Below are 56,938 nucleotides of genomic sequence, written 5' to 3'. Positions count from 1 at the left end.
TCCTGCTGTACACGTGCGGGGTGCTGGCCCTGCTGGGCACTCTCGTCCAGGTCAACCCGATCTGGCTGTACGGGCCGTTCGAGCCCGGCGCGATCAGTGCCGGGGCCGTCCCCGGCTGGTACATGGGGTTCCTGGACGGCGCGGTACGGATCATGCCCGGCTGGGAGATCGACGTCGCCGGGCACCCGATCACCCTCGCGGTGCTGGTGCCCGCCATCATCGTTCCCGGCGCGTTCTTCACCGCACTGGCCGCCTATCCGTGGATCGAGGAGCGGATCACCGGTGACCGCCGCCTGCACCATGTGCTGGACCGGCCTCGCGACCACGCCTTCCGTACGGGGCTGGGCGCCGCCGGGGTCACCTTCTACGGGCTGCTGTGGGCCGCCGCCGCCAACGACCAGATCGCCGACACCTTCCATCTGTCGCTGTTCGCCGTGACGGCGTTCTTCCGCGTCGCCGTCCTGGCCGGGCCGGTGCTGGCGTTCGTGATCACCCGCTGGATGTGCCTGGCGCTCGTCGCCCGCGAACGCGAGGAGGCCGTGCACGGCTACGAGACCGGCCGCATCGTGATGAGCGCGGACGGCGCCTACAGCGAGATCCACGCTCCCGTCCGCCACGACGGCGGCGCGGTGACGGAGCAAGCCGAACTGCGGTCCTAGCCAGGGTCAGGCGTCGCGGAGGGCCAGGGCTTCGCTCTCGGTCAGGCCCTTGCGGGACGCCACGCGGCGGCGGGCGCGGACCTCTGCGCTGGTGCGGGGGCGGTACTTGGGCTCCCGGCCGCAGCCGCAGGGTTCGAAGCCCTCGTAGCGCAGGCCGGCCTGGAGGACGGCGGCGACGGCGGCCCAGCGGCGGTCGTCCCTCCTGCGGGGGGCGGCGAAGTCGTGCCCCGCGAAGATCATCGGGGCGCGGCACGTGGTGCACAGGTGCTCGGCGCCGTCCCAGGGGAGCTTGCGGCTCTGGCGGCACGGAACGCACACGTAGTGGACCTTGTAGGTGACCTCGGCGTACGTGCACATGGTTCGAGAGCGTAGCGCGTCAGGGGCGGCAGGGGTTTCGGTACGGGGCCTGAGGGATCTGCTGGGCCCACTGGCGTTCGGTGAGAGGGCCGACCGTGGCGCAGAGTTCGTCCAGCAGGCGCCCTGGTGAGATGGAGGCGGCGATGACGCTGCCGTCGTCGCCCATGCTGTAGAGGATCGCGCCGTCCGCGGAGAAGGCGAGGGTCTTGACCTTTCCGGCGTGCTTGGCGATCACCGTGCCGTACTGGCGGCCGGTGGCGGCGTCCCACAGCTGGACGTCGCCGTCCTGGTGGGCCGTGGCCAGCAGGGAGCCGTCCGGGGTGAACGCCGCGAGCACGCCGAGCCGGCCTTTGAGCGCGGACGCGATGTCGCCGGCGGGGACGCGGGTCCGGCGCTTGAGGTCCCACAGCACCGGGTCGCGGGCGTCCTGGCCGAACGCCCTGGTCCCGTCCGGGCTGACCGCCAGGGTCCTGACCATCGGGGGGTACGGGGAACGCGCCTCGCCGGTGTGCGTGTCGACCAGGCCGCGGGACGGCACCACGGCCCAGCGGCCGCCCGGGTCGAAGGCGGCCGCGCCGCTTCCCCCGATCGGTGTCTCGCGCAGGAACCGGCCCGAGGCCACGTCCCAGGTCAGGAGCCGGTTGCCGGTGTCGGTGCCGTTCTCGACGGCGATGGTGCGTCCGCCGTCCAGGAACACCGGTACGGCGTTCTCCGCCCGGCCCGTCGGGCGGAAGGAGGTGATCTTGGTGCGCCGGCGGGTGTCCCACACGTCGATCGTGGGGCGCGGGACGCTGTAGGCCGCATTCGGGTCGCCGTGGTCGCCGGGCATGATGGCCAGGTAGCGGCCGTCCGGGCTCAGCCGCATCGGGGTGGGGTCGTGCTCGACCTCCTTGTGGCCGGTGGGCAGGCCGGGCAGCAGCGTGCGGCGCCGGGCGTCCCACAGGTGCACCTGGCCGCCGCCGGTCGTCGCCAGCAGCGAGCCGTCGGCGCTGAACGTGCTGTTGAGCAGCGCGGACCGGCCGCCGGGCGGGGCGATGACGGTACGTCCGGTGACGTCGCCGATGTTCAGCGAGACCACGCGGCCCGCGCCGGCGCAGCGCAGGACCCGGGCGTCGGGCGTGAACCGGCAGTCCTCCCTGAACTCGCTCTGCTCCCCGTCCGGCCGCCGCGCCGGGAGGTCGAAGAGCGGCTGCCCCGCGATGTCGTGGGTGCTTCCGTAGACGTCCAGGTCCCACATCCTGAAGCCGATGGCCATGAAGCGGCCGTCGGCGCTGAACACGGGGACGTCCACCGACCTGTTCGGGTACGCGCCCTCTTCCAGGACGAAGCCGGGATCGTTCACCGTACGCGTGCCGCCCTGCGGGTCCTCCAGCTCGTCAGGGTCGACGAACCACACGGAACGGGCGAAGCCCAGTGCCAGCTCGTCGCGGCCCGGCCGCCAGGCGATCTTGTGGACCGTCCCCATGCCGGTGTCCCGGACCTCGGAGATCTTCTTGCGCTGCCGTACGTCCCACAGCTCGACCGCCTTGCCGAAGGCCAGCGCGACGCGGCGGTCGTCCGGGCTCACCGCCCACTCGCCGGGCGAACGGTCCCATTCGAGGACGGGCTTGCCGCCCCGCACGTCCCACAGCACCGCACGCCCGTCCTCGCCGGGAGCGGGACGCGAGTCGTCCTCGGCGTCCTCGCGGTCGGCCATGAGCAGGTTCCCGCTGGAGGAGAAGCGGAAGCGGCTCAGGTCCGTTCCCAGGGACGCGCCGACGGGACGGCCGGTCGCGACGTCGAACAGCCGGGCGTTCCCGCCCTGGAGCTCCCGGGCGGCGGCCAGCCGCCGGTCGGGGCCGAGCGCGACGTGCGAGTGCAGCCGCGCCCCGAACGTGCCGATCCGCCGGTGCGTGCCGGCGTCCCACAGGACGACGCGGTCCGAGGTCCTGCCGATCACGACCTCGCCGTCGTGGCCGAGCGACAGATCGGTGTCGGACGACTGCCGGCCCGGCGGCAGCCAGACGTCCCGCTGTCCCTGGTAGCGGGCGGCCACCAGCGCGCGATGGGCCTCTTCGCCGCCCGTCAGGTCCGCCGCCGCGAGCGCCAGCCGCCGTCCGAGCAGCGGATCGGAGTCGCGGAGTTGAGCCGAACGGTCGGCCAGCCGCGCGCCGACCGCCTCGTCGCGCTGGAGCGTCACCGTCCGCCGCTGGTCGAAGACGATGACCACGGCGGTGACGGCCACGATGAGGAGGACCGCCAGCACGCCGGTGAGCAGGCCGCGCAGCCGGACGCGGCGGCGGGCCAGCGCGGAACCGGCGTCCAGGAACGCCCGTTCGGCCGCGTTCAGCACCAGGTACGTGCGGCCGGTGGCGGCCCAGTCGAGCGCGCGGCGCAGCCGCGTCCCCTGGTACAGGTCGCCGCTGCGGCGGCCGCCGTCCGCCCAGGTCCGCGCCGCCTCGGCGAGCGACTGGTGGACGGCCAGACCGCCGCGTTCGGCGTCCACCCACGCGCGCAGCCTCGGCCACGCCCGCAGCAGCGCGGCGTTCGCGATCGCCACCATGCCGCCGTCCCTGGTCAGCAGGCCGGCCGCGGTGAACGCCCCGATGACCCGGCCGGCCGCGTCGTCGCCCGCGAAGTCGGCGGCCGGTGCGCGCCGCAGGGTGTCGTCGGCGCCCTCGCCGGGCAGCACCATCCGCAGCAGTACGCGCGGTACGGCCTCCTGCGCCACCGGGTCGAGCCGCGCGTAGACCGACTCCGCGGCGTCCCCGAGCGTGGGCTGGGGCGCCTCGCCCGCCGGGGCGGCACCGGCCGCCGCCTCGCTGCCCGCCGCCAGCAGCGCCGCCGTCTCCGTACCGCCGTCCAGCAGCGCCATCAGCACCTGCTGCGACGACGGCCGCTCCTTCGGGTCGCGGGACAGCGCCGCCGCCACGATCGGGCGCAGCGACTCCGGCAGCACGTCCAGGTCAGGACGGCGGTGCAGGACGGCGTTCATCACGGCCGCGAGATTGCCGCCGTCGAACGGGGCGCGTCCGAGCGCGGTGAACAGCACCACCGCGCCCCACGCCCACACGTCCGCCGCCGCCCCCACGGGCTCCTGCCCGAACGCCTCCGGAGCCATGTAGCGGGGAGTGCCCTTCACGCCCGTCCGGCTGCGGGTCATGTCCTCGGTCCGGGCGAGCCCGAAGTCGATCACCCGGGGACCGTCCGGCCCGAGCAGCACGTTCGCCGGTTTCAGGTCCCGGTGGACGACGCCGGCCCGGTGGATCGCCGCCAGCGCCGTCGCCACCGCGACCGCCAGCCGCTCCAGGGCGTCCGCGCCGTACGGGCCGCCGTGCTCGACGGCCCGCTGGAGGTCGGGACCGGGGACGAACTCGCTGACCACGTACGGGAGGTCCGCCTCGAGGTCGGCGTCCAGGATCCGGGCGGTGCAGAACGCCGCCACCCGCCGGGCCGCCTCGACCTCCTTGGCGAGCATGCCGCGCCGCCGCTCCTCGACGAACTCGCCGTGCAGCGCCTTCACCGCGACGCGGTCGCCCGCCGGGCCGTACGCCTCGTACACCACGCCCTGGCCGCCGGCGCCGAGCCGGCCCGCGAGCCAGTAGCCGCCGAGCTGGCGCGGGTCTCCGGGGACGAGCGGCGAGGCGGCCATGGCGTTCCTCTCGGGGGGCCGGGTGTTGATCTTCCCGACCTTCAGACGCACGGCGCGCCCCGCGAGTTGGCAGCGGGGCGCACGGCCCGGTTCACCCGATCGTCAGCACTCGATGACGTTGACGGCGAGGCCGCCCCGGGACGTCTCCTTGTACTTGTCGAGCATGTCGCGGCCGGTGTCCTTCATCGTCTTGACGGCCCGGTCCAGGGAGACGAAGTGGCGGCCGTCGCCGCGCAGCGCGATGCGGGTCGCGGTGATGGCCTTGACGGCGCCGACCGCGTTGCGCTCGATGCACGGGACCTGGACGAGGCCGCCGACGGGGTCGCAGGTCAGGCCCAGGTTGTGCTCGATGCCGATCTCGGCGGCGTTCTCCACCTGCTCGGGGGTGCCGCCGAGGACCTCGGTGAGGCCGGCGGCGGCCATGGAGCAGGCGGAGCCGACCTCGCCCTGGCAGCCGACCTCGGCGCCGGAGATGGAGGCGTTCTGCTTGAACAGGGCGCCGATCGCCCCGGCGGTGAGGAGGAAGCGGACCGCGCCGTCGTCGGAGGCGTTCGGGACGAACTTCGCGTAGTAGTGCAGGACGGCCGGGATGATGCCCGCCGCTCCGTTGGTGGGGGCGGTGACGATGCGGCCGCCGGCGGCGTTCTCCTCGTTCACGGCGAGGGCGAAGAGGGTGACCCAGTCCATGGCGTGCAGCGGGTCGGTGCCGTCCTCGGTGAGGAGGCGGCGGTGCAGCTGCGGCGCCCGGCGGCGGACCTTGAGGCCGCCGGGGAGCAGGCCCTCGCGGGTGCAGCCGCGGTCGACGCACGAGCGCATGACCCGCCACAGGTCGACCAGGCCGCCGCGGATCTCCTCGGCGGTGCGGCCGAACGCCCGCTCGTTCTCCAGCATCAGCGCCGAGATCGACAGTCCGGTCTCGCGGCAGTGGTCGAGCAGTTCGGCGGCGGTGTCGAACGGGTACGGCAGGACGGTGTCGTCCGGCTTGATCCGGTCGGCGCCGGCGGCGTTCTCGTCCAGGATGAAGCCGCCGCCGACCGAGTAGTAGACCTTGGAGCGGAGCTCGTCGCCGGCGGCGGTGTACGCGGTGAAGCGCATCCCGTTGGGGTGGCCGGGCAGCGACTCCTTGCGCTCGAAGACCAGGTGCTCGCCCACCACGAACGGGATGTCGTGCGAGCCGAAGAGCCGCAGCGCCCCGGCGGAACGGATCTTCTCCAGGCGGGCGTCGACGGTGTCGACGTCCACGCGCTCGGGCTTGTCGCCCTCCAGGCCGAGGATGACGGCCTTGTCGCTGCCGTGCCCCTTGCCGGTCAGGCCGAGCGAGCCGTACAGGACCGCCCGGACGGACGCGGTCTTCTCCAGCAGCCCGTCGCGGTGCAGGCCGCGCGCGAAGCGGTGGGCGGCCGCCATCGGCCCGCCGGTGTGCGAGGAGGAGGGGCCGATGCCGATTTTGAAGAGGTCGAAAACGCTGATCGCCATGAATCCTCCTCGGCGCCCCCTCCGCGCCGTCGCGAAGGGGGCGGGGAACCCCTACAGGCCGGGGTAGAGAGGGTGCTTGTCGGAGAGGGCCTTGACGCGGGTGGCCAGGGCGTCCTTGTCGAACGACGGCTGCAGCGCCAGGGCGATGACGTCGGACACCTCGGCGAAGTCCGCGGCGGTGAAGCCGCGGGTGGCCAGGGCGGGCGTGCCGATCCGCAGGCCGGAGGTGACCATCGGCGGGCGCGGGTCGTTGGGGACCGCGTTCCGGTTGACGGTGATGCCGATCCCGTGCAGCCGGTCCTCGGCGTCCCGGCCGGTCAGCTCGGAGTCGACCAGGTCGACCAGGACGAGGTGCACGTCGGTGCCGCCGGTGAGGACCTTGACGCCGGCCTTGGCGGAGTCCTCGGCGGTGAGCCGCTCGGCGAGGATCTTCGCGCCCTCGACGGTACGGGCCTGCCGCTCCCTGAACTCGCCGGACGCGGCGATCTTCAGCGCGACCGCCTTGGCGGCGATCACGTGCTCCAGCGGGCCGCCCTGCATGCCGGGGAACACCGCGGAGTTGATCTTCTTGCCGTACTCCTCGCGGGCCAGGATCAGCCCGCCGCGCGGCCCGCCGAGCGTCTTGTGCGTGGTGGTGGTGACGATGTCGGCGTGCGGGACGGGCGAGGGGTGCAGCCCCGCCGCGACCAGCCCGGCGAAGTGCGCCATGTCCACCATGAGCAGCGCGCCCACCGAGTCGGCGATCTCGCGGAACGCCGCGAAGTCCAGCTGCCGCGGGTACGCCGACCAGCCCGCCACGATCATCTTGGGCCGGTGCTCGGCGGCCAGCGCGGCGACCTCGTCCATGTCGACCAGGCCGGTCTCCGGGTGGACGTGGTACGCGACCACGTTCAGCATCTTGCCGGAGTAGTTGAGCCGCATGCCGTGCGTGAGGTGCCCGCCGTGCGCCAGGTCCAGGCCGAGGATCGTGTCGCCCGGCTGGAGCAGCGCGAAGTAGACGGCCGTGTTGGCCTGCGCGCCCGAGTGCGGCTGGACGTTCGCGTGCTCCGCGCCGAACAGCTCCTTGGCGCGGTCGATGGCCAGCTGCTCGGTGACGTCGACGAACTCGCAGCCGCCGTAGTAGCGGCGGCCCGGGTAGCCCTCGGCGTACTTGTTGGTCAGGACCGAGCCCTGCGCCTCCAGCACCGACACCGGGGCGAAGTTCTCGGAGGCGATCATCTCGAGCGTGGACTGCTGCCGGTCCAGCTCGGCGGCCACCGCCTTCGCGACCTCGGGGTCGGCGGCGGCCAGCGAGTCGTACAGGCCCACGGTCAGCCCTCCTCGGTCAGCTTGGCGTACGCCGCCGAGTCCAGCAGGTCGCCCGGCTCCTCGGAGATCCGGACCTTGAAGATCCAGCCCTCGCCGTACGGGTCGTCGTTGATGACCTTGGGCTCGTCGACCACGGCGGTGTTGACCGCGGTGATCTCGCCGCTGACGGGGGAGTAGAGCTCGCTGACGGACTTGGTGGACTCCACCTCGCCGCACGGCTCGCCGGCCTCGACCGTGTCGCCCTCGCCGGGCTGCAGCTCGAGGAAGACGATCTCGCCGAGGGCGTCGGCGGCGTGCGCGGTGATGCCGACGGTCACGATGCCGTCGCCGTCCTCACCGAGGCCCGACACCCATTCGTGCTCCTCGCTGTAGCGGAGCTGCTCCGGAACGCTCACGATGCTTTCTCTCCAGATCTCAGGAACGCTTGTAGAAGGGCAGATCGACCACGTCGACCGGCTCGCGCCTGCCGCGGACGTCCACGGCCAGCTCGCCGGACACCGTGCAGTCGACGTACGCCATGGCGATCGGCCTGCCCAGTGTGGGCGACGGGGCGCCGCTCGTCACCACCCCGCACGGCGTGCCGTCGGACGTGACCACCTCGTACCCCTTGCGGGGCGCGCGGCGGCCGCGCGCGACCAGCCCCACGAGCCTACGGCCTGGCGGGGTCTGCGCCTGCGCGGCCAGCGTGGCCTTGCCCACGAAATCGCCGGGCTTGTCCAGCTTGACGACCCGGCCGAGGCCCGCCTCGTACGGGGTGGTCTCGGCCGTCAGCTCGTTGCCGTACAGGGGCATGCCCGCTTCGAGGCGGAGCGTGTCGCGCGCCGAGAGCCCGGCCGGGACGACGCCCTCGACGGCGGCCAGCTCCCGCCAGAGCCGGACGGCGTCGGCGGCGTCCACGAACAGCTCGAAGCCGTCCTCGCCCGTGTAGCCGGTACGGGCGATGAGCGCGTCCACGCCCGCGACCTCGTCGGCGGTGATCGCGTAGTACTTCAGGTCGGGCAGCGGCGCGCCGGTGAAGCGGGCCAGGATGCCCTGCGCCTCGGGCCCCTGGAGGGCGATCAGGGCGTAGTCGGCGGACCGGTCGGTCACCCGCGCCTCGAAGCCGGCCGCCCGCTCGGCGAGGGCGTCCAGGACGACCGCGGCGTTGGCGGCGTTGGCGACCACCATGAACGTCTCGTCGGCCAGCCGGTACACGATCAGGTCGTCCAGCACCCCGCCGTCCGGCGCGCAAATCATCGTGTAGCGGGCCTTGCCGACGGCCATCGGCGACAGGTTGCCGACCAGGGCGTAGTCCAGCGCGGCGCCCGCCCCGGGCCCGTCCAGGAAGATCTCGCCCATGTGGGACAGGTCGAACAGCCCCGCGCCGGTGCGGACCGCGCGGTGCTCGGCGGTCTCGCTCGCGTAGCGCAGCGGCATCAGGTAGCCGGCGAAGTCGACCAGGTTGGCGCCGAGCTCCCGGTGCACCTCGTACAGCGGGGTCGTCCTGGGCGGCGGTCCTGGCGGTGTTCCGGTGGTGTCGGTGTTCTCGGCGGGCACGGGGTCGGCTCCTTCGTCGCGGGCGCGTGGGTCAATCGTCCCACCCGCACCGGGCGTGGTCTGGGCCTCCCCCTCTGTCATCGGCGCCTGAGAGCTTCACCCGTCCCGGGGGAGGGCTTTCACCTTCGGCGGGGGACGGCTCCCGTGGGGCGCGTCCCCGCTTTCCAGAGGTCGCCTGGTCCGTGCGGTCCGTGGGCCTGAGAGGTTCCGGGGAGGAGTTGCTCCTTCGGCGTCCCTGACCGGCTGCCAGGGACTCTCCCGCACGGGATCAGCGGCTGCCGCCAGGCTAGCAGCGCCGTCCGGTCCGGGGCCATGTGTGTGGATCGGTACGCGGTCGCGCCTACCGCGTATCACGTACCCTTGACAGGTCGTCCGAGATCGTCGAGGAACGGGGCACGCATGGGCTGGCTGGCGGGAGTCTTGATCCTGTTCTTCGGCCTGATGGCGTCGATCGCCCTGCACGAGCTGGGGCACTTCTCGTTCGCGAAACTGTTCCGGGTGCGCACCACGCAGTTCATGGTCGGCTTCGGGCCGACGCTGTGGTCGCGGCACAAGGGCGAGACCGAGTACGGCATCAAGTGGATCCCGCTCGGCGGCTACATCCGGATGATCGGGATGCTGCCGCCGCGCAAGGGGGACGCCTCCGGCCAGGTGCGGCAGATCAGCACGGGCCCGTGGCAGGGGCTGATCGAGTCGGCCCGGGGCGCGGCGCTGGAGGAGGTGCGGCCGGGCGACGAGGACCGCGTCTTCTACGCCAAGAAGTGGTGGCAGAAGCTCACGATCATGTTCGCCGGCCCCGCGATGAACCTGCTGCTGGCGGTGATCTTCTTCGCGATCCTGCTGATGGGCATCGGCACCCTCACCCCGCAGCCGGTGATCTCCACGGTCGAGAAGTGCGCCATCCCGGCGAACTCCAAGCTCACCGACTGCCCGCAGGGCTACACCCCGACCCCGGCCGCCGCGGTGGGCCTCAAGCCCGGCGACCGCATCGTCTCCTTCGGCGGCAAGAAGGTCGGCGAGTACTCCGAGCTCCAGGCCATGATCCGCGACTCCGGCGGCCGGACGGTCGCCATGGAGGTCGAGCGGGCCGGCAAGACCATCCCGCTCCAGGTGCCCATCGCCAGTAACAAGATGTACGACCTGGAGGACAACGACAAGGTCGTCACCGTCGGGTTCCTCGGCATCACCCCGCTCCAGGAGCGGGAGCGCAAGGGCCCGGTCGCGGTTGCCGACCACATGGCCGAGCTGACCGCGCACACCGCCGGGGCGCTGATCCGGCTGCCGCAGAAGATGGTCGGCGTCTGGGAGGCCGCGTTCGGCGGCGAGAAGCGCGACCCGAACGGGCCGATCGGCGTCGTCGGCGTCAGCCGGCTCGGCGGCGAGATCGCCGCGTCCCCGCAGCCGGTGCTCGACAAGGTCGAGATGTTCATCCTGCTGCTCGGCTCGCTCAACCTGGCGGTCGGGCTGTTCAACCTGATCCCGCTGCTGCCGCTGGACGGCGGGCACATGGCCGGGGCGCTGCTGGAGGCGATCAAGAAGTTCTTCGCCCGGCTGTTCGGCCGCCCCGACCCCGGGTACGTGGACGTCGCCAAGGCGCTGCCCGTCACGTACGTGATGGCGGTGGTGCTGATCGTCATGGGCGGGCTGCTGATCTACGCCGACCTGGTCAACCCGATCCGGTTCGGCGCGGGTTAGCGTCGCGCCGGCAGCGCGCTCAGGACGGCCCCGCTCAGGAGGGCTCGGCTCAGGACGGCCCCGTTCAGGACGGCACGGTGGGCGCCTCGCCCGTTGCCAGGAAGTGCTCCAGCGCCTTCACGTACGGCCCGATCTCGATGCCCTGCCCGGCCAGCCAGGCGTCCGAGCAGTAGGTGTGCGCGTACCGCTCGGCGCCGTCGCAGATCAGCGTGACCACGCTGCCGCGCTCGCCGCGCGCCCGCATCTCCGCGATCAGCCCGGCCGCGCCCCACAGGTTGGTGCCGGTCGAGCCGCCCACGTTCCGGCCGGTCACCGCGCGGGTCCAGCGCATCGCGGCGATCGACGCGGCGTCCGGCACCCGGATCATCCGGTCGATCACGGTGGGCAGGAACGACGGCTCGACGCGCGGCCGCCCGATGCCCTCGATCCGGGAGCCCGCCGCCGTGCGGGTGGCGTCGCCGTCCTGGAACGCGCCGTAGAACGCCGAGCCCTCCGGGTCGACGACGGCCACCCGGGTCTGGAAGCGCCGGTACCGCGCGTACCGGCCGATCGTGGCGGACGTGCCGCCCGTACCGGCCCCGACGACGATCCAGGACGGCTCGGGGAAGCGCTCCAGCCGCAGCTGCTCGAAGATCGACTCGGCGATGTTGTTGTTGCCGCGCCAGTCGGTGGCCCGCTCGGCGTAGGTGAACTGGTCCATGAAGTGCCCGTTGCACTCGCGGGCCAGCCGCCGCGACTCGGCGTAGATCGCGGTCGGGTCGGCCACCAGATGGCAGCGGCCGCCGTAGAACTCGATCAGCTCGATCTTCTCCGGGCTGGTGCGCTCGGGCATCACGGCCACGAACGGCAGCCCGATCAGCCGGGCGAAGTAGGCTTCGCTCACCGCCGTGGACCCGCTGGACGCCTCGATGATCGTGGTGTCCTCGCGGATCCAGCCGTTGGCCAGGCCGTACAGGAACAGCGACCGCGCCAGCCGGTGCTTCAGCGACCCGGTGGGGTGGACGGACTCGTCCTTCAGGTACAGGTCGATGCCCCACTCCGGAGGCAGCGGGAACACGTGCAGGTGCGTGTCGGCGCTGCGGTTGGCGTCCGCCTCCACCAGCCGGATCGCCTCGGCGATCCACGCCCGCCGATCCGGGTCGCACCGGTCCACGGCCTGGGTCATCGGCACCGTCCTTTCCGTCGGGAGCACGATATCCGCGCACGCCACAAGGCAAAATGGAGGCTGGGGTGATCATGTCGGAGTTCTTCACGCTGCGCATCGTCGACGCGGGGCGTGCGCCGCTGCTCGGCTTCTTCCTGGCGTTCATCGTCACGTTCGTCGTGACGCGGGTGAACGTCCGGCTGATCCGGGCCGACGTCCGGTTCTGGTTCAAGAACGTCCAGGCGGGGGACCTGCACATCCACCACGTCGTGTTCGGCGTGGTGCTGATGCTCGTGGGCGGGGTCGCGGCCATCGCCGTCCCGGACGAGTACGCGGGCTGGGACGTCACCGCGGCGGTGGTCTTCGGCGTGGGCTCGGCCCTGGTGCTGGACGAGTTTGCGCTGATCCTGCACCTCAGCGACGTCTACTGGACGGAGAAGGGCCGGGCCAGCGTGGACGCCGTGTTCGTGGCGATCGCGGTCACCGGCCTGCTGCTGCTCGGCGTGCGCCCGGCCGGCTTCGAGGGCCTGCAGCCGGATCTGGACGCCGACATCAGCCGCCCGCTGCTGGTCGGCGTGTACGTCTGCTCGCTGATCATCAACCTGGTGCTGGCCGTGCTCACCCTGCTCAAGGGCAAGATCTGGACCGGTCTCATCGGGCTGTTCCTGCCCTTCCTGCTGGTGATCGGGGTGATCCGGGTGGCGCGTCCCGGGTCGCCGTGGGCCCGCTGGCGGTACGCGCCGGGCTCGCGGCAGCACCGCGCGGCCGTCTACCGCGAGGCCCGGTTCCGCCGGCCGCTGATCCGCGCCAAGATCTGGGTGCAGGAGTTCATCGCGGGCCGGCACGACCTGATCCCGCCCGAGCTGCGGCACCGCACCCGGACGCTGGAGCGCCGCCGGCAGGTCAGGCGCCGCCCGTTCGACCACGCGCACCACGACCGCCGGAGCGAGCCGCCGTCGCCGGAGCGCCCCACCCGCCACAACTGAGACCGGCTCGCGGGCGACCGGGTCAGTCGAAGACCGGGGCGACGGCCCGCACGGTCTCGATCGTGTCGGCCTCCCCGGCGGACTTGTCGGGCCGGTACCGCAGCACGCGGGCGAACCGCAGCGCGATCCCGCCCGGGTAGCGGGTGCTGCGCTGGACGCCGTCGAACGCGATCTCGACGACCAGCTCGGGCCGGACATGGACGGTCCAGCCGTCCTCCCGCACGGCCAGGGCGCGCAGCTTCTCGGTCTGCCAGGCCAGCAGCTCGTCGGTGAGCCCCTTGAACGTCTTGCCGAGCATCACGAACCCGCCGGTCTCCGGGTCGCGCGCCCCCAGGTGCAGGTTGGACAGCCATCCCTCGCGGCGGCCGCTGCCCCGTTCGACGGCGAGCACGACCAGGTCGAGCGTGTGCCGCGGCTTGACCTTGATCCAGCCGGCGCCGCGCCGCCCCGCCGTGTACGCGGTGCCGGGCGCCTTGACCAGGACACCCTCATGCCCGCGCGCCACGGCGTCGTCGAAGAACGCCTTGGCCTCGGCCGGGTCGGCGGTCACCAGGCGCGGCATCCGCAGCTCCTCGGGGACGGCCCGTTCCAGCGCCGCATGCCGCTCGGCCCCGGGCCGGTCGAGCAGGTCCTCGCCGTCCAGGTGCAGCACGTCGAACAGGAACACCGACAACGGCACCCGCTCCGGGCCGCCACCACCACCGCCACCACCGCCGCTGCCGCCGTCGCGGCGGCCGCGGGTGGCGGTGCGGGCCCCCGTCACCTGGAACGGGTGCGGCCGCCCGTCCGGCCGCAGCGCGATCAGCTCGCCGTCGAGCACCGCGTCCCGCACGGGCAGCCGGCGCAGCACCTCCACGACCTCGGGGAGCCGGTCGGTGATGTCGTCGAGCGTCCTGGTGAAGACGGCGATCCGCGGCTCGCCGTCCGGCGGGCGGGCGATGTGGACCTGGGCGCGGACGCCGTCGAGCTTCCACTCCACGGCCGCCTCGCCGCCGATCTTCTGGTACGCCTCCTCCATCGACGGCGCGGCGGCGGCGAGCATCGGCTTGATCGGCCGGCCCACCTCCAGCGCGAACGCCCGCAGGCCGCCGGTGCCGTCCGCCAGTGCCGCGGCGGCGACCGGGCCGAGCGCGCCGCGCAGCATCAGCGCCCGGCGCACTTCGGCGGCGGGCACCTCCGCGGCCGCCGCGATGCCCTCGGCCATCACGCCCTCCAGGGCGCCCTGGCGCAGCTCGCCCGACAGCAGCCGGATGAGGAAGTCCTGCTCCTCGTACGTGGCGCGGCCCATCAGCGCGGCCAGCAGCTCGCGGCGGCGCGCCACCGAGCCCTTGCCCGCCACGGCGCCGATCGCGGTGAACGCGGCGTCCACCTCGGGCACGGTCAGCGTCGCCTCGGCGGCCGGCGGCGGGACGTCGCGCAGCGAGGCGTACCCGACGCCGATCTGCCGCTGGGGCAGCTCGCCCGACAGGTAGGCGACCACGAACGGCGCCTCGCCCGGGCCGGCCGCCCGCAGGCAGCCGGCCAGCAGTCCGATCTTGGCCTTCCGGGCGGGCGTCCCGGCCACGGCCGCGGACGTACGGGCGATCTCCACGAGCAGCACAGTCACATTGTCTTCCCCGGGTACGACAGTGTTATCGCGGCGCGCGGGCCGCACCCGCGCCGGCGGGGACCGCGGGCGCCACATACACCTGCCTTCGCGAAAGGTGGTCAGCCGGGACGGGGGCGATTACCGTGCGAGTGTCATGGGGCGACCGACGGAGTCAACCGAGGAGTCACGCGTGGGCCTGCCGCGTCCGCCGGAACCCTTCCAGAGGGTGTACTCGCCCCCGGATCCGCCGTCGCCGGCCCGGGGGCCGCGGCTGCTGGCGATGGCCGTCGCGCTGCTGGCGTTCGCGCTGGCGGCCGCGGGGGTCTTCTGGCTGGCGCCGGGCGGCGGCGGGGACGACCGCGTCGTGCCGGCGTCCATGCCGTCCGGGGACGGCCGGGAGGCGCCGAGGTCCTCCGGCGGCGCCTCGCCCGCCGCGATCGGGAAGCTCCCGCCGCCGTGCGGGACGGTCGCGGCCGGGACGGTCGGCAGCCTGATCCCGGAGGCGCAGCGCAGGGAGAGCTCCAACGAGACGCTGACGACGTGCACCTACTGGTCCCGCGCGGACGGGTTCCGGTGGCTGCGGGTCGAGGCGTACCTGTACGCGCCGGCCCACACGGCGACGCCCGTGGAGGACGCCAGGCGCTACTTCGGGGCGCAGTGGGCGCAGGCCCACGAGGGCGGGCTGGAGCGGACCGTGAGCCTGGCCCGCCAGTCCGGGATGGGGGACGAGGCGTACCGCCGGTTCAAGGTCGACAAGGGCCAGCCGACGGCGGTGGGCGAGGTGACCGTGCGGGTCCGCAACGCGGTGGTGACGGTCCACTACAGCGAGCAGGCCGGCGCGGGCGGCGCCGACGCGCGGGAGGCGGCGTGCCTGGGCAATGCGACCCGGGTCGCCCGGGAAGTGCTGCGCTCGTTCCGGTAAATCATTTCCGCCGGGAAACGACCGATCATGGCTTATTCGCTTTATCATGCTGCCATGGCTGTTCCGAAATGGGCGGGGCGGCGCGTGCGTCCCGCCGTGTCACGTATCCCTGTGTGACCGGGACGGGACGGCTTGCATTTCCGGGAAAGAGGAGGTCGGCGACGTGGCCGCACAGCCGGATGGAGTGTCCTGGGTCAGGTGACACCCGAGCTGAGAGCTGAGGCTCCCGGCCGACTGGGCCGCGGGATGGACCATCATCCCGCGGCCTTTATCGTGGTCGTGACGATCCAATGGCGCGTGGTGATTAATGGCGGGCAAGGCGCCGGGTAAAGCGAGCGTCCGCGGCTCAAAGAATGGAGTGGAAGTGGAACCGGTTACTGTTTGGTGGGCGGCGCGGGACGCGGCCCGGCCCGGGCTGGCCGGATTGCTCGATCCGGTCGAGCGGGGGCGGCGGGAGCGCTACCTACGCGAGGCCGACCGGGACCGGTTCCTGCTCGGCGCCGCGATCAGCCGGCTGGCGGCCGGCGCCCGCCTCGGCGTCCCACCAGAACACGTTCCGATCACCCGGGCCTGCGCCGACTGCGACGAGCCGCACGGCCCGCCCGCCATCGCCGGCGGGCCGCACCTGTCGGTGTCGCACTCGGGCGACCTGGTCGCGGTGGCGGTGTCGCCGTACGGGCCGCTCGGCGTGGACGTCGAGGAGGACGCCGGCCGGATCGGCGAGGACGTCGCCCGCCTGCTCCTGGCGCCGGGCGAGGGCCCCGGCGGGCTGCCGGCGTTCTGGACCCGCAAGGAGGCGCTCCTGAAGGCCACCCGCGACGGGCTCCGCGTGCCGCTCGCCGACCTGCGCGTGTCGGGCCCCGCCGAGGCGCCCCGGCTGCTCTCCTGGGAGGGGCGCCCCGACCTGCCCGGCCGGATGGCCATGCGCACGCTCGCGCCGCGCGCCGGCTACGCCGCCTGCCTGGCGCTGCTCGACCATCCCGCGGACGTGCCGGTCGAGGAGCGGTCCGCCGAGGCGCTGCTCGCCGCGGTCTCAGGCCAGCAGGCCTGACCTTCGCCAGACGCCGCGGGCGGGGCCGTCCAGGAAGCCGACCTCGTCGAAGAACGCGGTGCACTTGCGGAACGCCCACGCCAGCGTGGCGCGGCGGTGCGGGCTGCGGGCGGCCACCCGGCGGGCGAGCCGCGGATCGATCCCGACGGCCTCGTAGCAGGACGGGTGGATCACCTGCGTCGCCATCACCCGGGTGGCCTGCGCGAGCCCGTACGCGGCCGCCCGCCGCCGTACGGGATGGGCCTTCGCGACCAGCCGCTTGAGCTCCTCCCGCGCGTACTTGATGTGCCGCGCCTCCTCGATCACATGGATCCTGGTGACGTCCCGTACCATCGGCTGGACGCTCTCGTCCGGGAACGTGAGCCGCTGGAACGCGTCCGTGAACTCCTCGACGACCAGCGTCCCGGCGAACATCGGCATCGGGTCGTACACGGCACCGGTGAGCTTGCCCATCTGGAACTCCAGCGCGCGCGGCCGGTGCGTGCGCAGCCCGCAGGTCCGCACCATCCGCGCGAACATGCGGGAGTGCCGGCACTCGTCGGCGATCTCGGTCAGCGCGTACCCGACGTGGTCGCTGTCGTAGCGGCGCCGGTAGGCGTGCATGACGAGCGACTGCATCAGCATCAGCTCCGACCAGATGCCGAACGAGGCGATGCTGCACATCTCCCGCTTGGACAGCTCGACCCGCCGGCGGTGGTCCAGCGCGTCCCACAGCGGCGTCTCGTAGATCGACACCAGCCGCGGGGGCGCGTAGAACACGTCCGGGTCCTGCGGGGCGTCCCAGCGCACGTCCGTGTCCGGGTCGAACGAGTGCCTGCGGGACGTGCGCAGCAGCCGCTCGGCGACCACCTCGCGGTCGGTCAGCTCCAGCGTGTGGTCGCCGTCGCGGCACCTGATCCGCGCGGTGCGGGTGCGCGGCGGGGCGGGGGCGGGGACGGGGGCGGTCATGGTTCCGGCTCCTCTCCTCCCCCTGGCGCGGTCTACCGCAGGACGGCCGGGGCCCGCGCGAGGAGGCGCAGCGAGGCGGGGGAGATCCTCGACAGCGCCCGCAGGACGTGGGCCTCGGTGTTGACGGGAACGAACGGCTTGTTCTTGACGATGGCCTCGACGATGCGTTCGGCGACCTTCTCCGGCGGGTAGCGGCGGGCCTGGATCGCCCGGTCGGCGCGCTCGCGCAGCCGCTCGGCGGTGGCCCGGTCCGTCCCGACGAACGTGGCGTTCCGCAGGATGTTCGTCCCGGAGAAACCGGGGCACACCGCGGTGACGCCGATGCGCAGCCCGGCCAGCTCGCCGCGCAGGCAGTCGCTCAGCATGACGACGGCCGCCTTGGTGGTGCAGTACGCGGGCATCACCCGGGACGGGGTGTACCCGGCGGCCGAGGCGATGTTGACGATGTGGCCGCCGAAGTTGGGCTTGTCGGGCTTGGCGGGCAGGCCGCGCACCCGTTCGGCCATCTGCCGGCCGAACAGCCGCGAGCCGTGCACGACGCCCCACAGGTTGACGCCGATGACGCGCTCCCAGTCCTCGACCTCGTGGTCGAGGAAGTCGCCGGCCATCGCGATCCCGGCGTTGTTGACGACGATGTCGGGGACGCGGCGGGTGTCGCGCACCTCGGCGGCGAACTCCTCCATCGCGGCGGCGTCGGCCACGTCCACCTGGTAGGCGGTGCTCTCCGCGCCGAGCGCCTTGGCCAGCGTCACCGTCCGCTCGGCGGCGGGCAGGTCGATGTCGGCGGCGACGACCGCCGCACCGCGCTCGGCGAGGGCGAGCGCGGTGGCGCGGCCGAGGCCGCCGCCTGCTCCGGTGACGACGGCGAGGGCGCCGTCGAAGTGCGCGAGGGGCATGTGCCTACCTCCGGGGTCTGGGGGGACGATCTGGAAATCGTCCGGTGCCCGGACGCCGGACGTCAACCGGCTTGTTCGGCCGCGATGACGGCGTCCACCTCCGCCTTGCGCTCGGCCTCCTCGGCCGCGAACCGCTCGGCGTCCAGTTTGTCGGCGATCTCCTCGTCCTGGCTCATGAGGGCGTCCAGGTCGGCCTTGGAGGCGTCCAGGACGCCCATCTCCTCGAACGTGTCCCGGATCCGCTCGCTCCACAGCCCGATGTCCTTCACGCACGGCACGATCCGGCTGAAGAGCAGGCCCTGGAACATCCGCATGTACGGGGAGTTCTCCACCATCTCGTCGACCTCGGCGGGGTCGATGCCGAAGTTGGTCCAGATCTCCCGGCCGCGGATGCGGTCGCGCATCAGGTGGCAGCCCTCGATGACGAACTCCTCGCGCTCGCGGAGCTCGGGCGCCGACAGCTGCCGGTAGTAGTCGCGCAGCGCCATCCGGCCGAACGCGACGTGCCGCGCCTCGTCCTGCATCACGTACGCGAGGATCTGCTTGGGCAGTGGCTTGGTGGTGATGTCGCGGATGACGCCGAACGCCGCCAGCGCCAGGCCCTCGATGAGGACCTGCATGCCGAGGTACGGCATGTCCCAGCGCGGGTCGCCGAGGGTCTCGTCCAGCAGTTCCTGGAGCTTGGTGTTGATCGGGTAGACCATCCCGATCTTCTCCTGGAGGAACCTGGAGAACAGCTCGACGTGCCGCGCCTCGTCCATGGTCTGGGTCGCGGAGTAGAACTTGGCGTCCAGGTCGGGCACCGACTCCACGATCCGGGCGGCGGTGACCATCGCGCCCTGCTCGCCGTGCACGAACTGGGAGAACTGCCAGGACGCCTGGTGCTGCCGCAGCTCGCCGCGCTCCTTGGGGCTGAGCATGTCCCAGTACTTGGTGCCGTAGATGGCGAGGGACTGGTCGGGGACGCCCATGACGTCGTACGGGTCGACCTCCAGGTCCCAGTCGATCCGCTTGGTGGAGTCCCACTGCCGGTCCTTGCCCTTCTGGTACAGGGCGAGTAGGCGGTCGCGGCCGTCGTCGTACTCCCAGGTGAACCGGGTGTCGCCGGCGAGCGGAATGTCGTAGGTGGCGGCGGGGACAGGCTCGGTGTACAGGTCATGCGTCGACACGGGCGGCTCCTCGGCGGGCGGCCGACGTACGGCATACGTCAAATGTACGATGTACGTACCGTGGCACGCCGCACTCGCCACTGTCAACGGCCGCCCGGCCGCTCAGCCGGGCGCCTCGGTGCCTTCCTCAGTACCCGCCTCGGTGCCCTCCTCGATGCCCGCCGCCTCGTCGAAGTACGGGCTGAGGCCGTGCCAGCAGAAGTCGGTGATGTAGCGCGCGGTCCGCTCCACCGACACGTCCGGCCGCCGGGTCCGCCACACCGACAGCCGCTCGGAGGCGCCGAGGATGATCTCGGTGTACGCCTCGATCGCGTCGGCCGGCGCGCCCGCCGCGAAGGTCGCCAGCACGCCGGAGATCAGCGCGGTCTGCTGGCGGCGGATCCCCTCGATCGCCTCCGGGGTCTCCGGCGGGCCGCCGACCGGGTTCCGCAGCAGCTGCATCACCATCGCGAACGAGCGGCTGTGCGAGTCGATGAACGAGAAGTAGGCGACCATGCCGCGCCACAGCACGTCCCGCGGGGTGGTCGCGCCCGCCACCGCCTTCTGGGTGACCTCGTGCAGCTCGGCCTGCGATCGGGCGACGCAGGCCATGAGCAGGCCGTCCTTGGAGCCGAAGTACTCGTACAGCATCGGCTTGGAGACGCCGCAGCGCTCGGCGATCTCGTCCATGGACGCGCCGCGGTAGCCGCGCTCGCCGAACACCTCCTCGGCCACGTCCAGCATCTGGCGCTCCCGCTCGGCGCGCGACATGCGGCGGCGGCGCGGGGGACGCGGGGGAGTGGCGGCGCTCACAGCGGAAAAACCCTCCGTCGATCTAGCTCATTGGACACTGCGTCAGTAACCTACTCGTAGTAACTTACTCCGAGTAGGGTAACCGGGAAGGGACGGTATGAGCGAGCGCTCCACCACCGGGATCGTCATCGTCGGGTCCGGCTTCGCCGGGCTGGGCATGGGGATCCGGCTGAAGCAGAACGGCTTCGACGACTTCGTGATCGTGGAGAAGAGCGAGGCGCTCGGCGGCACGTGGCACGACAACACCTACCCCGGGTGCGCCTGCGACGTGCCCTCGCACATGTACTCGTTCTCGTTCGAGCTGAACCCCGGCTGGTCGCGGATGTTCGCCCCGCAGCCGGAGATCCGCGCGTACATGGAGCGCACCGCGGACAAGTACGACGTCCGCAAGCACATCCGGTTCGGCGCCGCGGTCGACGCGATGGAGTACGACGAGGACGCGCGCGTCTGGAACGTGACGCTGGCCGGCGGCGACGTCATCGCCGCCAGGGCCGTGGTGTCCGGCGTGGGCGCGCTGCACATCCCCTCCTTCCCGGACCTGCCGGGCATCGAGCGGTTCCAGGGCACCGCGTTCCACTCGGCCGAGTGGGACCACTCCTACGATTTCACCGGCAAGCGCGTGGCCGTCGTCGGCACCGGCGCGTCCGCGATCCAGTTCGTCCCGCAGCTGGCGAAGCAGGTAGGCGAGCTGGTCCTCTTCCAGCGCACCGCGCCGTGGATCCAGCCCAAGCCGGACCGCAAGTTCCCGGCGCCGATGCGCAAGGCGTTCGAGAAGGTGCCCGGGACGGCCCGCGCTTTCCGCAACGGCATCTACTGGACGCTGGAGGCCCGAGCCGTCGGCTTCACCATCGACCCGCGCCTGTCCGGCCCGCAGGAGAAGCTCGCCCGCTGGCACATCAAGCGGCAGATCCCGGACGACCCCGAGCTGCGCGCCAAGGTCACGCCCGACTACACCATCGGCTGCAAGCGCGTGCTGCTGTCCAACGACTACTATCCGGCGCTCACCCGCCCGAACGTCGAGGTCGAGACCAGCGCGATCGCCGAGGTGCGCGAGAACTCGATCGTCACCAAGGACGGCCGGGAGTACGAGGTGGACGCCATCGTCTACGGCACCGGCTTCAAGGTCGTGGACGCCATGTCCGAGTGGCGCGTCACCGGCCGCGGCGGCGTCAAGATCCAGGAGGCGTGGGCGGACGGCATCGAGGCCCACCACGGCACCACGATCCCCGGCTTCCCGAACTTCTTCATGATGCTGGGCCCCAACACCGGGCTGGGCCACAACTCGGTCGTCTTCATGATCGAGATCCAGATCCAGCACGTGCTGAGCCTGCTGCGGCAGATGCAGGAGCGCGGCGCGCGGACCGTCGAGCCGCGGCCCGAGGCGATGCGCGCGTACAACGACCGCCTCCAGCGGCGGCTGCGCCGGGCGGTGTGGAACGAGGGCGGCTGCGACAGCTGGTACCTCGACGCCGACGGCGTCAACCGCACCCTGTGGCCGGGGCACACGTTCGAGTTCTGGGCGGGCGCCCGCAAGGCCCGCGCCAAGGAGTACGTCTTCTCCTGAGCCGTCCGCGCGCGGGCGTCAGCCGGCGGGGGCGAACATCGGCCGGAAGCCGGCGATCAGCTGCCGGATCACCGGCCGCTGCTCCGCCGGCGTGCGGCCGCGCAGGCCCAGCACCGGGTCCAGCCCGTCGTAGTACGGCGCCAGCGCCAGGAACGGCAGCGTGACCAGCAGGAGCGTGGCGAGCACGTCCAGGTCGGCGTCCGGCCGGATGTCGCCGCGCTCCTGCCACAGCTGGAGCGACGGATGGATCACCGACAGGTAGTGCTGGTTGGCGGTGTCGCGCACCACCGACCGGACGTTGTTGTCCAGCTCGAAGTTCGTCGCCGCCGTCACCGCGCGCTCCAGCGGGTACTCGGCCATGTACTCGGTCCACTCGCAGAACACGTCGAACAGCCACCCCTCGAAGGACTGCTCGAAGTCCATGCGGGCGATCCGCCGCTCCATCTCCTCGCGGATGCGGCGGGACGCCTCGTCGCACACGAACGCGAAGAACTCCAGCTTGTCGGAGAAGTACTGGAACAGCGAGCCCTTCGCGATGCCGGCCTCGCGGGCGATGGTGTTCAGGCTGCCGGTGGAGTAGCCGTGCTCGCCGAACTCGCGCATCGCCACTTCGAGGACGCGCTCGCGCTTGGCGACGTTGAGCCGGAACCAGGTGGACGTCGGCATGACACGTCTGCTCTCTGGTCGACGGGGCGGGGAGCGGGGAGCCGATCAGCGGGCGAGCCGGATCAGGATGCGGCACACCTCTTCAATGATCTCATGGGCCGCGGCGGCGTCGGGCGCGAGCGCGACCTCCCGCCCGGCCTCGCCGATCACCGCGGTGAGCACCATGCTGAGCACCTGCGTCTCCCGGTCGCCGCCGGCGCCGCGCAGCAGCCGGTCGTTCTGCGCGATCCACTGCCGGGCCCGCGTCCGGCGCATCAGCGAGAACCCCGGCGGCCCCTCGCCGCCGTGGAACAGCCGCGCCGCCGACCGGCGCGCCCAGCAGACCTCCAGGTACGCCCGCGCGCCCTCGACGAACTGCGCGATCGGGTCGTCCTCCCCGGCCTTGCGGGCCGCGGACACGGCGCTGGCGGCCCGCGCGTCCTGCTCGTCGCTCAGCTCCTCCCACAGCGCCAGGTAGAGGCCGGCCTTGCCGCCGTAGTGGTGGTAGAGGCTGCCGACGCTGATCCCGGAGGTCTCGACGATCTCGGCGATGCCCGCGTCGGCGTACCCGCGGTCGTCGAAGACCCGCTGGGCCGCGTCCAGCAGCGCCCGCCGGGTGGCGTCCGCGCGGGCCCACTGCCGGCTGCCGCCGGACTCGCCCATCCCGGCCCGCCGTTCTCTGCTCGTGCGCACGCCCACATGCTAGAGCCCGGCGCTCCCCGGCCGCCGGGACAGGGATCAGTACCAGTTGTGCGACTGCCAGAACGCCCACGCCCGGCACGGGTCCTTGTACCGCGCCTTGATGTAGCTCAGGCCCCACGCGATCTGGGTGGGGGAGCTGGTGCGCCAGTCCGAGCCCGCGCTGGCGAGCTTGGACGCGGGCAGCGCCTGCGGGATGCCGTACGCCCCGCTGGAGGGGTTCTCGGCGCGCTCGTTCCAGTCGCTCTCGTGGTCCCAGAGCGTCTCCAGGGACGGCCAGCAGCGGCCCCATCCCTTCAGCTCGTTCATCTTCTTGCCGTACGCCTTGTTCTGCTTGGCGCTGGGGTTGGACTTGGCGAGCCGCTCCCGCTCCTGCTGCGCCTTCAGCTTCGCGCGCGCCTTCGCGTCCCGCTCCGCCTTCTCCTTGAGCGCCTTGAGGTCGCGCTGGTGCTCCTCGTACGCCCGCTTCTTGGCGGCGGCGACCCCCGCCGCGGCGACCGGGTCCATGTCGGGCGTGTCCAGCATCGCCAGCATGTCGTTCGCCGACAGGCCCGCCGAGCCCGGCGGCGGCTTGCTCTTCTCGCCGCTCAGCCTCTCCAGGTCGACCAGCACAACGGCCGCCATGACCGCGGCGACGGCGACGGCGGTGATGGTGACGTTGCTGGTGAGCACCCGGCGCAGCCGGCCCGGCCGCGGCTCCTCGACGTGGAGCGGCGGCTCGGGGGTGCGGAGGCCCTCGTCGTACGGCCCGTACCCGCCGTACGGGGAGTCCCCGTACGGGGACGGGCGCGGATCGGCCGGGAGCGGCGCCGGGCGGGGACCGCCCCGCCGCCGTCGCCCCTGCCGGGACCGCGCCCGCTCCTGGGAGGAGGGTTTCCTTCTGCGCGTGCCGTGACCCTGTGGCATGGAAGTAGAGTGCCCTATCGCCCGCGAACCGTCACCGTCCATGGCGAGGTACGCGGGCGATGTCACCGGTGGTTCACGCCGGAACGGGCGGAACCCGCGGAAGGTTCCGCGTCAGAGCATCCGGTCGTTGGGCGAGAACGCCATGTCGCCGGCGGCCGCGCGGGCGGGCTGCAGCGCGTGGAAGATGTCCTTGTGGAGTCCGCCGAACGCGGCCAGCTCGCCCTCGGGCGCGTCGAGCGCCGCGTGCACCTCGTCCACGCGGGCCCGGCCCGCGGCGGTGATGAAGACCAGCGTCACGCGGCGGTCGTGCGGGTGCGGCCCGCGCTCGACCAGGCCGGCCGCCTCCAGCTGGTCGACGGTCAGCTTCACCGATGTCGCGTGCATCAGCACCAGCCGGCTCAGCGTGCTGAGCCGGGCCCGGCCCCGCGTCGTCAGCGCCAGCGTGGTGAGCACGTAGTAGCCGGGCTTGCTGAGCCCGAACCGTTTGAGCTCGTCCTCCAGGGCTTTGTTCAGGAACTGGTAGACGCGGCCGAGCGCGGTGATGGACAGGAACGGCCAGGGGCTGCCGGTCAGCTCGTTGGTCTCCCAGCGGTCGCGGACGCCCCGTTCGAGGCCGTCCACGAGCGCTTCTGCGCACTCGTCGGTGGAAGTTGACACTCCTAGATCGTAACTTCTGACGAATAGTGATGTAAGTACTCGCTTCTTAGACCTTCTTCCAATAGAGTGCTCCAGATCACAGACGGGACCGGTGCGTTCGTGCCACCCTTCCGGGACCGTGTGTGACACCGGTCTCACCCGCTGATCGTTGAGGCGCCGCCCCCGTGTGCCTCCTGCGTGACGGCAGTGACCGGAATTTCGGATGAGCGCCGACGTCCGAGTACGTAAGGAGGCTGGAATGACCCTTGCCCCCGACCCCGACGGGGAGGGCTCCGGCTGATGGCCCTGAGCGTGTCCAAGGCCCCCGACCTGGCCCGCCGGCGGATCGAGCGGACGCTCGACGAGACCGGGCTGCTGTGCGTCACGTTCCTCGAGGGGATCCGCCGCACCTGGGACCTGCGCCAGTGGTGGGGCGAGTTCATCGAGCAGTGCTGGTTCCTCGCCCGCGTGACCAGCGTGCCGGTGATGCTCATCGCCGTCCCCCTGGGCGCCACCATCTCGCTCCAGGTCGGCGACATCGCGCGCCAGCTCGGCGCGCAGTCCGGGACCGGCGCGCTGCTGGTCGCCGCCATGATCCAGCAGGTCGCGCCGCTGGCCGCCGCGCTGCTGGTCTCCGGCGTCGGCGGCTCCGCCATCACCTCCGACATGGGAGCCCGCAACATCCGCGACGAGCTCTCCGCCATGGAGGTCATGGGCATCAACCCGATCCACCGCCTGGTGACCCCGAGGCTGTGGGCGGCGAGTACCGTCTCGATGCTGCTGTGCTCGGTCGTGATCCTGGCCGGCGTGCTCGGCGGCTACTACTTCAACGTCATCCAGCAGGGGGTCAGCCCCGGCGCCTTCTTCGACGGCGCCACCACCCTGCTGCAGTTCTCGGACCTGATGATCACCCTGTTCAAGGCCTGGACGTTCGGGTTCATCGCCGCCGCGGTGGCCTGCTACATGGGCATGAACTGCGACTACGGCCCCGTCGGGGTCGGCCGCGCGGTCAACCGCGCGGTGGTGGTCACCTCGATCGTGGTGTTCGCGACCAACTACGTGCTCACCATGATCTACCAGGTCCTCTTCCCCCCGAGGTTCTGATGGTCGCGATCTCCCCCGTACGCAGACTCGGCCGCGCGGTGCAGGGCCGCACCAGCGGCCTGGTCGCCTCGCTCAACCTGCCGATCTTCCTCGGCCGGGTGCTGTACCACCTGCTGTTCGACATCATCCTGAAGCGCAAGTACGGCCGCACGCTGGCCAAGCAGGTCAGCGACATCACGGTCGGCGTGGGCGCGCTGGTGATCGGCGGCGGCATGATCTTCGTGATCGCCACCATGTCGCTGGCCACCGGCGCCATGGTCGGCCTCCAGGGCTACCCCGGCCTGGAACGTATCGGCGCCGAGGCCTTCACCGGCCTGGTCGCCAGCTACTCCAACGTCCGCGAGGTCACCCCGATCATCGCCGGGGTGGCGCTGGTCGCCCAGGTGGGCACCGGCTTCACCGCCGAGATCGGCGCGATGCGGATCTCCGAGGAGATCGACGCCCTCGAGGTCATGGGCATCAACTCGCTCGCCTACCTGGTCTGCACCCGGGTCGCGGCCGGGGTCATCGCCCTGGTGCCGCTCTACCTGGTCTCGCTGTTCATGGCGTTCTTCGCGACCCGGTTCATCACCATCGAGTACTTCGGGCTCTCGCCCGGCATCTACGACTACTACTTCCACCTCTATCTCCCCCCGATCGACGTGTTCTACAGCGTCATCAAGGTGGCCGTCTTCGCCTTCATCGTGATGTTCATCCACTGCTACCGCGGCTACTACGCCGCCGGCGGGCCGGTGGGCGTGGGCGTCGCGGCGGGCCGCGCGATCCGCGAGTCCACCATCCTGATGATCCTGATGAACCTGGTCCTGTCGTACATCTTCTGGGGTCACGGCAGCACAGTGAGGTTGACCGGATGAGCGACGAGCCCCTCTCCAAGCGGTCGCGGACCATCTTCGGCCTGGTGGGCCTGAGCGTCATCGGGGCCGCCGCGACGTTCGTCGCGGTCGGCTCCACCCCCGACCACAGCGGCTCCACCTACTTCAACGCCTCGTTCGGCCGGGCCGGGCAGGGCCTGGACCCGGGCAAGTCCGACGTGAAGATCCGCGGGATCACGGTCGGCACCGTGGACGACCTCAAGCTGGAGCGCAGCGGGCGCGTCGCGGTGCGGATCCGGCTGGACGAGGGCGTCCGGGTGCCGGAGACGACCGTCGCCCGGGTCGAGCCGGTGTCGGTCTTCGGGCCCAAGGACATCCTGCTGGACCTCGGCAAGGGCGAGCTGACCGGGCCGTTCATGGCGGACGGCGGCCGGATCGCCCAGACGCAGGACCCCAAGGACCTGTCGGAGACGGCCTGGCCGGCGTACCGGCTCACCAAGGCGATCAACCCCGACGAGGTGACCACGATCCTGCAGGCGTTCTCCTCGGGACTGTCCGGGCAGGGCCCGGCGCTGCACCGGACCATCGTCAACGGCACCAAGGTGATCGACGCGACGCACGCCAACCGGGCGGTGATCCAGAGCCTGATCAGCGACATCAACGGGCTGTCCGGAACGCTCGGCCCGCGCGGCGACACCATCAACGCGACGATCGGCGACCTGAACCGGATCGCGCCGGTCGTCTACGAGAAGCCCGACAAGATCTCCCAGCTGCTCGACCAGGGCGGCGCGCTCGCCGACACCGTCGGCGGGACCATGGCCCGGCAGGGCGGCAACCTCGGCAAGCTCATCGACGGCGCCGGCGACACCGTCGACGTCGCCGCGGACGAGCGCCGCAACCTGCCGGTGCTGCTGGACAGCCTGAACGGGTTCTTCCGCCTGCTGGCCCAGATCATCCGGATCCCCGGGCCGGAGAACACGCTCATCGCCCAGGCCAAGGCCGAGCTGCCGCTCGACATCTGCGCGACGATCATCGACGTGTGCGCGGTGCCCGAGGCGGACGCGGGCGGCGGCGGGAACCGGGCCGCGACCAAGTCCAAGACCAAGAACAGCACGAACGGCACGAACGGCACCGGCCGGGGCACGGGGGTGAAGCCGTGAGCCGCAACGCGCGCGGGCCCGAGACGACCGTGATCCTCAAGTTCGGCGTCTTCGTGGCGCTGACCGGGCTGCTGACGTTCTTCATCGGGCAGCAGATCCTCGCCACCAGCTTCAAGGACCGCTACAAGCTCACCGCGACGTTCGACGACGTCACCGGCCTGCTGGAAGGCGACACCGTCAAGGTGGCGGGCGCCCCCGTCGGCCAGGTCAAGAGCATCGAGGTCCGGCGCGGCAAGGCCGTGGTCGGGATGGAGGTGGACAAGGGCGTGCGGGTCCCCGACGACTCGACCGCCGCGGTCCGCTGGCGCAACGTGATGGGCCAGCGGGTCATCTACCTCGAACCCGGGCGCAGCGCGGGGCGGCTCGGCAACGGCGACCGGGTGCCGCACACCCGGTCCGTCGTCGACCTCGGCGCGATCGTCAACAGCCTCGGGCCGCTGACCCGCAACCTGGACCCGAACCAGATCAACAAGATCCTGTTCGCGTTCACCCAGGCGCTGGACGGCAACGAGAAGAACATCGACCTGCTCGTGAACAACTTCGACGTGCTGCTCGCGACGTTCAACACGCGCCGCAAGACGATCGAGCAGATGGTCGACGACTACTCCACCGTCAGCGACGCGGTGGCGACCCGCGACCGGCAGATCGCCGCGAGCGTCGACAACATCAAGGAGCTGGCGCGGGTGTTCGCCGGCAACCACAAGCTGCTGGAGAACGCGGTCGTCGAGGTCGGCGGCGTGACCACCACCCTGAACCAGGTGCTCGGCGGCAACGACGCCCAGCTCGCCCGGATCATCGACAACCTCGGCAAGTTCAGCGAGACCTTCCGGCTGAACGTCGACCAGCTGGAGAAGATGGTGCAGCAGCTGCCGCTGACCCTGCGCAGCCTGTTCGCCGCGGCCAACGGCGGGCACTTCCTGCGCACCAACGCCCTGTGCCTCAACATCGTCCAGGGGCCGTGCCCGTTCCCGATGGAGCTGCCCAGGTCGCCCAACGACCAGCCGCGGCAGCCGTCCAAGGGCGAGCTGCAGAAGCTCCAGCAGATGCTGCGGGGTGGTCAGTGATGGCTCTGAAGTCGCTGCGCGACGTCAACCACCGGATCGTCGCCATCGTGACGCTGGCCGCGCTGGGCGCGGGCTGCGCGTTCGCGTTCGCCATCGGCCAGCTGCACCTGTTCGACCAGGGCTACACGATGAGCGGGGTCTTCTCCGACACCGCGGGCCTGAAGAAGGGCCAGGACGTCCGGGTGGCCGGCGTCAAGGCGGGCCGGGTCACCTCGGTGGAGCCGGACTTCAAGACCGGCACCATCATCGTGAAGTGGCACGTCAACGAGGGCATCGACCTCGGCCCGGCGACCCGGGCCGAGATCCAGACCACCACCCTCATGGGCGGCCGCTACCTGCGGCTGTCCGGGCCGGTCGCCAAGCCGTACATGGCCGACGTCGACGAGTCCAAGCGCCGGATCCAGCTGCGCAACACCTCGGTGCCGTTCACGGTGCCCGAGGCGCTCGACAGCGCGCAGAACCTCGTCGGCAAGCTCGACCAGAAGTCCATCGACACGCTGCTGACGCAGATCAACAGGCTGGAGTCGCCCGGCGCGGCCAAGCTGAAGCGGATCCTCGTCAACCTGCGGCAGCTCTCGCAGACGCTGAACGACTCCGCCCCGGAGATCGAGAAGCTGATCGCCAACAGCAAGACCATCACCGGCACGCTGGCCGCCAAGGACGAGGAGCTCAAGCAGATCATCGAGTCCAGCCAGGTGCTGCTCAACAGCCTGGTGCAGCGGCGCAACGAGCTGGCCGCCACCATCGGGCAGGGCAGCCGCACGGTGCGGACGCTGTCCAACGTGATCTCCAGGAACCAGAAGGAGATCGACACCCTGATGGACAACCTGCACCTGCTGACCACCCGGCTGGCGCCCAACCTGGACGCCATCAACACCGACTTCTCGCTGCTCGGGCCGACGTTCAACCAGGTGGCCAACCTGAAGGGCAACGGCCCCTACATCGAGGGGCTGCTGACCGGGCTCGGCCCGCTGCAGCCGCCCGGCCCGATCTCCACCCGCCGGCCGCCGGCGGGGCAGGGAGGCAACTGATGATGCCGATCAAGCTGCGGGCCCGTACCGCGGCCCTGGCGGGGCTGTGCCTCGCGGTGACGGCCGGCGCGGGCGGCTGCTCGGCGCTGGCCGTCGACTCCGGCGGCAAGCGCACGATGACCGTGGAGTTCGCCAAGGCCCGCTCGTTCTACCCCGAGTCCAAGGTCAAGGTGATGGGCGCGGACGTGGGGCTGGTCGACAAGGTCGAGAAGCGCGGCGACCACATCCGCGTCACCTTCCACCTGGACGACGAGGTCCCGCTGCCGAAGGGCGTGCAGGCGTCGATCGTGCCGCTGAACCTCGTCGGCGAGCGCAACCTGGTGCTGCATCCGGCGTGGCGGCCGGGCCAGCCGAAGGAGACCGAGCGGCACATCCCGATCGCGCGCACGCACGTGCCGGTCGAGGTGGACGACGCGCTCAGCTCGTTCACCAACCTGGCCGGCGCGCTCGACCCGACCAAGATGCAGAAGGCGCTCGGCTCCACCGCCGACACCGTCAACGGCAACGGCCGGGAGTTCAACGCCACGCTGGAGCAGAGCGCCCGGCTGGTGGAGAACGTCGCGGGCCAGGACAAGGAGCTGCTGGAGGTCGCGAAGAACCTGCAGCGGCTGTCGGGCGTCGTGCGCGGCCGCGAGCAGGTGCTCGGCCAGATGATCCGCAACTTCGGCGAGGCCACCCGGGTGCTGAGCGCCGAGCGCGGCGAGCTGCAGGACCTCGTCCGCGGGATCCTCCAGCTGTCGAAGAACGGCGGCAAGCTCCTGGAGAAGTACAAGGGCCAGCTGCCGGAGGACCTGGCGGTGCTGACCCGGGTCGCGCTGATCCTCAAGGGCAACTCCAAGTCCCTGGCGCAGCTGCTGGACGCGCTGCCGGGCATCGGCGACGCGCTCATCGGCGCGTACAACCCGAAGAACAAGTCGCTGCAGATCCGGTTCGCGACCGACGCGTTCCTGCGGACCTGGCTGAAGGGCATCCTCGGCACCGACGACGTGGACTGCCCGCTGCCGGCGCCCAACTCCAACTGTCCCTGGATGAACGGAGGGGGGAACTGATGGCGATGGGCAGGATGACGGTCGTGGCGCTGGTCGCGGCGCTGCTGGCCGCGCTCACCGGCTGCTCCATCCGTACCGCGGGCGCCCCGCAGGGCAGCCTGTCCCTGAAGGCCACCTTCGACGACGTGCAGGGCCTGGTGGTCGGGCACAGCGTGCAGATGTCCGACGTCAAGATCGGCACCGTGACGAAGGTCGAGCTCGATCCGCGGACGTACAAGACCACCGCGACGCTGTCGATCGTCGACGGGCACCGGATCCCGCAGGGCGTCACCGCCGAGATCAAGGTGACCTCGCTGCTGGGCGAGAACTACGTGGACATCATCCTGCCGCCGGGCGGCAGCATGGACCGCGGCCCGTTCCTCGCGTCCGGCGCGTCCGTCGCCAACACCAGCGTGCAGCCGGCGTTCGAGCAGGTCGTCGGGCAGGCCGGGCCGCTGCTCCAGGCGCTGGCCGGCAACGATGTCGCCACCATCGTCAACACCGGCGCCGCCGCGCTGGACGGCAACGGCGAGCGGATCAACGTCACGATCGCCAAGTCCGGCGACCTGCTGAAGGTCTTCACCGCGCAGCGGGCCGAGCTCGTCCGCTCCGTCGACCAGTTCGCGAAGCTGGGCCGCTCCCTGGCCAAGGGGGACGACCAGCTGTCGAAGGCGCCGGGCGAGCTGCAGCGCACCACCGCGCTGCTGGACGACAACAAGCACAAGATCCTCAAGACCGTCCAGAAGCTCACCCGGATGGCGCGCGAGCTCAACGACAAGGTGCTGGAGGGCCGGGTGCTGCGGCTGCGCGAGCTGCTGAACGACCTGGACCCGGTGCTGTCGGAGCTGGGCAACAACCGGACGCGGCTGACCAAGCTGGTCGACGGGCTGGTGCAGTTCTCCGCCAAGATCCCGAAGGCCACCTATGACGGCCAGCTGCTGCTGTACCCGCTGGTGAAGGTCGTCTGGCCGGACGGCACGCCGCTGCTGCCCGACAGCGTGACGGGCGGCGCGGCGCAGGCGGGCTCCAAGTCCAAGACGAAGGCGGGCAAGGAACGGCAGGGACCGAAGCTGCCGCCGGGCCTCGAGGGCGCGCTGCCGGACCTCAACGATCTCCTGGAGCCGCGATGACCAGGCGCGTTTTCATCAACCTCGTGACGTTCGCCGTGCTCGGCGTCGTCATGGCGGTGTGGGCGCTCACCAGCATCATCCGGTTCGACTTCATCGACCGCCCGTACCACATCACCGTGGAGTTCCAGTCCTCGCCGGGCCTGCACCCGGGCTTCGAGGTCGACTACCTGGGGCTGCGCATCGGCAAGATCGACTCGGTCCGGCTGGTGAAGGACAAGGTCCTGGTCAAGCTGGACATCGAGAAGGGCGTGAAGGTCCCGCAGGGCGTCTCGGCGGCGGCGGCGCGCAAGTCCGCGGTCGGCGAGCCGGTGGTGGAGCTGACCCCGCCGGCCGGTGCCCGCACGGACGGGCCCGTGATGAAGGCCGGCGCCGTGATCCCGGTGTCGAGGACCTCGGTGCCGCCGAAGTACGGCGACCTGTTCGGCGCGGTCATCGACTCGCTCAAGGCGATCGACCCGAACGACGCGCAGGTGCTCACCCACGAGCTGGCCGAGGGCTGGGCCGGCCGGGACGAGTCGCTGCGCAAGATCATCAATGGCGGCGACCAGCTCACCGGCACGTTCGCCGAGAACACCGAGCTGCTGGACGGCCTCACCAAGGACCTCGGCCGCATCACCAGCGTGCTCAACCAGAACCGCGACCACCTCGGCGCCGGGGTCGACAACCTGGCCGCGCTCACCGGCGCGCTGTCCCAGGTCCGCGGCGAGCTGCGCCAGCTGCGCGACCAGGGGCCCGGCCTGCTGGCCGAGGTGAACGGCCTGCTGGAGAAGATGGGCCCCGACTTCGAATGTACGGTGGGGACCCTCGGCAACTGGGGGATCAAGGGCTACAACCCCGACATCCTGACGGACCTTCGCAAGACCCTGCGGAAGGCCCCCGAGCTGGGCAACGTGCTGAACAACGTCATCGGCATCGACCAGGGCAAGCCGGTGCTGAACGTGGTGTTCCTGCTGACGTTCAACACGCTGGCCACGGTGGAGTACAAGTATCCGCTGGCCCAGCCGACGGCCAACAAGATCCCCTCCTGCCCGGACGGCCGCAACCCCGGCACGGCCAAGCAGAAGCCGTACAAGGCCAAGAACCCCGGAGACACGATCCCCACCCATGATCCGTCGATCCAGGGCGACCAGCGGGCCGTCAACGCCGCGAACCGCTCGGCGGACGACTCTTCCGGCGGGCCGCCGGCGTGGCTAGTGTACGTTCCCCCGGTCCTGGCGCTGCTGGTCCTGGTCCGCGTGATGACGCGCTCGGTCCCGGCGATGGCCAGGCTGCGGTTCCGGCGGCGCAAGGACTGATCCCGACCCCCGAGGAGTACCTGAAGTGACAGGCAAGACCACCAAGGACGTCCCCGAGGACGCCAAGGGCGTTCCCGAGGACGCCGCGGAAGTCGACGCCGTCGAGACGGAGGACGCCTCGGCCGAGCAGGCCGAGGCGCCCGCCGAGGGCGCGGCGAAGCCGGCCCGGCGGCGCCGGCGGGTCAGGGTCATCGAGGTGCTCGATGACGAGGATCTCGACGAGGTCCTCGACGCGATGGACGCCGAGGACGACGCGGAGGAGGAGGAACCCGCGCCCGCGGTGAAGGAGCGTTCCAAGACCGCGGCCAAGCCGAAGCCCAAGCCCGAGATCAAGGCCGCGCCCAAGCCGGCGCCGAAGCCGGAACCGGTCTCGCTCGACGAGGCCGGGGGCCGGGGCCTGTTCGGGCTCGGCCGCACGCAGGCGATCGTGGTGGTCGTCCTGGTGGCGCTGCTGGCGAGCGTGGCGATCTGGCAGTGGCGGACGGCCGCCGGCCTGGCGGGCGAGGACGACGAGCGCGCCGCGGTCTCCAAGGTCGCCCGCGAGTACGGCGACGTGGCGCTCAACTACAACGCCTCCAACTACCAGTCGCAGATGAAGAAGGCCGAGGGCCTGATGGGCGGCGACCTCCTGGAGAGCTTCAAGGCCAACACGCTGCCCAACCTGGGCAAGACGTTCCAGGACAACCCGCAGCTGGTGCTGACCTCGAAGACCGACCAGGTGTTCGTGGGCGACATCGACGAGCGGTTCGCCGCGGCGACGATCGCGGTGGACGTCAGCGTCAAGACGGCCGAGGGCGCGCACGAGTCGCCGGCCACGCTGATCCGGCTCGCCATCGCCAAGATCGATGGCAAGTGGAAGGTCACCAAGATGTACGCCTCGGGCGCCAACGACCAGAACCAGGCGCAGCAGGGCGGCCTCCCGAACGTCCCGTCCAGCCCGTCCCCCAGCGGGCAGCCGAAGGGCGACAAGACGGAGAAGCCGAAGAACTAGGCTCATCTGCCTGGACCCCCGCGCCCCGTACGGCGGAGACCGTGCGGGGCGCGGCGCGTTCGTCGGAGGGGGAGCGATGACGGGGACGCCGGAGGGGCCGCGGGCGGACGGGCTCGTCTGGGAGTTCGGCATGCTGCTCGGCGCCACCACGCTGCTGGAGCGGATCGCGGCGCGCGAGCTGGAGCGCCGCTGCGGCATCCGGCACCCGGTGTTCGAGGTGCTGCTGCGGCTGGCGCGGGAGGGCGCGGGCGGCCCGCTGAGCATGGGCTTCCTGGCCGGCGAGATGATCCTGACCAGCGGCGGCATGACCCGGCTGATCGACCGGATGGAGCGGGACGGGTACGTCCGCCGCTGGGCCGCCCCCGACGACCGGCGGCGCCAGCTGGTCGAGCTGACCGGCGCCGGCCGCGCGAAGCTCGCCGAGGCCCTGCGGGTGCACGCGGAGACCCTCGACCGCCACTTCGCCGCCCCGCTCACCGAGGAGTCCCGCCGCCACCTGGTCGAGGCGACGGAGACCCTCCGCGACCACGCGCGAAAAGAACTCGGCGACCTGGGCTGAGCCGCATGGCCCAGCCTGGCTGCTCAGCCGGTGACCGGCCCAGGCGTTGCGATCGCGTCCGAAGGCGGTTCCGAGCCTGCGAGGAACCGATCGCGCAGCGAGCCGTCAAGGCGAGACGGAGCGATGCAGCGATCGCCGCGACGCCCGCCGAAGGAGGGCGTTCAACGCCCGACGCCAAGGGCGCCGCTAGCGAGAATAGTGCTCTACTACGAGTTGCTCGTCGCAGATGACGGGGATCTCGCGGCGTTCGGGCAGCCGGGTGAGGCGGGCGGCGAGGGCGTCGTGGCGTACCTCCAGGTAGGCCGGGACGGATTCGGTGTGCCCGCCGGCGGCGGCGACCTGGAAGGGGACCATGGAGCGGCTGCGCTCGGCGATGGTGATCACGTCGCCGGGGCGGAGCCGGTACGAGGGGCGGTCCACGCGGCGGCCGTTCACCAGGACGTGGCGGTGCACGACGAACTGCCGGGCCTGGTAGATCGTGCGGGCGAAGCCGGAGCGCAGGACAAGCGCGTCCAGCCGGCGCTCCAGGTCGATGAGCAGCGCCTCGCCGGTCTTGGCGCCGGTCTTGGACGCCTTGGCGAAGGCGTTGCGGAGCTGGGCCTCGCGGATGTTGTACTGCGCGCGCAGCCGCTGCTTCTCGCGGAGCCGGACCTTGTAGTCGGACTCGTTCTTGCGGGCGCGGCCGTGGACCCCGGGCGGGTACGGGCGGGCCTCGAAGTACTTCACGCTCTTGGGCGTCAGCGGGATTCCCAGGGCCCGGGAGAGCCGGACCTTGGGCCGGGGGTTGTTCATTGCCCTCCTTCGATGGTTAGGTAAGCCTTAGTTAGGCAAGCCTAACCTATCTGCACGAGTCAAGGAGGTCCACGGATGAGCGAGGCGAGCGAAGCGGCAGCGCCCCGGCGGCCCACCGCCGGCGAGCGGGCGCGGACGCTGTCCTACGGCGTCGCGGACGGCGTGCTGGCCGTGCCGGGCGTCCCGTACGCCGCGGTGCCCGCGCACGCCACCGACGCCGACGGCCGCCCGCTGCTGCTCCTGCCCGCCGAGTCGGCCGTGGTGTCGGCGCTGGCGGGCGAGCCCGACCTGCCCGCCACGCTGCGGATCTCCGACGTGGCGCCGGTGCCGCTGCCCGACCGGCTGCGCGGCCAGGCGTGGCTGCACGGCTGGATCACCGAGGTCCCCGAGGGCGAGCGCCGTGACGCCGCGCTGCGGATCTCCCGCCTGCACCCGCGCCCCGAACTGCTGGAGGCGGGCGCGGCCGACAGCGCCCGGCGGCGCTGGACGGTGCTGGCGCTGGAGGTCGCCGAGGTCGAGGTCAAGGACATGTGGGGCAGCGCCACGCTGGAGCCCGAGGAGTACGCGGCGGGCGTCCCCGACCCGCTGGTGGCCATCGAGTCCGGCATCCTGTCCCATCTCGACGAGTGCCACCGCGACGAGCTGGTCGTGATGCTGCGCCGGCTGGACGGCGCGTCCCACGTCCCCGCCGCGCGGGCGGGACGGGACACGGTCGTGCGCCCGCTCGCCCTCGACAGGTACGGGATGTGGCTACGATGCTCCGGAACGGAGCGGACGGACGCCGCCCCCGTCGATCTGCGCGTGGTCTTCGGAGAGCCGGTCAGTGATATCCACGGTCTGCGGTGCGTGTACCGGCGGCTGTTCGCGGGGGTGTCCCACTAGATTCCGGGGCACTTGGCCGGGTTATCCCGGATGTCGGGGACCTGGTCCGTGAGCCATGCTCGGGGCTCCGGCCGCGTGCCGTTCCGCGACCGGGCCCGCGCCGACCGCCGCGGGCGCTTCCAGCGGGGTGGGGCGCCCGGGGCACGCTCCAACCGGCACGGACCCCGGCGGCGGAACGGCCCGACCGGCCGGTGGTCCGGCGCCGCGGACGCGACAGGGGGGCCGCGGCCCGGGCCACTGGCGGGAATTGGCCCTGTCCGATCCCTCTTTGGGACCGCAGGCTGGATGCATGAACCACGACCACGGCTCCCGCCGCCACCAGCAGACCCGCGCCGTCCACCCGAACGTGAACACCCCCGCCGGCAGCCGCCCGATCGGGGTGCCGATCCACCAGGGCCACATCTTCGCCTTCGAGGGCGCCGAGGAGATGGCCGCCGCGTTCCACGGGCCGCGCTCGGCGTACTTCTACGGGCGCTTCGCCAACCCGACCGTCCGCTCCCTTGAGGAGGCCGTCGCCGACATGGAGGGCGGTACGGCGGCGATCGCGGCCGCGTCCGGGATGGGCGCGATCAACGCCGTGCTGATGGGCCTGCTGCGGTCCGGCGACCACGTCATCGCCCAGTCCTGCCTGTACGGCGGCACGTTCGCGCTGCTCGCCGACCTGGCCGAGCGCTGGGGCGTCGAGGTCACCCACGTGTCCGGGGACGACCCCGAGGAGGTGCGGGCGGCGCTGCGCCCGCGGACCCGGCTGCTCTACCTGGAGACGATCGCCAACCCGACCACGCAGGTCGCCGACCTGCCCGGCCTCATCGCCGCGGCCCGCGAGCACGGCGTGACGGCGGTCGTCGACAACACGTTCGCGCCGACGCTGTGCCGCCCCATCGAGCACGGCGCCGACATCGTCGTCCACTCGGCCACCAAGTACATCGGCGGGCACGCCGACATCCTCGGCGGCATGGCCGTCTTCGCGGACGAGGCGACCTATCAGCGGGTCTGGAAGCACTCCATCGAGCTGGGCGCGGCGGCCGACCCGTTCGCCGCCTGGCTGGCGCTGCGCGGCTTCGCCACGCTCCCCATGCGCGTCGAGCGGCAGAGCGCGACGGCCCTCGAACTGGCCCGCCGGCTGGAGGCGCACCCGGCCGTCGCCCGCGCTGCCCACCCCGGCCTGCCCAGCCACCCGCAGCACGAGCGCGCGCAGCGGCTGCTGCCCGCGGGCGGCGGCGGGGTGCTGTCGTTCGACCTCGAAGGCGGCCGGGAGGCGGGCCGGATCTTCACCGACTCGGTCGAGCTGATGCATCTGGCCGCCTCACTCGGCGACGTGTCGACGCTCGTCATGCATCCCGCGAGCACGTCCCACCGGCAGCTCGACGCGGCCGCGCTGGAGGCGGCCGGGATCGGCGCGGGCACCGTCCGCATCGCCGTCGGCCTGGAGCACCCCGACGATCTGTGGCAGGACGTCGAGCAGGCGCTCGCCAAGGCCGCCGGCTAGCCGGCTGCCGGACGCCTAGAGGTAGAAGCCCGTCGCGGACGACGGCGCCTCCTGCGCGGACGGGGCCTTCTCGCCCTTGCGGAGGGCGACCAGCTCGGCGAGGGTGGCGCCGTCGGGGCCGATCTCGGCACCGTCCGGGCCGGGCTCGGCGCCGTCCAGCCAGGCGAGCGACTCGCTCCGGGTGAGCGGGCCGACCTCGATCTGCGCCAGGCAGCGGCCGGGGCGGACGATCGCCGGGTGCAGCCGGGTCAGGTCCTCGTTGGTGGTGATCGCCACCAGCACGTCCCGGCCCTGCCCCAGCATGCCGTCGGTGAGGTTGAGCAGCCGGGACAGCCCCTGGCCGGTCGACTGCTTGGCCTCGCCGCGGATCAGCTCGTCGCAGTCCTCCAGGATGAGCAGCCGCCAGCGGCGCTCCTCGTCGTCCTCCTCGCCGACCGCGACCTCCATGAGGTAGCTGGGCGTCCCGAACAGCGCCTCCGGGTCCAGTACGCAGTCGGACTGGCACCAGGAGCCCCACGAGCGCGCCAGCGCGCGCAGGGCGGTCGTCTTGCCCGTCCCCGGCGGGCCGTGCAGGAGCAGCAGCCGGCCCGCGACCTCGTCGCGGGTCAGGCCCATGACGCGGTCGAGGGCCTCGGCGACCGGGGCGGTGTAGTTGCGCCGGATGTCGGACCAGGAATCGGCCGAGATCGCCCGTTCGGTACGGACCGGGCCGTGCGGCCCCATGTGCCAGAAGCCCATCTCGACGTGGGTGTCGTCGGTCTTGGGCGGCTCGGTGGCGTCCTTGACGCACGACTCCAGGACGCTCTCGGCCAGCTCGTCGGTGACCGCCGACACCGCGACGTAGGCGGCGCCGTTCTTCCACCGGTTGGTGAGCAGCGTCCAGCCGTCGCCCTCGGCCAGCACCGACTCCTTGCCGCGCTCGTGCGCGACGCGGGTCAGCCGCGCCCCCTCGGGGCGCAGCGGCGCGTCCGGCTTCACGTGCTCCAGCCGCGCCGACCGCGACCAGGGCTGCTCGCCGGACGCGAACGGCCGCAGCGACAGCACGTCCATCACGTCGGCGGGCGAGTTGTTGTCGCTCAAGTTGAACACCACCGGCAGGGCGGCGTCGGGGCCCTCGTCCGGCGGCTCGACGAGATGCAGGATCTCCTGAGGCCTCTCTCGCGACACGGTCATGGCATCGATGATCAGGCGCGTCCGCCCGGAGCGTCCACCGAATTAACCGTCCGTTCCGCGGTTCTTGCGGGCCTCGAGCTCCTTGCGGTCCAGCTCCTCGGCCTCCTCGGGCGTGGGGGCCGTCCCGCCGAGGTAGGCGGGCTGCCACCAGCGGTCGGCTCCGGTGGGCAGCTCGGGGTACTCGCGCTGCGCCTTCTCCAGCAGCTCCGACATCTGGGCGTGCAGGTCGCGGGTCACCTGGTCGTAGTCGTCGCCGCGCTTGGGGTACATCGGCTCGCCGACCAGGATCGTGACCGGGACGCCGCGCTGCAGCAGCCGGCGCTTGCGGCCCTTGGTCCACATCCGCTGCGGGCCCCACAGCGTGATCGGGATCAGCGGCACGTCGGCGGCCACCGCCATCCGGACCGCGCCGCTCTTGATGTCCTTGACCGTGAACGAGCGGCTGATCGTCGCCTCGGCGAACACCCCGATGATCTCGCCGGACTTCAGCGCGGTCAGCGCGGCCTTGTACGAGGCGGCGCCCGCGTTCCGGTCCACCGGGATGTGGTGCATCCCACGCATCAGCGGCCCGGCGATCCGGTTGTCGAAGATCTCCTTCTTCGCCATGAACCGCACCAGCCGGCCGGCCGGGTGGGCGGCCAGCCCGGCGAAGATGAAGTCGAGGTAGCTGACGTGGTTGCTGACGAGCACCGCGCCACCGGTACGGGGGATGCGGTCGGTCCCTTCAAGGCGGAACTTGATGTTCAGCGCTTTGAAGAGCCCCTGGGCCGCCTTGATCACCGGTGGATACACGATTTCCGACATGGATGCACGGTACCGGACCGCGGCCCGCGGGCCGGGCCGGAGCCGCCCGACCCGGCGAACGATCGCGCGGCGGCCCCCAACTCTGAGATGGTGGTGCCGAGTGATCTGAATGTTCCGGTGAAGGGGGATGAGCATGGAACCGTTGGACGCGGCGGCGGACGTGCACGCGCTCATCCGGGACCTGCTGCCGGTGGTGGCGCCCAGCGCCTGGTTCGACCACGGGACCTCCGAGGTGGTGCTCCCGGTGGGGCGGTCGGAGGCGCGCGCCTCCACGTGGACGGCCTTGGAACGGTGCGCGCGCGAGCCGCGCGAGACGTGGCCGGGCGTGGTGGACGAGTGGGTCCGGGAGGTCGGCCAGCGCGCGTTCCTGGCGGTCGGCGAGATGGAGCTGTTCGGGGACGTGCGGGAGCTGCTGCGGCTGCGCATCGTGCCCAAGCTCGCGCCGCGCGACCGCGAGGGCCTGGTGGTGGTCCCGGCCGGCGACCACTTCGACGCGATGGTGATGATCGAGCACCCGCGCTACGGGGGACCGCTCACCAAGGCCAGGGCGGGCCTGCTGGGGCTGCGCAAGCTCGGCTACGTGATGACGAACACCCATGACCGCGAGCTGGCCGACGTGTCGGTGCGCGACCAGCCGCTGCTGCCCGGCCGGGACGTCCGGGTGGTCACCAAGCCCGGCAGCCGCTACGTGTCGGCGCTGCTCAGCGAGGTCGAGCAGTTCCTGCCCGGCCCCAACCGGCACGGCGCCCTGGTCGGCGTCCCGTGCCACAGCACGCTGCTGCTGTACCCGATCACCTCCACAGCGGTGCTGGAGGTGCTGCCGGTCTTCGCCGACGTCGTCAAGGAGATGCACGCCGACGCCGACGACCCGTGCGCGCCCGGTGTCTACTGGAGCCACGGCGAGCGCCGCCTCACCCCGCTGTCGGGGGCCCCGGACACCCCGGCGCCCGGCGAGTTCGCCTCGCTGCTGATGCGCCTCCCCGACTTCCCTTACTGAGCGGGCCCCTGGCGGGGGCGGTTCAGGGGAGCTTCCAGTCGATCGGGGTGGCGCCCTGCTGCTGGAGCAGCTGGTTGGCGCGGCTGAACGGGCGGGAGCCGAAGAACCCGCGGTCGGCCGACATCGGGCTCGGGTGCGCGGACTCGATGCACGGCACACCGGGCATGAGCGGCTTGAGGTCGCGGGCGTTGCGGCCCCACAGAATCGCCACCAGGGGCCGGCCGCGGGCCGCGAGGGCGCGGATGGCCTGCTCGGTGACCTCCTCCCAGCCCTTGCCGCGGTGCGAGTTGGGCTTGCCCGGCATCACGGTGAGGGACCTGTTGAGCAGGCAGACGCCCTGCCCCGTCCACGGCGACAGGTCGCCGTTGGACGGCTGGGGGAGGCCGAGGTCGGAGCCGTACTCGCGGAAGATGTTGACCAGGCTTCCGGGCAGCGGCCGGACGTCCGGCGCGACCGAGAAGCTGAGGCCGACCGGGTGGCCCGGGGTCGGGTACGGGTCCTGGCCGACGATCAGCACCCGGACGTCGTCGAAGGGATGGGTGAAGGCGCGCAGGATGTCGCCGCCCGCGGGGAGGTAGCGGCGCCCCGCCGCGACCTCGGCGCGCAGGAAGTCGCCCATGGCCGAGATCCGGCCGGCCACGGGGTCGAGGGCCTTGGCCCAGCCCGCGTCGACGATCTCCGAGAGTGGTCGTCCCGTCATGGCGGACAACCCTAATGCCGGGGTACGACGGCCGCTTCCGGAACCCGTCTTGATCGTGTGAGTGAAGTTATCTGACCACAACAGGTCGGAAGGTCGTGTTGCTCCGGAGGCGCCCGAGACCTCCCAGTTGAACGCGGTGAAAACTCCAGTTAAGTCGGCGTTACTTCATTTCTGACCGCATTGACGTACCGCGCGGTATTTCATAACTCCTAGAGGGGTAGGCCGGCGCAGGGCACTTGAGACGGGACGAGTATGAGCCAGCTGACGACCGTTGACGCCACCTTCCTCAACGCGGAGACGAGCACCACGCACGCGCACATCGCGGGCCTGGGCGTGCTCGACCCCGCGACCTGCCCCGGCGGGCGGCTGACCGTCGCCGCCGTGGCGCGGCTCGTCCGCGAGCGCGCCCATCTGGCGGCGCTGCCCCTCCGGCAGCGCCTCGCCCAGGTGCCACTGGGCCTCGACGTCCCGTACTGGGAGGACGATCCACACTTCGATCCCGAACGGCACATATTCGAGATCGGCCTGCCCGCACCAGGAAACGCCGCCCAGCTCAGCGAGGCGGTCGCGATGCTGCACGAGCGCCCCCTCGACCGCGACCGCCCGCTCTGGGAGATCGCCCTCATCCAGGGTCTGGAGGGCGGCCGCTGCGCCGTGTACGTCAAGGCCCACCACGCCGCGATCGACGGCGTCCTCGCCGCCGAGACGCTCGCCGCGCTGCTCGACCTGTCGCCCGAGCCGCGCGAGCTGCCCGCCGACGACGCCGCGCCGCAGCGCGCCCCGGGCGCGCTCAGCATGTTCAGCACCGGGCTGCTCAAGGCCGCCACGCACCCGCTGCGCAGCGCCCTGTCGGTGGCCCGCACCGCCCCGCACCTGGACGAGATCCCCGGCGTCATGCAACTGCCCGGCGCCGGCCTCGTCTCGCACGCGGTGCAGGGCGTGCTGCGCCGCGACGGCGGCCCCCGCGTCCCCCGGGTGAGCGCGCCGCCCACCTCGTTCAACCAGCCGATCGGCCGGCGCCGCGCGGTCGCGTACGGCGAGCTGGACCTGGCCGACGTCAAGGAGATCCGCACCGCGCTCGGCGGCAGCGTCAACGACGTCGTGATGGCGCTGTGCGCGACCGCGCTGCGGCAGTGGCTGGACAAGCGCGGCGAGCTGCCGGACGGCCCGCTGGTCGCGGGCGTGCCGGTGTCGCTGCGCAAGGACGGCCGGGAGAACGACCCCGGCAACCAGGTCTCGATCATGACGGCCCCGCTGGCCACCCATCTCGCCGACCCGGCCGAGCGGTACGCCGCCGTACGCCGGGACATGGAGCTGGGCAAGCGGCGGTTCGCGGCGGGCTCGGGCGCCTGGCTGCGGGAGCTGACCGGGCTGATGCCCGCGCCGCTGATGGGCCCGCTGGCCCGGATGGCGATGAGCGTCGTGCCGAGCCTGGACCTGCGGCCGATGAACCTCATCATCTCCAACGTGCCCGGCCCGCAGTTCCCGCTCTACCTCAGCGGCGCCCGGGTGCTCGGCTACTACCCGATCTCGGTGATCACCGACATCAGCGGCGGGCTCAACATCACCGTGTTCTCCTACGACGGCAAGGTGGACATCGGCATCGTCGCCTGCCGCGACCTGGTCCCGAACCCGTCCGAGCTGATCGACCACCTCACCGACGCGCTGGACGAGCTCAGGGCGCTCGCCCGGGAGTGACCCCCAGGACCCGCCGGTGCCGCCAGGCCAGCCTCAGCGCGGCGGCACCGGCAGGCTGCATCGGGGCGGGGACCGTACCGTCGAACGCGGCGGTACGGACCCGCCCCTCGGCGTTCTCCCGCACCAGTCCGCCGAAGAACTCGCCGAACGCCGCGTCCTCGAACACCGCGACCGTCAGCAGGTCCACCGCGAGCGTCAGCGGATCCACACCCAGCCCGAGGCAGCGCACCCGCACCCGCCCGTCCCGGCGGGCCGCGGTCAGCTCCCGGTGGAACGGCCACGCCTCCTGGTCGAAGCCGGGCGGGTAGTCCTCGTCCGCGCCCAGCAGCTCCTCATGGAACTCCCGGACCACGCACCGCCATGGATCGAGATCCCCCTCCGCCCCCTCCAGCGGCTGGAAGACCCCGACCGGCATCACCTGGTGCAGCCCGCCCGCGTGCGCGACCTTCTCCGGATCCCGCCAGTGCAGCACGTACGTTCCGGACTCGGTGACGGTCAGCGTCGTGATGGCGAGCAGCGCCGTCCGGCGGGACAGGTCGCACGGATCGCCGATCCGCCGCCGCAGCGGCAGCCCCGGCGTCCCGGCGGCCAGCTCGTGCGCGACGGCCTCGCCGACGTTGACCCCGTCGAAGTACCGCGCGGGCCCGAACGACAGCGACCCCTTCGCGAGGTCCGCGTCCAGCAGCCGGTAGCTGGGCCGGTCCTCGAACACCCTCGGCCGCGCGAGCCCGGCCATCGCCTCGGCGTACGTCCGGTACCCGGGCGGCAGCCCCTCGGACGGATCCGCGACGGCCGGGGGAGCGGGCCGGGCGTTCCAGCCGACCCGTACGTCCTCCAGCGGCAGCGGCGCGTCGGGGACCCACTCGTCCCGCACCAGCAGCGGCGTCCCCTCCACCCGCGCCAGGCCGGGGTAGTGCGTCCCCGCGACCTCTCCCAGCGCCGCCCGTTCCGCGGTGAGGCGGGCACGTGCTTCTCGCCACGAAACGGGGTCGACCGAACCAGCCATTTCAGTCCTCGCATATCGTCGATACACGTGCGTGACGATCGACCTTCCCCCGCCCCAGCCCCCGAGACCGGCGCCCCCCTGAAGGCCAAGGCCCCCGCGATCGCCTGGGTACTGTGGTCGGTCGGCATCCTCGCCTACGTCGTCGCCATCCTGCACCGCACCTCGTTCGGTGTCGCCGGCCTGGACGCCGCCGACCGGTTCGGCGCGTCCGGCGGCATCCTGGCCTCGTTCACCGTGCTGCAGCTGCTCGTGTACGCCGGGCTGCAGATCCCCGTCGGGCTGCTGCTCGACCGGCTCGGGCCGCGCGTGATGGTCGCCGGCGGCGCGCTGCTCATGGCCGCCGGGCAGGCGCTGCTGGCGTTCTCCACCGACATGGCCGGCGCCGTGGCGGCCCGGATCATGGTCGGCGCGGGCGACGCCATGACGTTCATCAGCGTGCTCAGCGTGGTCACCCGGTGGTTCCCCGCCCGGCAGGTGCCGGTGGTGACGCAGCTCACCGGGCTGCTCGGCCAGCTCGGCCAGGTGCTCAGCGCGGTGCCGCTGGTGGCGCTGCTGCACGGCCCCGGCTGGACGCCCGCGTTCGCGTCGGCCGCCTCGCTCGGCGTCCTCGTCGGGGTGCTCGCGATGGCCTTCCTCCGGAACGGTCCACCCGGCACGATCCGTACCGGCACGGCGTCCCTGCGGGAGGTCGGCGGCGACCTGCTCGCCTGCTGGCGGCACCCCGGCACCCGGCTCGGGCTGTGGACGCACTTCGTCACCCAGTTCTCCGCGAACACGTTCGCGCTGATGTGGGGCTTCCCGTACCTCGTCTCCGGCCACGGCCTCTCCGCCGGCGCCGCCAGCACGCTGATCACCGTGTTCGTGCTCGCCACCATGGTCTCCGGCCCGCTCGTCGGCCGGCTGGTGGCCCGCCACCCGCTGCGCCGCTCCTGGCTCGTCCTCGGCATCGTCGCCATCATGATCACCGCCTGGACGGCGGTGCTGGCGGTGCCGCCGCCCGCGCCGCACTGGCTGCTGTTCGTCCTGGTGCTCTGCGTGGCGCTGGGCGGCCCCGGCTCCATGATCGGGTTCGACTTCGCCCGGACGTTCAACCCGCCGTCCCGCCAGGGCACCGCGACCGGCATCGTGAACTGCGGCGGGTTCGTCGCCGCCCTCGTCTCGATCCTGCTGATCGGGCTGGTGCTGGACGCGATGTCGCCCGGCGGCGACTTCACCCCCGAGGCGTTCCGCGCCGCCTGGACCGTCCAGGCCCTCATGTGGGCCATCGGCCTGGCGGGCGTCTTCCGGACGAGGAGGCTCGCCCGGCGCCGCATGGCGGAGGACGGGATCGAGATCCCGCCCCTGCGGGTGTTCTCCCGGGGTTCCGGCACCGGACCCCAGGCGGGACGGGCGCGCCCCTTCGCTCGCAGGACTCGCGAAGGGACGCGCTCGTCCCGGTGAGGGGCTGGCGGGGCCCCCACGCCCCCTGCCTGGGGGCTCCGCCCCCTCGTCCCCCGTCTCTGGCGCCCCCGGCGCGGGGCGGGGTCAGGCGGCCGGGCGCAGCTCCAGGGTGCAGCACTTGGGGCCGCCGCCGGCCTTGCGGAGTTCGGAGAGGTCGACCGGCACGGGGGTGTAGCCGTGCGCGTCCAGGGTCGCGATCAGGCCGGTGGCCTCGGCGTTGACGACGACGTTGCGGCCGTCGCTGACGGCGTTGAGGCCGAGCACCGCCGCGTCCGCCTCGCCGGCGAGGAGCGCGTCCGGGAAGAGCCGCTCCAGCACGGCGCGGCTGCCCGGCGAGAAGGCGCCCGGGTAGTACGCGACGTTGCCGCCGTCGAGCGGGAACAGCGCGGTGTCCAGGTGGTAGAAGCGCGGGTCGACCAGGCGGAGCGTCACCACGGGGCGGCCGAGGAACTCCTGGGCCTCCTGGTGGGCGGCCAGGTCGGTACGGAAGCCGGTGCCGGCCAGGATGACGTGGTCGAGGGTCAGGAAGTCGCCCTCGCCCTCGTTGGTGTGGAGCCCTTCGAGGGTGTCGGTGAAGCCGTCGCCGCGCAGCCACTCCATGTACGCGGGCCCTTCGGCGGCGCGCTCGGGGTGGGTGAAGCGGGCGCCGTACACCCGGCCGCCGACCACGAGCGCGCCGTTGGCCGCGAAGACCATGTCCGGCAGCCCGGGGATCGGGTCGATCAGGCTGACCTCGTGGCCGAGCCCGAGGTACGCGGCGCGCAGCGCCTCCCACTGCTCGACGGCCCGCGCGGCGTCCGCGCCGGCGCCGGGGTCCATCCACGGGTTGATCGCGTACGTGACGGCGAAGTGCTCCGGGCGGCACATCAGGTAGCGCCGCCGCAAGGCGGTCCGGACGGGCCGGGCGGCGGGCTCCAGAGCCGGCGACACGGTCATGCGGTCTCCTGTTGTTCGATGATCGATCGATGGCCGACGATCGAAATCCTAGGAGCCCGCGGGGCGGTTCAGCAGCCGTGCGGCATTGCGCTGACCTGGTGTTTCATTGCTTTCCCGGCCGCGGGACGGCGATTCGTTGCGCGGTCCCGCGACCGGCCGGAAAGCGTGCGGGTCACAGATTGATCATGTGGCCCGCGAGGCCGTGGACGGCCTCCTTCATGGCCTCGCCCAGGGTCGGGTGGGCGTGCACGTTGCGGGACACCTCGTGGACGGTCAGGTCCCACTGCTGGGCCAGGGTCAGCTCGGGCAGCAGCTCGGTGACCTCGGGGCCGATCATGTGCGCGCCGAGGATCTCGCCGTACTTGGCGTCGCTGATCACCTTGACGAAGCCCTCGCCCTCGCCCATGCCCAGCGCCTTGCCGTTGGCGCTGTACGGGAACTTGGCGACCTTGACGTCGAAGCCCTGCTCCTTGGCCTGCGCCTCGGTCCAGCCGAAGCTGGCGACCTGCGGCTGGCAGTACGTGGCGCGCGGGATCATCACGTAGTCGAGTTCCATCGTCTCGGCGTCGGCGATGGTCTCGGCGGCGACGATGCCCATGGCCTCGGCCGCGTGCGCCAGCATCAGCTTGGCGGTCACGTCGCCGATGGCGTAGATATGCGGGACGGACGTGCGGCAGCGGCCGTCGACGTCGATGGCGCCGCGGTCGGTGAGCCGGACGCCGGTCTTCTCCAGCCCGTACCCCTCGACGTTCGGCTGGAAGCCGATCGCCTGCAGGACCTTGTCGGCCTCCAGCACCTGCTGGTTGCCGTCCTTGCCGGTCACGGTGACCTTGACCTTGGGGCCGGAGTCGTCGATCGCGTCGACGCGGGTGGAGGTCAGGACGTCCACGCCGAGCTTGCGGTACCGCTTGGCCAGCTCCTTGGACACGTCGGCGTCCTCGTTGGGCACCATCCGGTCCAGGAACTCGACGATCGTCACCTTGACGCCGTAGTTGTGCAGCACGTACGCGAACTCGACGCCGATGGCGCCGGCGCCCGCGATGACGATGCTCTCCGGCAGGTCGGAGCTGAGGATCTGCTCCTCGTACGTCACGACCCGCTCCGACAGGGAGGTCCCCGGCAGCAGCTTGGTGTGCGCGCCCGCGGCGATGATGCAGCTGTCGAACGTCACCGTCTCGGTGGCGCCGTCGGCCTTGGCCACCTGGAGGGTGTTGGGGTCGGTGAACGTGCCGCGCCCGTCGAAGGTGGTGATCTTGTTCTTCTTCATGAGGAACTGGACGCCCTTGACGAGCTTCTCCGAGACCTCGCGGCTGCGCTGGAACGCCTTGCCGTAGTCGAAGGAGACCGGCCCCTCGGCCTTGATCCCGTACTTGTCCGCCTCGTGGGCGAAGATGTGGGCCAGCTCCGCGTTGCGCAGCAGGGCCTTGGAGGGGATGCAGCCCACGTTCAGGCAGACCCCGCCCCAGTAGCGCTCCTCGATGATCGCCGTCTTCAGCCCGAGCTGTGCCGACCGGATCGCGGCGACATATCCACCCGGGCCCGAGCCCAGGACCACGACGTCAAAATGATTGCTCATTCTTAGGACGATATTCCGCGGCGGGCGGTGTTCGCATCCCGACCTGCCCCGTTCCGGCCGCGCCCGCCGCGGGCGCCGGGACACGTTCGGTGACTGAATGACCGCGATTGAGGCTTCTTCGTAACATGCTGTTATGATTTTGTAGGTGCCCGCGTGACGGCGATGGTGTAGGTCGCACGCTGTGGCGCGGAACTCAACCCGTCCAGGAACATGCGCAGCCCGCGGTGTCGTTCATGCAGAGCCGGGCAAGGCAGAGCACGCGCCGGATGGAGCACGCCCCGGCCCCGGCGCGCCGGCGACCCCGACGAGACCCCTTCGGCCGGGCCGTGGCGTACGCCCGAGTATGCCCGCGCCCGGAGCCGGCCCGAGTCGGCCGAACAAGAGAATGTGGGAGGAATGGCGAGTGAGGATCCCCAAGCGCGTCAACACCGTCCTGGACCGGGCGGAGCGGCACGCCGGACCTCTGCTGGTGGTGATCGCGCTGGTCGCCGCCGCGGTGGCCGCGATGTGGGTGCCGCTGCTCGCCGGCTTCATCCTCGGGGCCGCCGCCGGCGGCTTCTACGTCCATCTGCGGATGAGCAAGCGGATCGCGCGGGCGCGCCGCGAGGTCGACGACCTGCTCCGGGAGAACGGCTCGCTGCGGCACCGCAACACCGTCCTCGCCAGCGGCGTCATCACCCGGGAGGCGCAGGTGACGCAGGCCCTCGTCGCGATCCCCGAGGTCGAGCCCAATGAGGACCCGCAGCGCACGCAGGCCCTCCCCGCGCTCTTCGACGAGCAGGACGAGCAGGACGGGCGGGACGGGGACGACGGGGACGCGGACGACGACGGGTCCGAGCCCGCGGAGACCGCCGCCCTGGCCGAGATCCGCCGGGCGCGGAAGGCGTCCTAGGAAGGCGTCCTGAGAGGCGTCCTGGCCGTACGCGATCGATGGTGTTCTTGGTGATTTCCTGACGAATTGATCGCCGATACCGTCCTCCCCGTCCGGATCCTCCGCGTTAGGTTCCGATCTCCACGGGGACAGGTACGGGCATGTCGTTGAAGGACGCGGACGCCGAGCCCGGCACCCAGAGCCCGCCGCCGGAGGCGGTGCGCAAGGCCGTGATCGCCTCGGCGATGGGCAACTGCATCGAGTGGTTCGACTTCGGCGTGTTCAGCGCCGGCGTGATCACCTCGATCGTCGGGACCGTGTTCTTCCCGCCGGACGAGGGCGGCAGCGCCACGCTCCGCTCGTTCGCGCTGATCGCGGCGGCGTTCGTGGCGCGCCCGTTCGGCGGGATGTTCTTCGGCCCGCTGGGCGACCGGATCGGGCGCAAGCGGGTGCTCGCGACCACGATCATCCTGATGTCGGGCTCCACGTTCGTCATCGGCATCCTGCCCGGCTACGCGACGATCGGGATGGCGGCGCCGCTGGCGCTGCTGGCCGTACGGCTCGTGCAGGGCTTCTCCACCGGCGGCGAGTACGGCGGCGCGGCGACGATGATCGCCGAGTACGCCCCCACGAAGAGACGCGGCTTCTACGGCAGCTTCCTCGAACTCGGCACGCTCTCCGGCTACGTCGCCGGCGCCGGGCTGGTCCTCGGCATGCACGTGCTGGTCGGGGACGAGGCCATGCACTCCTGGGGCTGGCGGATCCCGTTCCTGATCGCGCTGCCGCTGGGCATCGTCGGGCTGTACGTGCGGACCCGGATCGAGGACACGCCCACGTTCCAGAAGATGGAGCAGGCCGGCGAGATCTCCCAGGCGCCGCTGCGGGAGACGCTGCTGAACGCCTGGCCGATGATCGTCAAGCTCATCTGCATCGTCTTCCTGCTGAACATCGCCGACTACACGCTGCTGACGTTCATGCCGTCGTACCTGACGGCCTATCTCGACGTGCCCGAGGTCCAGGCGCAGCTCATCACGATCGCGGTGGAGCTGGCGATGATCGCCGTGATCGTCCCGCTGGGGGCGCTGTCGGACCGGATCGGCCGCAAACCGCTGCTGATCACGGCCGCGATCGGCTTCGTGCTGCTGAGCTGGCCGGCGTTCGCGTTCATGCAGACCAACCACGGGCTCGGCGTCGCGGCCGGCTACGCCATGATCGGCGGGCTGCTGGTGCTGATGCTGGCGGTGATCGGGTCGACGTTCCCGGCGATGTTCCCGAGCAAGGTCCGGTACGGGGCGTTCGCGATCGGCTACAACATCTCCACCTCGCTGTTCGGCGGGACGTGCGCCGTGCTGGTGGGCTGGCTGATCAAGGAGACCGGGAGCAACTACGTGCCGGCGTACTACCTCATGCTGGCGGGCGTGGTGGCGATCGGCCCGCTGCTGGTCATCCCGGAGACCGCGGGCGTGCCCATCGAGGAGGCCGGGAACGAGAACGCCCCGGAGCCCGTGGGCTCCGGGGCGGCCGGGAAAGCTTGATCAGCGGCGCGCGAACCGCTTGCGGGACCAGGCGGCCAGAGCGGCCGATATAGCCAGGCCCGCGCCGGTCTCGAGCAGCAGTGCGGTCCATACGAAGGTCACTCTGGTTCCTCCCCTCGAGGGTGTGCCGGACCCTGTCTCCGGGCCCGATCTTCACAACATCCATGATGCGGCCGGACATTTCCCCTGTAGCCCCATCCGGCACGTGACCTTCGTCACGTACCACCCCATTGACCTGGGGTTAAACCAGGCTTTTCGCAAAATCGCTGGTCATCGGCCTGTCGAGCGCACCCGGGGAGGCGTTCGATCATGTGTTCGATTAGAGTGGGTGCGTGGAGCACGTGCCCTTCCTCTGCCCCCGGGGCCATCGGCTGGCGCCGGGACGCGTCATCGTCGGCTGGTCGCCCTGCGCGTGCCCGCCCTGCGCCGGGCGCGGCCGCGGGCTGCGCGGGCACCGCACCTACCTGTGCCTGAGCTGCAAGGACGAGCACGTGACCACGATGTGCTACGAGCCGTACCACATCCCGATGCGCGGGGCCGCGTACCGCTGGCCGTGAGGCCCGCGGCCGGTAGCCTCGCCGGGTGTTCCGTACATCGAGCCGGCTCGCCGACGGCCGGGAGATCATCTACTTCGACGGGAAGCCGGGCCGCGTACCGGTGCCCGACCCCCGCGGCCTGCCGGCCGCGGAACCGCTCTGCGAGGTCCGCCGCGACCCGCTCACCGGCGACCACGTGACCGTCACCGCGCACCGCAACGCCCGCACGTTCCTCCCGCCGCCGGACCAGTGCCCGCTGTGCCCGGGCGGCCCGGCCTCGGAGATCCCCGACGCGGCGTACGACGTCGTGGCGTTCGAGAACCGCTTCCCGTCGTTCTCCTCCCGTACGGCGGGCGTGCCTCCGACCATTGACGGGCAGGAGCTCTTCCCGCGCGCGCCCGGCCGCGGCCGCTGCGAGGTCGTGTGCTTCACCGACGACCACGACGCGTCGCTCGCCGGCCTGCCGGTGGCGCGCGTCCGCACGGTCGTCGAGGCGTGGGCCGACCGCACCGCCGACCTGTCGGCCAGGGCGGACGTCGCGCAGGTCTTCGTGTTCGAGAACCGCGGGGTGGAGATCGGGGTGACGCTCCACCATCCGCACGGCCAGATCTACGGCTACCCGTTCGTGACACCGCGGACCGAACGGATGCTCGCGATGGCCGCCGCCCACTCCGGCGACCTCTTCGCGGACGTCCTGGCCGCCGAACGGGACGCCGGGACGCGCGTCGTCCAGCGGGGCGAGCACTGGACGGCGTTCGTCCCGGCCGCCGCCCGCTGGCCCGTCGAGGTGCACCTCATGCCGCACCGCCACGTACCGGACCTCCCCGCCCTCACCGCCGCCGAACGGGACGAGCTGGCCGTCCTCTACCGCGACCTGCTCCGCCGCTGCGACGCCCTGTACGGCACGCCGCTGCCGTACGTGGCGGGCTGGCACCAGGCGCCGGCGGGGGAGGGGCGCGACCTGATCCGGCTGCATCTCCAGCTGCTCTCCGTCCGCCGCGCCCCCGGAAAGATCAAGTATCTGGCGGGCTCCGAGTCCGGCATGGCCGCCTGGATCAACGACGTGCCGCCCGAGCGGATCGCCGAACGGCTCCGCGAAGTGGCGCCCCATTTGCCATAACGGGAGAGGTCGGTGGTGTTACGGCATACCAGGCACGGTCAGGGTTAAAGGAGACCACCGGACATGCCTGGCAAAGGAGGGCATCAGGATGGCTCACGGACTCACGGCCCTGGGGGACCTTTCGTGCCGCGCCACCGCGATCGACCTCGGAAGCGCCATGGTGCGCATGTACGTGGACGGACGCGGCCTCGTGGCCAGCCAGCCGTCCGCCATCGCCCGCGAGCTCGGCACCGGCCGGCTGCTCGCCACCGGGACCGCGGCGCTGGCGCTGGCGAACCGCGAGCACGGCGTCCGGCTCGTCCAGCCGATCCGCGACGGCGTGCCCGCCGAGGCCGAGGAGACCGAGGACCTCCTGCGCCACCTGCTGCGCACCCACCACCGGCGCCGCTACATGGCCAAACCGCGGATGGCGATCACGGTGCCGAGCCAGATCAGCCAGGTCCAGCTGGGCGCCGTCCGGCTCGCCGCGTTCGGCGCGGGCGCCCGCCGCCTCACCCTCGTCCCGGTCCCGATCGCCGCCGCGGCCGGCGCGGGCCTGCCCGACCGCGGCGAGGACGTCGCGATCGTCGCCGACATCGGCGCGCACGTCACCGACGTCGGCGTCGTCATGGGCGGCGAGCTGCTCACCGGGCACACCGCCCGGGTCGGCGGCACCACCATGGACAAGGCCATCGCCGCGCACGTGCGCCGCGAGTACGGCCTCATCATCGCGCCGCTCACCGCCGAGACCGTCAAGCTCGCCGTCGGCGCGGCCGTCCCGCCCGACGGGGACGTGCGGACGGTCGTCCACGGCAAGGACCGCGACACCGACCTGCCCCGCACGGCCGAGGTGTCGGCCGCCGGCATCCACGACGCCATCGCCCCGGCCCTGGACGCCATCGTCCGCGCGGTCCGCACCGCGATCGCCGGCTCGCCGCCGGAGATGGCCGGCCACTTCTTCTCGTCCGGCATCACGCTCACCGGCGGCGCCGCCCGCCTGCCCGGCCTCGCCGCCGTCATCCGCGACGGCACCGGCCTGCGCGCCCGCGTGGCCGAGAACGCCGCCGAGGCCACCGTCCGCGGCGCCGCGACCCTGCTCCGCCCCATCCGCGGCTACGAGTCCAACCGCCTCCCACCCCTGGGCCACCGCCACACCCTCGTCCACTGACCCCGGAGGCCCCGGAGCACGGCTGCGCGCCCGACCGGCGATCGAGATCGTCCGGCCGGGCGCGCGGGAGTTGCGGCGGGTCAGCGGTGGTACTGCTGGCGGACCTCGTGGGCGGTTGCTGGGCGGTCCAGGAAGAGGAGCGTGTCCATCCGGCAGTTGCAGGGGTTCTGCTCCCGCGTGTTCTGCGGGAAGCTGCCGCCGATCTTGATGCCGCGCGGGTCGGACGCGGTGGTCGCATCGGGCTCGGGCTCGCCCTCCAGAGCCCACGGGTCGTCGGTGCGGGTGTAGAAGCCGTCCAGCGGCCTCCCGTTCTTGTAGAGGGCCATCGTGCCGTCGTCGAAGTCGAACGTCGCGGCCAGGTGGACCCACTCGCCCTGCGGCAGGATGCTCTGCCAGTCCTGGCTCGCGGCGAACGTCTGCGAATTGCCGCCGTCGAGGCGGCGGCCGAGCGCGACCACCTTCAGCTCGCCGTTCACGTTGATGAGCTCCAGCAGGGCCCGGACGTCGTGGCCGTTGGAGTTGCCGGTCAGGACGCCCGCTAGGCCGATGGCGTTGAACCTGTCGTCCGGGTCCGCGGTGTTGGAGTTCGGGCTGGGGTTGGTGCCGGTCATCTTGAACCAGCCCATGATCGTGGCACCGCGGGCTGCGTTGTACGCGCGCAGCGACGGCACGCCGGTGGGCGAGTAGATGCCCGTCTTCCAGTCGTCGTTGCCCGCCAGGTTCGGGTTGACCTGGCCGAGCTGGAGCGCGCGCCCGCTCCTGTGGTGGGCGCGGTCCTGGACGCGCATCGCGGCGCCCCCGTTGACCAGGTCGATGTCGGTGCCGGACCGGCCGAGGTCGCGCTCCTTGGCCGGGTTCCCCCGTACGGGGCTGTCGAAGTTGTAATAGGCCACGACGCTGCGCTTGAGCGAGGGGACGACGTCCGGCCCGCCGTGGGCGGAGGCCGGGGCGGCGGCGAGCGAGGCGCCGACCACGGCGGCCGCCAGCACGGCCGGAACGCGGCGGATGATCATCTTGGGCTCCCTTGGGAGGCCCCGGGCGGGCGACGGGAGGCGCGCCCGCCCGGGGCGGGTTCGGCGGGTCAGGAGGCGCGGGTTCCGGTGACGGTCAGGTCGCGCAGCCGGCCGATGTTGTCGAACGAGCCGAAGCCCGCCCGGCCGGACGTGAACGTCCTGTCCACGGCCGTCATCAGCGGCTTCGTCGAGCCGTCCAGGTAGACGCCGATCTCGCCGGTGTCCGCGCAGTGCCGCACCTCGACGCCGTGCCACTTCGCGTCGGTGACGGCGGGCGGCGCGCCCGCGGGCATCTCACGGTTGCCGTTCCACTGCCCGTCGATGCGCAGCCGGTCGGCGTTGTCCACCTTGAAGATCCCGTTGTGCGGGTAGATCGTGTTGTCGGTCGACAGGTGGGCGTAGTAGTACTCGGCGTCCGACTTGTAGCCGAACACGATGATCACATCGCGGTTGGTCACCTCGACCGGGGTGTCCAGCCTGACCTCGGCCCTGATCCGGGACGAGCCCAGCTCCGGGCCCTTCTTCAGGACGGCGTACTCGAACGGGCGGCGCGGCCCCGGCCGGGCCTCGCCCGCCTCGGCGAGCACGACCTCGCCGTTCTCGAAGCGCCACTTGGACGGCGTCACCGGCGCCCAGTCCCCGGCATCCGTCGCGCCGTTGACGCGTACGGGGGAGGTCTTGCAGTCGGCGAAGGCGCGGGTGCCGACGACCTTCCAGATCTTGCCGTTGGCCTTGGCGATCAGGTACGGCTCGCCCTTGGCGTCCTGCCCGATCCGCAGGTCGACGCGGTTGTCGCCGGCGAGCTGCTTCATCGTGACCGGGTTGCCGGCGGTGTCGTACACGCTGAGCTGGTGGATCTGCGCGCGCTTCTTGCCGGCGGGGTCGCGCCGCATCTCGCGCTCCTCGGTGTAGAGGAGCCGGCCGTCGACGATGTCGGTGAACACGTACTTGCCGCGCAGCGCGGGCAGCCTCCCGCCCCGGTAGACGTAGCCGCCGGAGATGGCGTGGCCGCTGTCGCTGGTGCAGGAGTGGCCGGGCGGGCGGTCGTGGTCGTACGCCGCGACCGGGTACTCGTAGCCGTACTTCGCGTCGTCGGCGGGCAGCGGGTACAGGTAGCAGCGGTCGTTCTTGTCGAACCGGAACGCGCCCTCGCGCTCGCTCCAGCCGAGGTTGCTGCCGGGCGAGATCTGGTGGATCGACTCGATGGCGTGCTCGCCGATGTGCGCCAGGAACATCCGCTTGGAGCCCTTGGTGTCCCAGCTGAAGCGGTGCGGGTCGCGCATGCCGTACGCGTAGATCTCGCCGACCTTGCCGGCCTGCCCGGCGAACGGGTTGTCGGCCGGGATGCCGTACTTCCCGTTGGCGCTGTCGTTCCCCGCCGGGTCGATCCGGAGGATCTTGCCCTGCGGGACGCCGAGGTTCTGCGGGTCGCCGCCGTTGTCGCCGACGTTGCCGTTGCCGCCGTCGCCGACCGTCACGTAGAGCTTGCCGTAGTCGGCGGTGCCGCGCTTGGCGTTGGGGTTGAAGTCGATCTGCTGGATGCCGTGGATGCGGCCGGAGAACCCGATGCGCAGCAGCTCGCGGCGGGTGCCCTCGAAGGCGTCGGCGGACGGGTCGGCGGCCGTCCACTCGTTGACGATGCCGTGGTACGCGGTCCTCGGCTGCGGCGTCAGGTCGGGCTTCTTGGTCTTGAGGGCCTCGCCCGCCTCGACGTGCACCGTGTAGAACTTGCCGTTCCTCCGGTAGTCGGGGTGGAACGTGACAAAGCCGAAGCCCTGGCCGAGCCCCTGCGCGGAGAAGAAGTCCGGAGCGAACGTCGCGCCGACGTCCAGGTAGGTCTTCTGCTCCTTGGTCCTCTTGTCCAGGAGGTACAGCCTGCCGTTCAGGTCGGGGACGGCCAGCCGCCCGGACCCGTCGGGCATCTCTCTGACGTAGTTGATGCGGTTGTGCCGCTTCAGCCGCGGGTCGGTGACCAGATCGGCCGGGGTCGGCGTGGACGCGGGGAGCTGGGCGACCTCTTCCACGACGAGGCCCAGCCCCGCCGGGGCGGGGTCGTCCGGGATCGGATCTTTGATCGGGCCGTCGTCACGGGCGGTGGCGGGCGGTACCGCCACCAGCGACGCGAGGAGGGCGAGGATCGTCGGTAGGGACCATCTCAGCTTGGTCATTCCGGCCGTCCAAGGGGGGTGGGGACGAGAAGAGCTGATGTAGAAAGCGCTTTCTGGAAGCGCTTTCCCGAACGTACGAGGAACCTCCTGACCCGTCAAGAACGAATTCTCCTGAGAATCGCGTCGCCCGCCGTGGCGACCGTGGCGACGGCGAGCCCGACCGGCGCCGCCGCAGCGAACCCGGCCAGCGTCAGCCCGAGCGCCACCGCCGCCCCCGGCGCCCACAGCCACGTCGCCACGTACCGCCCGCCGGTCGCCGCGTCCGGCGCCGCC

General features: G+C 71.9%; 51 protein-coding genes and 1 riboswitch (1 of these 52 cut by a window edge). Of the genes, 26 read left to right on the top strand and 25 right to left on the bottom strand.

Annotated features, from left to right (window positions below; all coding sequences use genetic code 11):
- On the top strand, positions 1-659 hold the 3' portion of the coding sequence (locus AB0881_RS23270) for a cytochrome b N-terminal domain-containing protein (RefSeq protein ID WP_366619781.1). The gene continues 709 nt to the left of window position 1, outside the view; only the last 659 of its 1,368 coding nucleotides appear in the window; the start codon falls outside the window, past its left edge; its stop codon occupies positions 657-659.
- Between the two features lie 6 nt (positions 660-665).
- Here the strand turns inward: AB0881_RS23270 and AB0881_RS23265 are convergent, their stop codons facing one another.
- The 6 genes from AB0881_RS23265 to gcvT are packed head-to-tail and all read right to left on the bottom strand — an operon-like array spanning position 666 to position 8,967.
- Positions 666-1,016, bottom strand: a complete 351-nt coding sequence (locus AB0881_RS23265; protein WP_366619779.1) for a hypothetical protein — start codon at positions 1,014-1,016, stop codon at positions 666-668.
- Positions 1,017-1,035: 19 nt separating this feature from the next.
- Positions 1,036-4,698 (bottom strand): WD40 repeat domain-containing serine/threonine-protein kinase, encoded by a 3,663-nt coding sequence (locus AB0881_RS23260; RefSeq protein ID WP_366619777.1) that lies wholly within the window; start codon positions 4,696-4,698, stop codon positions 1,036-1,038.
- Between the two features lie 51 nt (positions 4,699-4,749).
- Entirely contained in the window at positions 4,750-6,123 is a 1,374-nt protein-coding gene (locus AB0881_RS23255; RefSeq protein ID WP_366619776.1) for an L-serine ammonia-lyase, read from the bottom strand.
- Between the two features lie 51 nt (positions 6,124-6,174).
- A complete protein-coding gene (gene glyA, locus AB0881_RS23250) occupies positions 6,175-7,431 on the bottom strand; it encodes a serine hydroxymethyltransferase (protein WP_366619774.1) in 1,257 nt (418 codons plus the stop codon).
- A 2-nt stretch (positions 7,432-7,433) separates the two neighbouring features.
- Positions 7,434-7,826: a glycine cleavage system protein GcvH gene (gene gcvH / locus AB0881_RS23245; RefSeq protein WP_366619772.1), complete on the bottom strand. Its 393-nt coding sequence runs from the start codon at positions 7,824-7,826 to the stop codon at positions 7,434-7,436.
- 19 nt (positions 7,827-7,845) lie between these two features.
- Positions 7,846-8,967 (bottom strand): glycine cleavage system aminomethyltransferase GcvT, encoded by a 1,122-nt coding sequence (gene gcvT, locus AB0881_RS23240; RefSeq protein ID WP_366619770.1) that lies wholly within the window; start codon positions 8,965-8,967, stop codon positions 7,846-7,848.
- Positions 8,968-9,142: 175 nt separating this feature from the next.
- A riboswitch (glycine riboswitch) is annotated at positions 9,143-9,238 on the bottom strand.
- A gap of 128 nt (positions 9,239-9,366) precedes the next feature.
- Between gcvT and AB0881_RS23235 the strand changes: the two genes are divergently transcribed.
- Entirely contained in the window at positions 9,367-10,662 is a 1,296-nt protein-coding gene (locus AB0881_RS23235) for a site-2 protease family protein (protein ID WP_366619768.1), read from the top strand.
- 64 nt (positions 10,663-10,726) lie between these two features.
- On the opposite strand, the gene AB0881_RS23230 is transcribed toward AB0881_RS23235, so the two are convergent.
- Positions 10,727-11,827 carry a PLP-dependent cysteine synthase family protein gene (locus AB0881_RS23230; protein ID WP_366619766.1) on the bottom strand — a complete coding sequence of 367 codons (1,101 nt, stop codon included), beginning with the start codon at positions 11,825-11,827 and terminating at the stop codon, positions 10,727-10,729.
- A 71-nt stretch (positions 11,828-11,898) separates the two neighbouring features.
- On the opposite strand from AB0881_RS23230, the gene AB0881_RS23225 reads away from it, so the two are divergent.
- On the top strand, positions 11,899-12,792 hold the full coding sequence (locus tag AB0881_RS23225) for a hypothetical protein (protein WP_366619860.1): 894 nt from the start codon (positions 11,899-11,901) through the stop codon (positions 12,790-12,792).
- Between the two features lie 22 nt (positions 12,793-12,814).
- Here AB0881_RS23225 and AB0881_RS23220 read toward each other — a convergent pair whose 3' ends face one another.
- Complete coding sequence (locus AB0881_RS23220) at positions 12,815-14,392, bottom strand: ATP-dependent DNA ligase (protein ID WP_366619764.1); 1,578 nt, start codon at positions 14,390-14,392, stop codon at positions 12,815-12,817.
- 178 nt (positions 14,393-14,570) lie between these two features.
- Between AB0881_RS23220 and AB0881_RS23215 the strand changes: the two genes are divergently transcribed.
- Together AB0881_RS23215 and AB0881_RS23210 are read left to right on the top strand one after the other, a co-directional pair.
- Positions 14,571-15,302: a hypothetical protein gene (locus AB0881_RS23215; protein WP_366619762.1), complete on the top strand. Its 732-nt coding sequence runs from the start codon at positions 14,571-14,573 to the stop codon at positions 15,300-15,302.
- Positions 15,303-15,666: 364 nt separating this feature from the next.
- Positions 15,667-16,353, top strand: coding sequence for a 4-phosphopantetheinyl transferase (locus AB0881_RS23210; protein WP_366619760.1), 687 nt, complete (start codon positions 15,667-15,669; stop codon positions 16,351-16,353).
- Here the strand turns inward: AB0881_RS23210 and AB0881_RS23205 are convergent.
- The 4 genes from AB0881_RS23205 to AB0881_RS23190 form a co-directional block, all read right to left on the bottom strand.
- Positions 16,336-17,301 (bottom strand): diiron oxygenase, encoded by a 966-nt coding sequence (locus AB0881_RS23205; RefSeq protein ID WP_366619759.1) that lies wholly within the window; start codon positions 17,299-17,301, stop codon positions 16,336-16,338. The genes AB0881_RS23210 and AB0881_RS23205 overlap by 18 nt on opposite strands.
- 32 nt (positions 17,302-17,333) lie before the next feature.
- Positions 17,334-18,197, bottom strand: a complete 864-nt coding sequence (locus tag AB0881_RS23200) for an SDR family NAD(P)-dependent oxidoreductase (protein ID WP_366619757.1) — start codon at positions 18,195-18,197, stop codon at positions 17,334-17,336.
- A gap of 62 nt (positions 18,198-18,259) precedes the next feature.
- On the bottom strand, positions 18,260-19,366 hold the full coding sequence (locus tag AB0881_RS23195) for a ferritin-like domain-containing protein (protein WP_366619755.1): 1,107 nt from the start codon (positions 19,364-19,366) through the stop codon (positions 18,260-18,262).
- A 102-nt stretch (positions 19,367-19,468) separates the two neighbouring features.
- Complete coding sequence (locus AB0881_RS23190; protein ID WP_366619753.1) at positions 19,469-20,158, bottom strand: TetR/AcrR family transcriptional regulator; 690 nt, start codon at positions 20,156-20,158, stop codon at positions 19,469-19,471.
- 97 nt (positions 20,159-20,255) lie between these two features.
- On the opposite strand from AB0881_RS23190, the gene AB0881_RS23185 reads away from it, so the two are divergent.
- On the top strand, positions 20,256-21,722 hold the full coding sequence (locus tag AB0881_RS23185) for an NAD(P)/FAD-dependent oxidoreductase (protein ID WP_366619751.1): 1,467 nt from the start codon (positions 20,256-20,258) through the stop codon (positions 21,720-21,722).
- Between the two features lie 18 nt (positions 21,723-21,740).
- Here AB0881_RS23185 and AB0881_RS23180 read toward each other — a convergent pair whose 3' ends face one another.
- The 4 genes from AB0881_RS23180 to AB0881_RS23165 all read right to left on the bottom strand — a co-directional run bounded on the left by AB0881_RS23180 (position 21,741) and on the right by AB0881_RS23165 (position 24,629).
- Positions 21,741-22,388 (bottom strand): helix-turn-helix domain-containing protein, encoded by a 648-nt coding sequence (locus AB0881_RS23180; RefSeq protein WP_366619750.1) that lies wholly within the window; start codon positions 22,386-22,388, stop codon positions 21,741-21,743.
- A gap of 45 nt (positions 22,389-22,433) precedes the next feature.
- The gene (locus AB0881_RS23175; RefSeq protein WP_366619748.1) at positions 22,434-23,060 is read right to left on the bottom strand and encodes a TetR/AcrR family transcriptional regulator; all 627 of its coding nucleotides are present in this window, start codon (positions 23,058-23,060) and stop codon (positions 22,434-22,436) included.
- Between the two features lie 45 nt (positions 23,061-23,105).
- Positions 23,106-23,972: a lytic transglycosylase domain-containing protein gene (locus AB0881_RS23170; protein WP_366619746.1), complete on the bottom strand. Its 867-nt coding sequence runs from the start codon at positions 23,970-23,972 to the stop codon at positions 23,106-23,108.
- 111 nt (positions 23,973-24,083) lie between these two features.
- Positions 24,084-24,629 (bottom strand): MarR family transcriptional regulator, encoded by a 546-nt coding sequence (locus tag AB0881_RS23165; protein WP_366619744.1) that lies wholly within the window; start codon positions 24,627-24,629, stop codon positions 24,084-24,086.
- Positions 24,630-24,908: 279 nt separating this feature from the next.
- Between AB0881_RS23165 and AB0881_RS23160 the strand changes: the two genes are divergently transcribed.
- The 10 genes from AB0881_RS23160 (at position 24,909) to AB0881_RS23115 (ending at position 34,782) form a co-directional block, all read left to right on the top strand.
- Complete coding sequence (locus tag AB0881_RS23160; protein ID WP_366619742.1) at positions 24,909-25,712, top strand: ABC transporter permease; 804 nt, start codon at positions 24,909-24,911, stop codon at positions 25,710-25,712.
- On the top strand, positions 25,712-26,566 hold the full coding sequence (locus AB0881_RS23155) for an ABC transporter permease (protein ID WP_366619740.1): 855 nt from the start codon (positions 25,712-25,714) through the stop codon (positions 26,564-26,566). Before AB0881_RS23160 ends, AB0881_RS23155 begins: the two co-directional genes overlap by 1 nt.
- On the top strand, positions 26,563-27,684 hold the full coding sequence (locus tag AB0881_RS23150; protein ID WP_366619738.1) for an MCE family protein: 1,122 nt from the start codon (positions 26,563-26,565) through the stop codon (positions 27,682-27,684). Before AB0881_RS23155 ends, AB0881_RS23150 begins: the two co-directional genes overlap by 4 nt.
- A complete protein-coding gene (locus tag AB0881_RS23145; RefSeq protein ID WP_366619736.1) occupies positions 27,681-28,748 on the top strand; it encodes an MlaD family protein in 1,068 nt (355 codons plus the stop codon). The genes AB0881_RS23150 and AB0881_RS23145 overlap by 4 nt, the downstream gene beginning before the upstream one ends.
- On the top strand, positions 28,748-29,779 hold the full coding sequence (locus AB0881_RS23140; protein WP_366619734.1) for an MlaD family protein: 1,032 nt from the start codon (positions 28,748-28,750) through the stop codon (positions 29,777-29,779). Before AB0881_RS23145 ends, AB0881_RS23140 begins: the two co-directional genes overlap by 1 nt.
- The gene (locus AB0881_RS23135) at positions 29,779-30,828 is read left to right on the top strand and encodes an MCE family protein (protein ID WP_366619732.1); all 1,050 of its coding nucleotides are present in this window, start codon (positions 29,779-29,781) and stop codon (positions 30,826-30,828) included. Before AB0881_RS23140 ends, AB0881_RS23135 begins: the two co-directional genes overlap by 1 nt.
- Positions 30,828-31,937, top strand: a complete 1,110-nt coding sequence (locus tag AB0881_RS23130) for an MlaD family protein (RefSeq protein ID WP_366619730.1) — start codon at positions 30,828-30,830, stop codon at positions 31,935-31,937. The genes AB0881_RS23135 and AB0881_RS23130 overlap by 1 nt, the downstream gene beginning before the upstream one ends.
- On the top strand, positions 31,934-33,232 hold the full coding sequence (locus AB0881_RS23125) for an MCE family protein (protein ID WP_366619728.1): 1,299 nt from the start codon (positions 31,934-31,936) through the stop codon (positions 33,230-33,232). Before AB0881_RS23130 ends, AB0881_RS23125 begins: the two co-directional genes overlap by 4 nt.
- 25 nt (positions 33,233-33,257) lie before the next feature.
- Positions 33,258-34,223 (top strand): hypothetical protein, encoded by a 966-nt coding sequence (locus tag AB0881_RS23120; protein ID WP_366619726.1) that lies wholly within the window; start codon positions 33,258-33,260, stop codon positions 34,221-34,223.
- 76 nt (positions 34,224-34,299) lie between these two features.
- The gene (locus AB0881_RS23115) at positions 34,300-34,782 is read left to right on the top strand and encodes a MarR family transcriptional regulator (protein WP_366619724.1); all 483 of its coding nucleotides are present in this window, start codon (positions 34,300-34,302) and stop codon (positions 34,780-34,782) included.
- Between the two features lie 186 nt (positions 34,783-34,968).
- Here AB0881_RS23115 and rpsD read toward each other — a convergent pair whose 3' ends face one another.
- The gene (rpsD, locus tag AB0881_RS23110; protein WP_366619722.1) at positions 34,969-35,574 is read right to left on the bottom strand and encodes a 30S ribosomal protein S4; all 606 of its coding nucleotides are present in this window, start codon (positions 35,572-35,574) and stop codon (positions 34,969-34,971) included.
- A gap of 75 nt (positions 35,575-35,649) precedes the next feature.
- Here rpsD and AB0881_RS23105 point away from each other — a divergent pair, with 75 nt between their 5' ends.
- Together AB0881_RS23105 and AB0881_RS23100 are read left to right on the top strand one after the other, a co-directional pair.
- Positions 35,650-36,456 carry a DUF2470 domain-containing protein gene (locus tag AB0881_RS23105; RefSeq protein WP_366619720.1) on the top strand — a complete coding sequence of 269 codons (807 nt, stop codon included), beginning with the start codon at positions 35,650-35,652 and terminating at the stop codon, positions 36,454-36,456.
- Positions 36,457-36,745: 289 nt separating this feature from the next.
- Positions 36,746-37,945, top strand: a complete 1,200-nt coding sequence (locus AB0881_RS23100) for an aminotransferase class I/II-fold pyridoxal phosphate-dependent enzyme (protein WP_366619718.1) — start codon at positions 36,746-36,748, stop codon at positions 37,943-37,945.
- Positions 37,946-37,960: 15 nt separating this feature from the next.
- Here AB0881_RS23100 and AB0881_RS23095 read toward each other — a convergent pair whose 3' ends face one another.
- Together AB0881_RS23095 and AB0881_RS23090 are read right to left on the bottom strand one after the other, a co-directional pair.
- A complete protein-coding gene (locus AB0881_RS23095; RefSeq protein WP_366619716.1) occupies positions 37,961-39,118 on the bottom strand; it encodes a DUF5925 domain-containing protein in 1,158 nt (385 codons plus the stop codon).
- A gap of 42 nt (positions 39,119-39,160) precedes the next feature.
- Positions 39,161-39,922: a lysophospholipid acyltransferase family protein gene (locus AB0881_RS23090; protein ID WP_366619714.1), complete on the bottom strand. Its 762-nt coding sequence runs from the start codon at positions 39,920-39,922 to the stop codon at positions 39,161-39,163.
- A 133-nt stretch (positions 39,923-40,055) separates the two neighbouring features.
- On the opposite strand from AB0881_RS23090, the gene AB0881_RS23085 reads away from it, so the two are divergent.
- Positions 40,056-40,919 (top strand): hypothetical protein, encoded by an 864-nt coding sequence (locus tag AB0881_RS23085; protein ID WP_366619712.1) that lies wholly within the window; start codon positions 40,056-40,058, stop codon positions 40,917-40,919.
- A 22-nt stretch (positions 40,920-40,941) separates the two neighbouring features.
- Here AB0881_RS23085 and AB0881_RS23080 read toward each other — a convergent pair whose 3' ends face one another.
- A complete protein-coding gene (locus AB0881_RS23080; RefSeq protein ID WP_366619710.1) occupies positions 40,942-41,619 on the bottom strand; it encodes a uracil-DNA glycosylase in 678 nt (225 codons plus the stop codon).
- A gap of 252 nt (positions 41,620-41,871) precedes the next feature.
- Here AB0881_RS23080 and AB0881_RS23075 point away from each other — a divergent pair, with 252 nt between their 5' ends.
- Positions 41,872-43,317, top strand: coding sequence for a wax ester/triacylglycerol synthase family O-acyltransferase (locus AB0881_RS23075; protein WP_366619708.1), 1,446 nt, complete (start codon positions 41,872-41,874; stop codon positions 43,315-43,317).
- Here the strand turns inward: AB0881_RS23075 and AB0881_RS23070 are convergent.
- On the bottom strand, positions 43,295-44,323 hold the full coding sequence (locus AB0881_RS23070; RefSeq protein ID WP_366619707.1) for a hypothetical protein: 1,029 nt from the start codon (positions 44,321-44,323) through the stop codon (positions 43,295-43,297). The two genes, AB0881_RS23075 and AB0881_RS23070, sit on opposite strands and share 23 nt — an antisense overlap.
- Before the next feature lie 27 nt (positions 44,324-44,350).
- On the opposite strand from AB0881_RS23070, the gene AB0881_RS23065 reads away from it, so the two are divergent.
- Complete coding sequence (locus AB0881_RS23065; protein WP_366619705.1) at positions 44,351-45,763, top strand: MFS transporter; 1,413 nt, start codon at positions 44,351-44,353, stop codon at positions 45,761-45,763.
- Between the two features lie 84 nt (positions 45,764-45,847).
- Here AB0881_RS23065 and ddaH read toward each other — a convergent pair whose 3' ends face one another.
- Together ddaH and lpdA are read right to left on the bottom strand one after the other, a co-directional pair.
- Entirely contained in the window at positions 45,848-46,699 is an 852-nt protein-coding gene (gene ddaH, locus AB0881_RS23060) for a dimethylargininase (protein ID WP_366619703.1), read from the bottom strand.
- A 172-nt stretch (positions 46,700-46,871) separates the two neighbouring features.
- On the bottom strand, positions 46,872-48,275 hold the full coding sequence (gene lpdA, locus AB0881_RS23055) for a dihydrolipoyl dehydrogenase (RefSeq protein ID WP_366619701.1): 1,404 nt from the start codon (positions 48,273-48,275) through the stop codon (positions 46,872-46,874).
- A gap of 403 nt (positions 48,276-48,678) precedes the next feature.
- Here lpdA and AB0881_RS23050 point away from each other — a divergent pair, with 403 nt between their 5' ends.
- The 5 genes from AB0881_RS23050 to AB0881_RS23030 all read left to right on the top strand — a co-directional run bounded on the left by AB0881_RS23050 (position 48,679) and on the right by AB0881_RS23030 (position 53,484).
- Positions 48,679-49,167, top strand: coding sequence for a hypothetical protein (locus tag AB0881_RS23050; protein ID WP_366619699.1), 489 nt, complete (start codon positions 48,679-48,681; stop codon positions 49,165-49,167).
- A 140-nt stretch (positions 49,168-49,307) separates the two neighbouring features.
- On the top strand, positions 49,308-50,681 hold the full coding sequence (locus AB0881_RS23045; RefSeq protein WP_366619697.1) for an MFS transporter: 1,374 nt from the start codon (positions 49,308-49,310) through the stop codon (positions 50,679-50,681).
- A gap of 332 nt (positions 50,682-51,013) precedes the next feature.
- Complete coding sequence (locus tag AB0881_RS23040; RefSeq protein WP_366619695.1) at positions 51,014-51,238, top strand: hypothetical protein; 225 nt, start codon at positions 51,014-51,016, stop codon at positions 51,236-51,238.
- Positions 51,239-51,263: 25 nt separating this feature from the next.
- The gene (galT, locus tag AB0881_RS23035; protein WP_366619693.1) at positions 51,264-52,337 is read left to right on the top strand and encodes a galactose-1-phosphate uridylyltransferase; all 1,074 of its coding nucleotides are present in this window, start codon (positions 51,264-51,266) and stop codon (positions 52,335-52,337) included.
- 88 nt (positions 52,338-52,425) lie between these two features.
- The gene (locus tag AB0881_RS23030) at positions 52,426-53,484 is read left to right on the top strand and encodes a rod shape-determining protein (RefSeq protein WP_366619691.1); all 1,059 of its coding nucleotides are present in this window, start codon (positions 52,426-52,428) and stop codon (positions 53,482-53,484) included.
- 80 nt (positions 53,485-53,564) lie between these two features.
- Here AB0881_RS23030 and AB0881_RS23025 read toward each other — a convergent pair whose 3' ends face one another.
- Together AB0881_RS23025 and AB0881_RS23020 are read right to left on the bottom strand one after the other, a co-directional pair.
- Positions 53,565-54,497, bottom strand: a complete 933-nt coding sequence (locus AB0881_RS23025) for a LamG-like jellyroll fold domain-containing protein (protein WP_366619689.1) — start codon at positions 54,495-54,497, stop codon at positions 53,565-53,567.
- A gap of 68 nt (positions 54,498-54,565) precedes the next feature.
- Positions 54,566-56,665 carry a PQQ-dependent sugar dehydrogenase gene (locus tag AB0881_RS23020; RefSeq protein WP_366619687.1) on the bottom strand — a complete coding sequence of 700 codons (2,100 nt, stop codon included), beginning with the start codon at positions 56,663-56,665 and terminating at the stop codon, positions 54,566-54,568.
- Positions 56,666-56,938: the final 273 nt, after the last annotated feature.

This window comes from Spirillospora sp. NPDC029432 (assembly GCF_040703975.1).
Lineage (GTDB): Bacteria > Actinomycetota > Actinomycetes > Streptosporangiales > Streptosporangiaceae > Spirillospora.
Note: the sequence above shows the minus strand (reverse complement) of the source record. Positions and strands in the feature narration are given on the sequence as shown.

Bases quoted from the DNA above. Each gene is read 5' to 3' on its own strand.
- AB0881_RS23265 (WP_366619779.1), bottom strand. From the start codon at position 1,016: ATGTGCACGTACGCCGAGGTCACCTACAAGGTCCACTACGTGTGCGTT.
- AB0881_RS23255 (WP_366619776.1), bottom strand. From the start codon at position 6,123: ATGGCGATCAGCGTTTTCGACCTCTTCAAAATCGGCATCGGCCCCTCC.
- AB0881_RS23235 (WP_366619768.1), top strand. From the start codon at position 9,367: ATGGGCTGGCTGGCGGGAGTCTTGATCCTGTTCTTCGGCCTGATGGCG.
- AB0881_RS23230 (WP_366619766.1), bottom strand. From the start codon at position 11,827: ATGACCCAGGCCGTGGACCGGTGCGACCCGGATCGGCGGGCGTGGATC.
- AB0881_RS23225 (WP_366619860.1), top strand. From the start codon at position 11,899: ATGTCGGAGTTCTTCACGCTGCGCATCGTCGACGCGGGGCGTGCGCCG.
- AB0881_RS23205 (WP_366619759.1), bottom strand. From the start codon at position 17,301: ATGACCGCCCCCGTCCCCGCCCCCGCCCCGCCGCGCACCCGCACCGCG.
- AB0881_RS23200 (WP_366619757.1), bottom strand. From the start codon at position 18,197: ATGCCCCTCGCGCACTTCGACGGCGCCCTCGCCGTCGTCACCGGAGCA.
- AB0881_RS23185 (WP_366619751.1), top strand. From the start codon at position 20,256: ATGAGCGAGCGCTCCACCACCGGGATCGTCATCGTCGGGTCCGGCTTC.
- AB0881_RS23180 (WP_366619750.1), bottom strand. From the start codon at position 22,388: ATGCCGACGTCCACCTGGTTCCGGCTCAACGTCGCCAAGCGCGAGCGC.
- AB0881_RS23170 (WP_366619746.1), bottom strand. From the start codon at position 23,972: ATGCCACAGGGTCACGGCACGCGCAGAAGGAAACCCTCCTCCCAGGAG.
- AB0881_RS23160 (WP_366619742.1), top strand. From the start codon at position 24,909: ATGGCCCTGAGCGTGTCCAAGGCCCCCGACCTGGCCCGCCGGCGGATC.
- AB0881_RS23155 (WP_366619740.1), top strand. From the start codon at position 25,712: ATGGTCGCGATCTCCCCCGTACGCAGACTCGGCCGCGCGGTGCAGGGC.
- AB0881_RS23150 (WP_366619738.1), top strand. From the start codon at position 26,563: ATGAGCGACGAGCCCCTCTCCAAGCGGTCGCGGACCATCTTCGGCCTG.
- AB0881_RS23140 (WP_366619734.1), top strand. From the start codon at position 28,748: ATGGCTCTGAAGTCGCTGCGCGACGTCAACCACCGGATCGTCGCCATC.
- AB0881_RS23135 (WP_366619732.1), top strand. From the start codon at position 29,779: ATGATGCCGATCAAGCTGCGGGCCCGTACCGCGGCCCTGGCGGGGCTG.
- AB0881_RS23130 (WP_366619730.1), top strand. From the start codon at position 30,828: ATGGCGATGGGCAGGATGACGGTCGTGGCGCTGGTCGCGGCGCTGCTG.
- AB0881_RS23125 (WP_366619728.1), top strand. From the start codon at position 31,934: ATGACCAGGCGCGTTTTCATCAACCTCGTGACGTTCGCCGTGCTCGGC.
- AB0881_RS23115 (WP_366619724.1), top strand. From the start codon at position 34,300: ATGACGGGGACGCCGGAGGGGCCGCGGGCGGACGGGCTCGTCTGGGAG.
- rpsD (WP_366619722.1), bottom strand. From the start codon at position 35,574: ATGAACAACCCCCGGCCCAAGGTCCGGCTCTCCCGGGCCCTGGGAATC.
- AB0881_RS23105 (WP_366619720.1), top strand. From the start codon at position 35,650: ATGAGCGAGGCGAGCGAAGCGGCAGCGCCCCGGCGGCCCACCGCCGGC.
- AB0881_RS23100 (WP_366619718.1), top strand. From the start codon at position 36,746: ATGAACCACGACCACGGCTCCCGCCGCCACCAGCAGACCCGCGCCGTC.
- AB0881_RS23095 (WP_366619716.1), bottom strand. From the start codon at position 39,118: ATGACCGTGTCGCGAGAGAGGCCTCAGGAGATCCTGCATCTCGTCGAG.
- AB0881_RS23090 (WP_366619714.1), bottom strand. From the start codon at position 39,922: ATGTCGGAAATCGTGTATCCACCGGTGATCAAGGCGGCCCAGGGGCTC.
- AB0881_RS23085 (WP_366619712.1), top strand. From the start codon at position 40,056: ATGGAACCGTTGGACGCGGCGGCGGACGTGCACGCGCTCATCCGGGAC.
- AB0881_RS23080 (WP_366619710.1), bottom strand. From the start codon at position 41,619: ATGACGGGACGACCACTCTCGGAGATCGTCGACGCGGGCTGGGCCAAG.
- AB0881_RS23075 (WP_366619708.1), top strand. From the start codon at position 41,872: ATGAGCCAGCTGACGACCGTTGACGCCACCTTCCTCAACGCGGAGACG.
- AB0881_RS23070 (WP_366619707.1), bottom strand. From the start codon at position 44,323: ATGGCTGGTTCGGTCGACCCCGTTTCGTGGCGAGAAGCACGTGCCCGC.
- ddaH (WP_366619703.1), bottom strand. From the start codon at position 46,699: ATGACCGTGTCGCCGGCTCTGGAGCCCGCCGCCCGGCCCGTCCGGACC.
- lpdA (WP_366619701.1), bottom strand. From the start codon at position 48,275: ATGAGCAATCATTTTGACGTCGTGGTCCTGGGCTCGGGCCCGGGTGGA.
- AB0881_RS23045 (WP_366619697.1), top strand. From the start codon at position 49,308: ATGTCGTTGAAGGACGCGGACGCCGAGCCCGGCACCCAGAGCCCGCCG.
- AB0881_RS23030 (WP_366619691.1), top strand. From the start codon at position 52,426: ATGGCTCACGGACTCACGGCCCTGGGGGACCTTTCGTGCCGCGCCACC.
- AB0881_RS23025 (WP_366619689.1), bottom strand. From the start codon at position 54,497: ATGATCATCCGCCGCGTTCCGGCCGTGCTGGCGGCCGCCGTGGTCGGC.
- AB0881_RS23020 (WP_366619687.1), bottom strand. From the start codon at position 56,665: ATGACCAAGCTGAGATGGTCCCTACCGACGATCCTCGCCCTCCTCGCG.